52 protein-coding genes, 3 tRNA genes and 1 rRNA gene (1 of these 56 running past the window's edge) are annotated in these 55793 nt (G+C 68.4%); 23 read left to right on the top strand and 33 right to left on the bottom strand.

Annotation, left to right across the window (positions count from 1 at the left end; genetic code table 11):
- From mdoH to CJ014_RS15355, 4 genes are all read right to left on the bottom strand, one after another.
- Positions 1–1724, bottom strand: partial view of a glucans biosynthesis glucosyltransferase MdoH gene (gene mdoH / locus CJ014_RS15370; protein WP_207765764.1) — the 5' portion only. It extends 466 nt beyond the left edge of the window; 1724 of the gene's 2190 nt are visible here — the first part of the coding sequence; its start codon is at positions 1722–1724; its stop codon lies beyond the left edge, outside the window.
- The gene (locus CJ014_RS15365; protein WP_207765763.1) at positions 1712–3268 is read right to left on the bottom strand and encodes an OpgD/OpgG family glucan biosynthesis protein; all 1557 of its coding nucleotides are present in this window, start codon (positions 3266–3268) and stop codon (positions 1712–1714) included. Before CJ014_RS15365 ends, mdoH begins: the two co-directional genes overlap by 13 nt.
- A 219-nt stretch (positions 3269–3487) precedes the next feature.
- On the bottom strand, positions 3488–4279 hold the full coding sequence (locus CJ014_RS15360) for a DeoR/GlpR family DNA-binding transcription regulator (RefSeq protein ID WP_100081367.1): 792 nt from the start codon (positions 4277–4279) through the stop codon (positions 3488–3490).
- 53 nt (positions 4280–4332) lie between these two features.
- A complete protein-coding gene (locus CJ014_RS15355; protein WP_100081366.1) occupies positions 4333–4857 on the bottom strand; it encodes a peptide deformylase in 525 nt (174 codons plus the stop codon).
- Positions 4858–5170: 313 nt separating this feature from the next.
- Here CJ014_RS15355 and CJ014_RS15350 point away from each other — a divergent pair, with 313 nt between their 5' ends.
- From CJ014_RS15350 to acs, 5 genes are all read left to right on the top strand, one after another.
- Positions 5171–5491 carry a hypothetical protein gene (locus tag CJ014_RS15350; RefSeq protein WP_100081365.1) on the top strand — a complete coding sequence of 107 codons (321 nt, stop codon included), beginning with the start codon at positions 5171–5173 and terminating at the stop codon, positions 5489–5491.
- A 225-nt stretch (positions 5492–5716) separates the two neighbouring features.
- On the top strand, positions 5717–6001 hold the full coding sequence (locus CJ014_RS15345; protein ID WP_100081364.1) for a YciI family protein: 285 nt from the start codon (positions 5717–5719) through the stop codon (positions 5999–6001).
- 31 nt (positions 6002–6032) lie between these two features.
- Positions 6033–6446 carry an EVE domain-containing protein gene (locus CJ014_RS15340; protein WP_100081363.1) on the top strand — a complete coding sequence of 138 codons (414 nt, stop codon included), beginning with the start codon at positions 6033–6035 and terminating at the stop codon, positions 6444–6446.
- The gene (locus CJ014_RS15335) at positions 6413–7096 is read left to right on the top strand and encodes a class I SAM-dependent methyltransferase (RefSeq protein ID WP_118847926.1); all 684 of its coding nucleotides are present in this window, start codon (positions 6413–6415) and stop codon (positions 7094–7096) included. The genes CJ014_RS15340 and CJ014_RS15335 overlap by 34 nt, the downstream gene beginning before the upstream one ends.
- Before the next feature lie 123 nt (positions 7097–7219).
- On the top strand, positions 7220–9166 hold the full coding sequence (gene acs, locus CJ014_RS15330) for an acetate--CoA ligase (RefSeq protein ID WP_100081361.1): 1947 nt from the start codon (positions 7220–7222) through the stop codon (positions 9164–9166).
- Positions 9167–9173: 7 nt separating this feature from the next.
- On the opposite strand, the gene mbfA is transcribed toward acs, so the two are convergent.
- From mbfA to htpX, 5 genes are all read right to left on the bottom strand, one after another.
- On the bottom strand, positions 9174–10151 hold the full coding sequence (gene mbfA / locus CJ014_RS15325; RefSeq protein ID WP_100081360.1) for an iron exporter MbfA: 978 nt from the start codon (positions 10149–10151) through the stop codon (positions 9174–9176).
- A gap of 88 nt (positions 10152–10239) precedes the next feature.
- Positions 10240–11829 (bottom strand): bifunctional phosphoribosylaminoimidazolecarboxamide formyltransferase/IMP cyclohydrolase, encoded by a 1590-nt coding sequence (gene purH / locus CJ014_RS15320; RefSeq protein ID WP_100081359.1) that lies wholly within the window; start codon positions 11827–11829, stop codon positions 10240–10242.
- Between the two features lie 116 nt (positions 11830–11945).
- Positions 11946–13691 (bottom strand): heparinase II/III family protein, encoded by a 1746-nt coding sequence (locus tag CJ014_RS15315; protein WP_165790851.1) that lies wholly within the window; start codon positions 13689–13691, stop codon positions 11946–11948.
- Between the two features lie 149 nt (positions 13692–13840).
- Positions 13841–15280 (bottom strand): RsmB/NOP family class I SAM-dependent RNA methyltransferase, encoded by a 1440-nt coding sequence (locus CJ014_RS15310; RefSeq protein WP_100081357.1) that lies wholly within the window; start codon positions 15278–15280, stop codon positions 13841–13843.
- Positions 15277–16257, bottom strand: coding sequence for a zinc metalloprotease HtpX (gene htpX / locus CJ014_RS15305; protein WP_100081356.1), 981 nt, complete (start codon positions 16255–16257; stop codon positions 15277–15279). Before htpX ends, CJ014_RS15310 begins: the two co-directional genes overlap by 4 nt.
- Before the next feature lie 88 nt (positions 16258–16345).
- Between htpX and CJ014_RS15300 the strand changes: the two genes are divergently transcribed.
- The 8 genes from CJ014_RS15300 (at position 16346) to CJ014_RS15270 (ending at position 23324) form a co-directional block, all read left to right on the top strand.
- The gene (locus tag CJ014_RS15300) at positions 16346–16543 is read left to right on the top strand and encodes a DUF1674 domain-containing protein (protein WP_100081472.1); all 198 of its coding nucleotides are present in this window, start codon (positions 16346–16348) and stop codon (positions 16541–16543) included.
- A gap of 383 nt (positions 16544–16926) precedes the next feature.
- Complete coding sequence (locus tag CJ014_RS15295) at positions 16927–17427, top strand: disulfide bond formation protein B (RefSeq protein WP_100081355.1); 501 nt, start codon at positions 16927–16929, stop codon at positions 17425–17427.
- A 136-nt stretch (positions 17428–17563) separates the two neighbouring features.
- Entirely contained in the window at positions 17564–18163 is a 600-nt protein-coding gene (locus CJ014_RS15290; RefSeq protein ID WP_100081354.1) for an SCO family protein, read from the top strand.
- Between the two features lie 4 nt (positions 18164–18167).
- A complete protein-coding gene (locus CJ014_RS27870) occupies positions 18168–18332 on the top strand; it encodes a hypothetical protein (protein WP_165790850.1) in 165 nt (54 codons plus the stop codon).
- Between the two features lies 1 nt (position 18333).
- Entirely contained in the window at positions 18334–18561 is a 228-nt protein-coding gene (locus tag CJ014_RS15285) for a sulfurtransferase TusA family protein (RefSeq protein WP_100081353.1), read from the top strand.
- 158 nt (positions 18562–18719) lie between these two features.
- Positions 18720–19646, top strand: a complete 927-nt coding sequence (locus CJ014_RS15280; protein ID WP_100081352.1) for a metal ABC transporter substrate-binding protein — start codon at positions 18720–18722, stop codon at positions 19644–19646.
- A 207-nt stretch (positions 19647–19853) separates the two neighbouring features.
- Complete coding sequence (locus tag CJ014_RS15275; protein WP_100081351.1) at positions 19854–21941, top strand: alpha-galactosidase; 2088 nt, start codon at positions 19854–19856, stop codon at positions 21939–21941.
- A gap of 117 nt (positions 21942–22058) precedes the next feature.
- Entirely contained in the window at positions 22059–23324 is a 1266-nt protein-coding gene (locus tag CJ014_RS15270; RefSeq protein ID WP_100081350.1) for an AGE family epimerase/isomerase, read from the top strand.
- A gap of 58 nt (positions 23325–23382) precedes the next feature.
- Here CJ014_RS15270 and CJ014_RS15265 read toward each other — a convergent pair whose 3' ends face one another.
- From CJ014_RS15265 to CJ014_RS15255, 3 genes are read right to left on the bottom strand one after another with little or no spacing between them, the layout of a single operon-like run.
- Entirely contained in the window at positions 23383–24333 is a 951-nt protein-coding gene (locus CJ014_RS15265; protein WP_100081349.1) for an ABC transporter permease, read from the bottom strand.
- 11 nt (positions 24334–24344) lie between these two features.
- Positions 24345–25874, bottom strand: coding sequence for a sugar ABC transporter ATP-binding protein (locus CJ014_RS15260; RefSeq protein WP_100081348.1), 1530 nt, complete (start codon positions 25872–25874; stop codon positions 24345–24347).
- Positions 25875–25933: 59 nt separating this feature from the next.
- On the bottom strand, positions 25934–26866 hold the full coding sequence (locus tag CJ014_RS15255) for a substrate-binding domain-containing protein (RefSeq protein ID WP_100081347.1): 933 nt from the start codon (positions 26864–26866) through the stop codon (positions 25934–25936).
- A gap of 205 nt (positions 26867–27071) precedes the next feature.
- Between CJ014_RS15255 and CJ014_RS15250 the strand changes: the two genes are divergently transcribed.
- Entirely contained in the window at positions 27072–28544 is a 1473-nt protein-coding gene (locus CJ014_RS15250; protein ID WP_100081346.1) for a xylulokinase, read from the top strand.
- A gap of 46 nt (positions 28545–28590) precedes the next feature.
- Here the strand turns inward: CJ014_RS15250 and CJ014_RS15245 are convergent, their stop codons facing one another.
- Positions 28591–29607: a carbohydrate kinase family protein gene (locus CJ014_RS15245; RefSeq protein ID WP_207765762.1), complete on the bottom strand. Its 1017-nt coding sequence runs from the start codon at positions 29605–29607 to the stop codon at positions 28591–28593.
- Between the two features lie 2 nt (positions 29608–29609).
- Positions 29610–30638: a hypothetical protein gene (locus CJ014_RS15240; RefSeq protein ID WP_100081344.1), complete on the bottom strand. Its 1029-nt coding sequence runs from the start codon at positions 30636–30638 to the stop codon at positions 29610–29612.
- A gap of 343 nt (positions 30639–30981) precedes the next feature.
- Here CJ014_RS15240 and CJ014_RS15235 point away from each other — a divergent pair, with 343 nt between their 5' ends.
- Positions 30982–32193 carry an NAD(P)/FAD-dependent oxidoreductase gene (locus tag CJ014_RS15235; protein ID WP_100081343.1) on the top strand — a complete coding sequence of 404 codons (1212 nt, stop codon included), beginning with the start codon at positions 30982–30984 and terminating at the stop codon, positions 32191–32193.
- Between the two features lie 260 nt (positions 32194–32453).
- Here the strand turns inward: CJ014_RS15235 and CJ014_RS15230 are convergent, their stop codons facing one another.
- Together CJ014_RS15230 and tsaD are read right to left on the bottom strand one after the other, a co-directional pair.
- Entirely contained in the window at positions 32454–33437 is a 984-nt protein-coding gene (locus tag CJ014_RS15230; protein ID WP_100081342.1) for an NAD(P)H-dependent glycerol-3-phosphate dehydrogenase, read from the bottom strand.
- Complete coding sequence (gene tsaD, locus CJ014_RS15225) at positions 33434–34513, bottom strand: tRNA (adenosine(37)-N6)-threonylcarbamoyltransferase complex transferase subunit TsaD (protein WP_207765769.1); 1080 nt, start codon at positions 34511–34513, stop codon at positions 33434–33436. The genes CJ014_RS15230 and tsaD overlap by 4 nt, the downstream gene beginning before the upstream one ends.
- Before the next feature lie 210 nt (positions 34514–34723).
- Between tsaD and hemC the strand changes: the two genes are divergently transcribed.
- The 4 genes from hemC to CJ014_RS15205 all read left to right on the top strand — a co-directional run bounded on the left by hemC (position 34724) and on the right by CJ014_RS15205 (position 39628).
- Complete coding sequence (gene hemC / locus CJ014_RS15220) at positions 34724–35644, top strand: hydroxymethylbilane synthase (protein ID WP_100081471.1); 921 nt, start codon at positions 34724–34726, stop codon at positions 35642–35644.
- Positions 35645–35647: 3 nt separating this feature from the next.
- The gene (locus CJ014_RS15215; protein ID WP_100081340.1) at positions 35648–37750 is read left to right on the top strand and encodes a uroporphyrinogen-III synthase; all 2103 of its coding nucleotides are present in this window, start codon (positions 35648–35650) and stop codon (positions 37748–37750) included.
- A gap of 30 nt (positions 37751–37780) precedes the next feature.
- Entirely contained in the window at positions 37781–39451 is a 1671-nt protein-coding gene (locus CJ014_RS15210; protein ID WP_100081339.1) for a heme biosynthesis protein HemY, read from the top strand.
- 101 nt (positions 39452–39552) lie between these two features.
- Positions 39553–39628, top strand: a tRNA-Thr gene (locus CJ014_RS15205).
- 67 nt (positions 39629–39695) lie between these two features.
- Here CJ014_RS15205 and CJ014_RS15200 read toward each other — a convergent pair.
- From CJ014_RS15200 to CJ014_RS15190, 3 genes are all read right to left on the bottom strand, one after another.
- Complete coding sequence (locus CJ014_RS15200) at positions 39696–39977, bottom strand: helix-turn-helix domain-containing protein (RefSeq protein WP_100081338.1); 282 nt, start codon at positions 39975–39977, stop codon at positions 39696–39698.
- On the bottom strand, positions 39974–40285 hold the full coding sequence (locus CJ014_RS15195; RefSeq protein ID WP_245427370.1) for a type II toxin-antitoxin system RelE/ParE family toxin: 312 nt from the start codon (positions 40283–40285) through the stop codon (positions 39974–39976). Before CJ014_RS15195 ends, CJ014_RS15200 begins: the two co-directional genes overlap by 4 nt.
- A gap of 94 nt (positions 40286–40379) precedes the next feature.
- Positions 40380–40694 (bottom strand): hypothetical protein, encoded by a 315-nt coding sequence (locus CJ014_RS15190; RefSeq protein WP_100081336.1) that lies wholly within the window; start codon positions 40692–40694, stop codon positions 40380–40382.
- A gap of 125 nt (positions 40695–40819) precedes the next feature.
- On the opposite strand from CJ014_RS15190, the gene CJ014_RS27370 reads away from it, so the two are divergent.
- Positions 40820–41146 carry a helix-turn-helix domain-containing protein gene (locus CJ014_RS27370; RefSeq protein ID WP_118847927.1) on the top strand — a complete coding sequence of 109 codons (327 nt, stop codon included), beginning with the start codon at positions 40820–40822 and terminating at the stop codon, positions 41144–41146.
- 134 nt (positions 41147–41280) lie between these two features.
- Here CJ014_RS27370 and CJ014_RS15180 read toward each other — a convergent pair whose 3' ends face one another.
- The 6 genes from CJ014_RS15180 to CJ014_RS15155 all read right to left on the bottom strand — a co-directional run bounded on the left by CJ014_RS15180 (position 41281) and on the right by CJ014_RS15155 (position 48928).
- Entirely contained in the window at positions 41281–41784 is a 504-nt protein-coding gene (locus CJ014_RS15180) for a rubrerythrin family protein (RefSeq protein ID WP_100081335.1), read from the bottom strand.
- 183 nt (positions 41785–41967) lie between these two features.
- Entirely contained in the window at positions 41968–44502 is a 2535-nt protein-coding gene (gene secD / locus CJ014_RS15175; RefSeq protein WP_100081334.1) for a protein translocase subunit SecD, read from the bottom strand.
- A 77-nt stretch (positions 44503–44579) separates the two neighbouring features.
- Positions 44580–44981 (bottom strand): hypothetical protein, encoded by a 402-nt coding sequence (locus CJ014_RS15170; RefSeq protein WP_100081333.1) that lies wholly within the window; start codon positions 44979–44981, stop codon positions 44580–44582.
- Positions 44978–46852 carry a cation:proton antiporter domain-containing protein gene (locus CJ014_RS15165; protein WP_100081332.1) on the bottom strand — a complete coding sequence of 625 codons (1875 nt, stop codon included), beginning with the start codon at positions 46850–46852 and terminating at the stop codon, positions 44978–44980. Before CJ014_RS15165 ends, CJ014_RS15170 begins: the two co-directional genes overlap by 4 nt.
- Positions 46853–47347: 495 nt before the next feature.
- Positions 47348–48409, bottom strand: a complete 1062-nt coding sequence (locus tag CJ014_RS15160) for an NAD(P)-dependent alcohol dehydrogenase (protein ID WP_100081331.1) — start codon at positions 48407–48409, stop codon at positions 47348–47350.
- 443 nt (positions 48410–48852) lie between these two features.
- A tRNA-Ala gene (locus CJ014_RS15155) sits at positions 48853–48928 on the bottom strand.
- A 345-nt stretch (positions 48929–49273) separates the two neighbouring features.
- Here CJ014_RS15155 and CJ014_RS15150 point away from each other — a divergent pair.
- Positions 49274–49564 (top strand): YggT family protein, encoded by a 291-nt coding sequence (locus tag CJ014_RS15150; protein ID WP_100081330.1) that lies wholly within the window; start codon positions 49274–49276, stop codon positions 49562–49564.
- A 3-nt stretch (positions 49565–49567) separates the two neighbouring features.
- Positions 49568–49891 (top strand): DUF167 family protein, encoded by a 324-nt coding sequence (locus CJ014_RS15145; protein WP_100081329.1) that lies wholly within the window; start codon positions 49568–49570, stop codon positions 49889–49891.
- A 21-nt stretch (positions 49892–49912) separates the two neighbouring features.
- Here CJ014_RS15145 and CJ014_RS15140 read toward each other — a convergent pair whose 3' ends face one another.
- The 4 genes from CJ014_RS15140 to CJ014_RS15125 all read right to left on the bottom strand — a co-directional run bounded on the left by CJ014_RS15140 (position 49913) and on the right by CJ014_RS15125 (position 52365).
- Complete coding sequence (locus CJ014_RS15140; RefSeq protein WP_100081328.1) at positions 49913–50119, bottom strand: Trm112 family protein; 207 nt, start codon at positions 50117–50119, stop codon at positions 49913–49915.
- A gap of 10 nt (positions 50120–50129) precedes the next feature.
- Positions 50130–50804: an LON peptidase substrate-binding domain-containing protein gene (locus CJ014_RS15135; protein ID WP_100081327.1), complete on the bottom strand. Its 675-nt coding sequence runs from the start codon at positions 50802–50804 to the stop codon at positions 50130–50132.
- 18 nt (positions 50805–50822) lie between these two features.
- Positions 50823–51758 carry a thioredoxin gene (trxA, locus tag CJ014_RS15130; protein WP_100081326.1) on the bottom strand — a complete coding sequence of 312 codons (936 nt, stop codon included), beginning with the start codon at positions 51756–51758 and terminating at the stop codon, positions 50823–50825.
- 103 nt (positions 51759–51861) lie between these two features.
- Positions 51862–52365 (bottom strand): prolyl-tRNA synthetase associated domain-containing protein, encoded by a 504-nt coding sequence (locus CJ014_RS15125; protein WP_100081325.1) that lies wholly within the window; start codon positions 52363–52365, stop codon positions 51862–51864.
- 235 nt (positions 52366–52600) lie between these two features.
- Here CJ014_RS15125 and CJ014_RS15120 point away from each other — a divergent pair.
- Positions 52601–52675 (top strand) — tRNA-Gly (locus CJ014_RS15120).
- A gap of 117 nt (positions 52676–52792) precedes the next feature.
- Here CJ014_RS15120 and CJ014_RS15115 read toward each other — a convergent pair.
- The 4 genes from CJ014_RS15115 to rrf form a co-directional block, all read right to left on the bottom strand.
- Positions 52793–53293, bottom strand: coding sequence for a TspO/MBR family protein (locus CJ014_RS15115; RefSeq protein ID WP_245427369.1), 501 nt, complete (start codon positions 53291–53293; stop codon positions 52793–52795).
- A 186-nt stretch (positions 53294–53479) separates the two neighbouring features.
- Positions 53480–54961: an alpha-amylase gene (gene amyA, locus CJ014_RS15110; protein WP_100081323.1), complete on the bottom strand. Its 1482-nt coding sequence runs from the start codon at positions 54959–54961 to the stop codon at positions 53480–53482.
- Positions 54962–55078: 117 nt separating this feature from the next.
- Complete coding sequence (locus tag CJ014_RS15105) at positions 55079–55270, bottom strand: CsbD family protein (protein ID WP_100081322.1); 192 nt, start codon at positions 55268–55270, stop codon at positions 55079–55081.
- Positions 55271–55674: 404 nt separating this feature from the next.
- Positions 55675–55790 (bottom strand): 5S ribosomal RNA (rrf, locus tag CJ014_RS15100).
- Positions 55791–55793 lie beyond the last annotated feature (3 nt).

The raw sequence follows: 55793 nt of genomic DNA, 5'->3' as shown, positions 1-55793 counted from the left end.
AGCCAGGCGAACAGCACCCAGCTATCGGCGATCGCCGCCCAGGCCAGCGCGAGGCCGGCCAGCATGTGCCAGCGGTGGCGGACGAAGAGATCGCTGAGCGGCAAACCGCCGTCGTCGCGCCGCTGCGGCTTCCAGCCGGCGTCGCGGTGCAGCACGATTTCGGTCACGGCGCCGGTCTGGATCAGCATCATGATCGGCGCCACCAGCGCCGAAACGACCACTTCGAAGAGGAACGACAGGATAAGGCCGAGGAAGCCGCCCGCCGCCTTGCGGTCGCGCGAGTTGAAGAAGAAGGCGAGAAGGCCCAGCACCTTGGGCAGGAACAGCACGCCCATGGTGAGCGCGAACAGCGCCAGCGCCCGCTCGGCGTCGATGCGCGGCCACGACGGGAACAACTGGAACTCGTCCTTGAAATATTCCGGCCGGATGTAGTGGGCCTGCAGCGTCAGCGCCAGACCGGAGAGGATCAGCAGCAGCCACAAGGGCGAGGCGAGATAGCTCATGATGCCGGTGAGGATGTGCGAGCGCGACACCCAGTGCAGGCCCCGCCCGCCGATCACCTTCAGGTGCTGCAGATTGCCCTGGCACCAGCGGCGATCGCGGATGGCGAGATCGACCAGCGACGGCGGGCTTTCCTCGTAGGAACCGGAGAGGTCGTCGGCGATGATGACGTTCCAGCCGGCGCGGCGGATCAGCGCCGCCTCGACGAAGTCGTGGCTCATGATGTGGCCGCCGAACGGCGGCTTGCCGCTGAGCTCCGGCAGCCCGGCCGAATTCAGGAAGGCCTCGGTGCGGATGATGGCGTTGTGGCCCCAGAAATTGCCTTCCTTCTGCACCCACCAGGACAGGCCGGTGCCGACCACCGGCCCGTAGACCCGGCCGGCGAATTGCTGCAGCCGCGCCATCACCGTCGTGCCGTTGACCAGCGTCGGGATGGTCTGGATGAGGCCGGCGTCGGGGTCGGCCTCCATCCGGCGCGCCAGTTCGATGATGGTGCGCCCTTCCATCAGGCTGTCGGCGTCGAGTACCAGGAGGTGGTCGTAGGCGCTCGCCCAGCGCTTGCAGAAGTCGCCGACGTTGCCGGCCTTCTTGGCAGTGTTGTTGCGCCGCCGCCGGTAGTAGACGCGGGTGAAGCCGCCGATGCGCTCGCGGGCGGCGAGCAAGGCCGCCTCCTCCTGCAGCACCACCTCGGGATCGGTGGTGTCGGCCAGCACGAACCAGTCGAAGGCGTGGCTCTGGCCGAGCGCCTCGACGTCGCGGGCCATCGCCTCGATGGCGGCGAAGATGCGCGAGGGATCCTCGTTGTAGGTCGGCATCAGCATGGCTGTGCGCTTGCGCAGCGGCTCGTCCGACCAGGGCGCCGGCCGGGCGAACCGCCGGCCGACCAGCTTCAGAAAGCCGAAGACGGAGGCCACCGAGGACAGGGCGATCCAGGCGAAGGTGATGATGAACAGGCCGAGCACGACGCGTTCGATGGGCGTCAGGTCGCCGAGCGCCAGCACCGCGTACATCTCGCTCGCGGCATAGGCGAGCAGCGCCGCCGTGCCGCCGATCACCGCGAAACGCTTGAGGAACGACGAGCGGCTCTGGGGGTTGACCAGGCGGCGGCGCCCCTTGCGGCGGAAGCGTCTCAGATCCTGCGCCGGCATGTCGGCCGGATGTTCCGGCGGCATGCCGGGAGCGTACCGCCCGTTGACGGCGACGTCGCGAATTATGCTGTCCATCGGAAGGCCCAGGTCTCGGCCGTCTGCCCCGATTCGAAGGCAAGGGCCGCCGTGAGCTCGATCAGGGTCTCGTTTTGCGGATCGAGCTCGAAGGTGAGGCGCATGCCGCGGGTTTCGGGATTGGCGATGACGACGACGTTCTTCACCGTGCCCTTGGAAGCCTGCACCGACGCCTTGGCGGTCCCGAGCTTGGCCGGGTCGACTTCCTCGTAGAAGCCATAGTCGATGACGAACAGCCGCACCGGCGTCGGTCCGCCGACACCGGCCCGGCCCGACCGGGTGGCCGCGACATAGGCGGCGCCGGCCGACAACGTCGGATCGCCGCCCCAGAACAGGCGGTAGGCGAAGAAAAACTCGGTGCCGGCCGGAATCTTGTCCTGCGGCGCCCAGTAGGCGACGATGTTGTCGTGAATTTCCGAGTTGGTGGGAATTTCCACCAGCGTCACCGCGCCGGCGCCCCAGTCGCCCACCGGCTCGATCCACAGCGATGGCCGCCGCTGATAAGCGGCTTCGAGATCCTGGTAGGACAGGAAGCTGCGGTCGCGCTGGATGAGGCCGAAGCCGCGCGGGCTGCGGTCCTGGAAGGCGGAAATCTGCAGCTCTTTCGGATTGGCCAGCGGCCGCCACCAGCGGTCGCCGCGGCCGGTGACCATCAGAAGGCCGTCCGAATCGTGCACCTCCGGCCGGAAATCGTCGATTTCCGTACGGCCGTTGGCCGAGAAGTAGAACATCGAGGTGCCCGGCGCCAGGCCGACCTTCTCAAGGTCGGCGCGCGGGAACAGTTGCGCCTCGACGTCGATGGTGGTCGGCAGTCCCGGCCGAATGGTGAAGCGGTAGGCGCCGGATACCGAGGGACTGTCGAGCAGCGCGTTGACGACGCAGGTGTCCGAGCCGGCGGCCGGCGTCTCCACCCAGAAGGCCCGGAACAGCGGAAACTCCTCGCCTTCGGGATCGGCGGTCTTGAGAGCCAGGCCGCGCGCCGACAGGCCGTAGGTCTGGTCCTTGCCCAGCGAACGGAAGTAGCTCGCCCCCTGGAACACCAGCACCTCGTCGAACACGTCGGGCTTGTTGAGCGGCGCGTGCAGGCGGAAGCCGGAGAAGCCGATGTCCTCGGCCGGGATCGGCTGCGGCACCAGCGGCCCGTAGTTGAACAGATTGGGGTCGTAGGGGACGTGCGTCGCCTGGCCGTTCTCGACCAGCGCCATCTCCACCGGCTCCTTGAAGTAGGAACCGCGATGGAAGAGCTGCATCTGGTAGGGCAATCCCTTGTCCGCCCAGATGGCCGCCTCGGGACGGAAGCGGATGTCGCGATACTGATCGTAGGTAAGGTTCTCGAGAATGGGCGGCAGGCTGGTGTCCGGCGCCTCGTAGGCCTTCTTGGCAAGGGCGCGGGCGATCTCGGCCACCGTCGAACGGGTGAACGGTCCGGTGACGGCGAACTGCTGCTGGGTCGCCGCCCGCGCTGCGACTGGCACGCCGGTCGCAACCACGACGGCGCCGACCGCCGTCAACGCTCGCGCCAAAAAGTCACGGCGATCAATCATGGGATTCCCGACAGAAAGGTCCACAGCGGCTCCACTCGTCATTCACATGGGCGCGGGAACAGCGGGCGAAACATAAAGTTCCCTCCAGGCCGCCACGGTGCGGCGCCGGCTTACCCGAATTCCCTAAAATGCCCTCTTACCCCGTTGGATTCCAACATGTCATGTGGATACCAGACCGACACGATGGTGCATAGAACCATACGCTGCCAGCCATCGAAATTATACAGCCTCGCCCGCATGCCCGCCATGATCGGCCGCCGTCTCGATGAGCTCCACCCCGGCCTCGGCGCATAGCCCCCGCACGCCCTCGCGCGGGCAACGATCGGTGACGAAGACGTCCACCTGGGCAACCGAGCCGATCCTGACCGGCGCGGTGCGTTCGAACTTGGTCTCGTCGGCCACCAGGATCACCCGGCGAGCATTGGCGATGATCGCCTGCGCCACTTTCACCTCGCGAAAATCGTAGTCGTAGAGCGCGCCGTCCTCGTCGATCGCCGATGCGCCGACGATGGCGAAATCCACCTTGAACTGGCGGATGAAGTCGACCGCCGCCTCGCCGATGATGCCGCCGTCGGCATGGCGCACCTGGCCGCCGGCGATCACCACGTCGATGCCCGAATAGGCGCGCATCAGGTTGGCGACATTGATGTTGTTGGTGATCACCATCAATCCGGAATGCTGCAGCAGCGCCTGCGCCACCGCCTCGGTGGTGGTGCCGATATTGATGAACAGCGACGCGTCGTTGGGAACGAGGGCGGCGGCGGCTTCGCCGATCGCCCGTTTCTCGGAAGCGGCGATCTGCCGCCGCGCCTCATAGCCGACGTTCTTCACCGTCGAGGCCAGCACGGCGCCGCCGTGCACGCGGGCGAGCAGTCGGCGGTCGCAGAGCTCGTTGAGATCCTTGCGGATGGTCTGCGGCGACACCTCGAAGCGCGCGGCGAGATCGTCGACCAGCACGCGACCGACCTCGCGGGCAAGCTCCAGGATGGCGTGTTGGCGGCCGATCAGCATGGCTTTCCAGGGACAGCGGTTGGCGGGCGGGTTTAGCGACGTATGGGAAAATCTTACGGCGGCAAAATGGCGAGCGGGGCCGATCGGCCGCCGAGCTTCTGGTATCTCTTGATCAATCGCTCCCTTTTGAGGCGCGACAGCCGTTCGATCCAGAACAGGCCGTCGAGCTGGTCGATCTCGTGCTGCAGCACGGCGGCGTGGAAGCCTTCCGCCTCCTCGACGCGGCCGGCGCCGTCGAGATCGGAATAGACGACGCGCACCGCCCGCGGCCGTTCGATTTCAGCACTCACGCCGGGCATGGAGACCGACCCTTCCTCGTTGACCATGGTCTCGGCGGAAGCCCATTCGATCACCGGGTTGACGTAGACGCGGACCGCCGCCCCGCCCGGCGGCCGGGCCGCGATCACCCGCCGCAGCACGCCGATATGCGAGGCGGCAAGGCCGACGGCCGGCGCCGCCTCGACGGCGGCGACGAGGTCGGCCGCCAGTTCGCCGAGCCCGCCGTCGAAGGCAACGACCGGCGCGGCGACGGCCCGAAGCCGCGGATCAGGATATGCCAGCAGGTTCGGCAGCGTCATGGCGGGAATCTCGCAACAGCATCAACAAAGTCTTACCATCGCTCTTTCGGGGAACTTCATAAGTAATAATATTTAATGGCAGCGGAATATTCATAATTCCTAACGGCCGTTCACCGCGAAAATCCCGAAGAAGCGCCATTTCCGCCAAGCTACTGTAAATGCGGCGCCGGCATGGTTGACGACCGGTGAACGAGGACGCGCCAACGGTTAACGGAAACCTGCCCGAAAGGAAAAAATTGCCGTCCGTCTCGGAACGAGGCCTTCAATCGGCACTGCTACAAGGCAGGCAATCGCGTTCAGGAGTTCCTGCAAGATGAAACGCCTTCTCGTCGCCGCGGCAGCCGCTTCCCTCCTCGTCGCTGCCTCCTCCACCGGCGCCTTCGCCTTCAATATGAACGTTCCGAAGTCGGTGGTCGTCGCGGCCATGACGGCGCCGACCGTCAGCTCCGCCGAGCGGACCTTCGTCTTTCCGCCGCTGACCTTCCTGTCGGTGGCCGGCGATTATGCCGCCCGCGTCCGCGCCGAGGTGATCGACGTGTTCGCCCCCGGCATCATCAGCGGCATCGGCGCCGCCTATCACCGCGCCCTCGGCGCGCCGGCCACCTCGGCCATACCGGAAGTCGTCGCCATCTGAATCCGGTCCGGCCGCTGGAACGCGGGCGGCCGAAAAGGATGATCCCCTCCATGTGGCCCCGGCGGCTGACCCCGCCGGGGCCAATTGCATGGGTCCGCCCCCGGCCCAACCTGCTGTCCCCGCGTTCCGGCGATCCGGCGCATCGCCTTTGCGATCAGAGTGTTCCATCCGGTCGGGAAATGCTCTAGGGTCCGCCTCATTCCATCGTCGCATTCGAGGCGAACCATGCATTATGTCGTCAGTTGCATCGACAAGGCGGGGCATCTTCCCGTCCGGCAGGCCAACCGCGCCGCCCATCTCGAATATGTCAAGGCCAACGCCGACACCATCCTGGTCGGCGGCCCCTATCTCGACGACGCCGGCAACATGATCGGCTCGCTGCTGATCACCGAGGCGGTCGATCTCAAGACGCTGCAGACCGTGCTGGCCGAGGATCCCTATGCCCGGGCCGGCCTGTTCGAGAGCGTCGACATCAAGCCGTGGAAATGGGCGATCGGCGCGCCCGGCTGACGCCGCCGCCACGCCGCGACGGGGAGCGCCCATGGCCCACTGGCTGTTCAAGTCCGAACCCTTCAAGTTTTCCTTCGCCGACCTCAAGGCAAGGGGCGATGCCGGCACCGAATGGGACGGCGTGCGCAACTATCTCGCCCGCAACAACATGCGGGCCATGCAGGTGGGCGACCAGGGCTTCTTCTACCATTCCAACGAGGGCCTCGCCGTCGTCGGCATCTGCGAGGTGATCGCTCCGTCCCACCCCGACAGCACCAGCGCCGATCCGCGCTGGGACTGCGTCGACGTGCGGGCGGTCCGCGACCTCAAGCGCCCGGTCACGCTCGCCGAAATCAAGGCGGAGCCGTCGCTGTCCAAGATGAGCCTGGTCACCTCGATGCGCCTTTCGGTTCAGCCGGTGACCGACGAGGAATGGGAAACCGTCCTCGCCATGGCCGGACGGTGAGCGATCTTTCCCGCGAGCGCGCCTTCGTCCTGCGCGAGACCCGCTCCAAAGCGCCGCCGCTGATCCCGGAAATTCGACTGCGGCTCGCCGACGAGGCGATGGACCTCTGGCAGGCCACCGAGGCGGACCTCGGCCGGGCCGGCCTGCCGCCGCCCTTTTGGGCCTTCGCCTGGGCCGGCGGCCAAGCGCTCGCCCGCCACGTGCTCGACCATCCGGAGATCGTCCGCGGCGCCCGCGTGCTCGATTTCGCCGCCGGTTCCGGCATCGTCGCCATCGCCGCCAAGCTCGCCGGCGCCCGCGACGTCGTCGCGGCCGACATCGACGCCTACGCCCGGGCCGCCATCCTGATCAACGCCGGCGACAACGGCGTGGCCGTCACCGCGCCGGACACGGATTTTCTCGATCGCGGCGCCGCCGGCTTCGACGTCGTTCTGGCCGGCGACGTGTTCTACGAGCGGCCTATGGCCGCCCGCGTCGAGCCCTTCCTGCGCGCGGCGCAGGCGGCGGGCGCCGCCGTGCTGTTCGGCGACCCCGGCCGCGCCTATCTGCCGGCTACCGGCATCGCGCCGCTTGCCAGCTACGAGGTGCCGGTGCCGCGCGCCATCGAGGACCGCGACGTCAGAACCACCCGCGTCTGGCGCTTCGCCTGATCAAGCCCGGCCCGCATCGGCCCAATTAGCCGGGCGGCTAATGGATTTACGTGTTTTGACGGACCATAGTGCAGCCGATTGCCGTTTGGCCGAGGAGGGCCCGACGCGACGGAGGTTCCGCACATGTCCGGTGGTGAGGTGTTCGAGGTGCCGGCGGCGCTTGCCGCATCGGCCTTTATCGACAACGACAAGTATCTGGAGCTCTACAAGCGCTCCATCGACGATCCCGACGCCTTCTGGGCGTCGATGGCCGGCCGGCTCGACTGGATCAAGCCCTTCACGCGGGTGAAGAACACGTCCTACGATCCACATCACGTGTCGATCCGCTGGTACGAGGACGGCATTCTCAACGCCGCCTACAACTGCGTCGACCGCCACGCCGATCGCACGCCGGACAAGGTGGCGATCCTGTGGGAGGGCGACGACCCCGCCGAGCAGCGCGCCATCACCTATCGCGAGCTCCAGGAGGAGGTCTGCCGCTTCGCCAACGTGCTGAAGACGGCCGGCGTCCGGCGCGGCGACCGCGTCACCATCTACCTGCCGATGATTCCCGAGGCCGCCTTCGCCATGCTGGCCGCCGCCCGCATCGGCGCCGTCCACTCGGTGGTGTTCGCCGGCTTCTCGCCCGACAGCCTGGCCGGCCGCATCCGCGACGCTGGCAGCGCGCTGGTCATCACCGCCGACGAGGGCGTGCGCGGCGGCCGCAAGGTGCCGCTCAAGGCCAATGTCGATGCCGCGCTGGAAAAATGCCCCGGCGTTTCCAAGGTCCTGGTGGTGCGGCGCACCGGCCGGCCGGTCGCCATGCAGGAGGGACGCGACGTCTACTATGACGACGCGGCCGAGGGCGTCGCCGCCGACTGCCCGGTGTCGCCGATGGGCGCCGAGGACCCGCTGTTCATCCTCTACACCTCCGGCTCCACCGGCAGCCCCAAGGGCGTGCTGCACACCACCGGCGGCTACCTGGTCTATGCCTCGCTCACCCATCAGTGGGTGTTCGACTGCCACGACGACGACATCTACTGGTGCACCGCCGACGTCGGCTGGGTGACCGGCCACTCCTACGTCCTTTACGGCCCGCTCGCCAACGGTGCGACGACGCTGATGTTCGAGGGCGTGCCGAGCCATCCCGACCCGTCGCGCTTCTGGGAAGTGATCGACCGCCACAAGGTGACGATCTTCTACACCGCCCCGACGGCCATCCGCTCGTTGATGGCGCATGGCGAGGAAGCGGTGAAGCGCACGTCGCGGGCCTCGCTGCGCATCCTCGGCACGGTCGGCGAGCCGATCAACCCGGAGGCCTGGCTCTGGTACTACCACGTGGTCGGCAACAACCGCTGCCCGATCGTCGATACCTGGTGGCAGACCGAGACCGGCGGCATCCTGATCACGCCGCTGCCCGGCGCCACCCGCCTGAAGCCGGGATCGGCGACGCGGCCGTTCTTCGGCGTCGAGCCGGCCATCGTCGACGCGCTCGGCAACGTCCTGGACGGCCCGGCCGAGGGCAATCTCGTGCTGCTCACCAGTTGGCCCGGCCAGATGCGCACCGTCTACGGCGATCACGACCGCTTCGTGCAGACCTATTTCTCCACCTACAAGGGCATGTATTTCACCGGCGACGGCGCCCGGCGCGACGAGGACGGCTACTACTGGATCACCGGCCGCGTCGACGACGTCATCAACGTCGCCGGCCATCGCATGGGCACGGCGGAAGTGGAGAGCGCGCTGGTCGCCCATCCGAAGGTGGCGGAAGCCGCCGTCGTCGGCTACCCGCACGACATCAAGGGACAGGGCATCTACGCCTATGTGACGCTGATGGAGGGGGAGACGCCGACCGACACCTTGGCCACCGAGCTGACGCAATGGGTCAGGAAGGAGATCGGCCCGATCGCCTCGCCCGACAAGATCCAGTTCGCGGTCGGGCTGCCGAAGACCCGCTCGGGCAAGATCATGCGCCGCATCCTCAGGAAAATCGCCGAGGACGACTTCGGCTCGCTCGGCGACACCTCGACGCTGGCCGATCCTTCCGTGGTGACCGACCTGATCGACCACCGCCAGAACCGCCACGTGTGAGGAGGTATCAGCCGCCACCGATCAGGATGCCGGCGGCCAGCACCAGCGCGCCGCCGATCACCACCTGGATCACCGCCCGGAAGAACGGCGTTTCCATGTAGCGGTTCTGAATGCCGGCGATCGCCCACAGCTCGACGAAGACGATGACCAGCGCCATCGCCGTCGCCAGCCGGAAATTCGGCACCAGATAGGGAAGCGCGTGGCCGAGGCCGCCGATCGCCGTCATGATGCCGGAGGCAAGGCCGCGCTTGATCGGCGAGCCGCGGCCGGAGATGACGCCGTCGTCGTGGGCGGCCTCGGTGAAGCCCATGGAAATGCCGGCGCCGACCGAGGCGGCGAGCGCCACCTGGAAGGTCGTCCAGGAATCCTGCGTGGCGAAGGCCGTCGCGAAGATCGGCGCCAGCGTCGACACCGAGCCGTCCATCAGGCCGGCGAGGCCCGGCTGCACATAGGTGAGGATGAACTGGCGGCGAGCGACCATCGCCTCTTCCTGCTCGGCCGACGGTCCGACGTTCTCCTCGCGGGCGATCTCGGCGCCTTCCATGTGGTGGCGCTCCTGCTCGGCGAGATCGCCGAGCAGACGGCGGGCGCCGGCATCCGACACCCGCTTGGCCGCCTCCGCGTAGAAAGCGTAGGCCTGCGCCTCCATGCGCGCCGCTTCCTCGCGGATGCGCTCGATGCCGAGGTTCTCGACGAGCCATATCGGCTGGCGGGCATAATAGCCGGCCACGTGCTCGCGGCGGATCAGCGGAATCACCGGCCCGAACAGCCGCTGGTGCTCGGCGATCAGGAAACGGCGGTGGCCGTCCTCGTCCTTGACCATCTCGTCGAACATCGCCGCCGTCGCCGGATAGTCCTTGCGCAGCTTTTCGGCGTAGCTCGCGTAGATGCGGGCATCGTCCTCCTCGCTGGAGATGGCCAGCGCCAGGATTTCCTGCTCGTTGAGGTCGGAAAACCGGCGGCGGCCGCCGAGGGCATTGAACATGATGTGCTCCGGGCGGCCGGCCGTTCTCTCAGGGCCTGAAGTGGCGCATGATATTGTCCGAAAAGTCCGCAACTTTTCGGCATCATGCTCAGTGCCGGAAGTGACGCATGCCGGTGAACACCATGGCGATGCCGGCCTTGTCGGCGGCGGCGATCACCTCGGCGTCGTGGATGGAGCCACCCGGCTGGATGGCGGCGGTGGCGCCGGCGGCGATCGCCGATTCGAGGCCGTCGGCGAACGGGAAGAAGGCGTCGGAGGCGACCACCCCGCTCTTGGCGAGCGAGTCCGCAAGACCGGCCGCTTCCGCCGCCTCGCCGGCGCGGATGGCGGCGATGCGCGCCGAATCGACGCGGTTCATCTGGCCGGCGCCGATGCCGGCGGTGGCGCCATCCTTCACGTAGACGATGGCGTTGGACTTGACGTGCTTGCACACCTTGAAGGCGAACAGCAGGTCGGCAAGCTCGGCGTCGGTCGGCGCCCGCTTGGTCACCACCTTGAGGTCGGCGGCGGTGACGACGCCGTTGTCGCGCGACTGGACCAGCAGGCCGCCGGCCACCGTCTTCGCCGTGATGCCCGGCGCCTTCGGGTCGGGCAGGCCGCCGGTGACCAGCAGGCGCAGGTTCTTCTTGGCGCCGACGATGGCGATCGCCTCATCGGTGGCCGACGGGGCGATGATCACCTCGGTGAAGATCTCGACGATCTTCTTGGCCGTGTCGGCGTCGAGCGTGCCGTTCAGCGCCACGATGCCGCCGAAGGCCGAAACGGGATCGCAGCGATGCGCCTTGGTATAGGCCTCGAGCAGCGTCGCGCCGGTGGCGACGCCGCAGGGGTTGGCGTGCTTGATGATGGCAACGGCCGGCACCGCCGGGTCGAACTCGGCCACCAGCTCGAAGGCGGCGTCGGTGTCGTTGATGTTGTTGTAGCTGAGCACCTTGCCCTGGAGCTGCGTCGCCGTGGAGACGCCGGGGCGGATCTCGGTCGAGCGGTAGAAGCGGGCCCACTGGTGCGGGTTCTCGCCGTAGCGCATGTCCTGGGCGAGCTTGCCGCCGACCGCGACGAAATCGCCGGTCTTGCCGCCGAGCACGCCGGCGAACCAGCCAGAGATCGCCGCGTCATAGGCGCCGGTGCGGGCATAGGCCTTGGCGGCGAGCCGCCGGCGGGTGTCGAAGGTGACGCCGCCCCGATCCATTTCGGCGATCACGCTGTCGTAGTCGGCCGGCTCGACCAGCACCGTGACGTAGGCGTGGTTCTTCGAGGCGGCGCGGATCATGGCGGGGCCGCCGATGTCGATGTTCTCGATGGTCTCCTCATAGCCGGCGCCGCGCGCCACCGTCTCCTCGAAGGGGTAGAGATTGACCACCAGGATATCGATCGGGAGGATGCCGTGGTCGGCCATCGCCTTGGCATGACCGGCGTCGTCGCGGACGGCGAGAAGGCCACCGTGCACCTTGGGGTGCAGCGTCTTGACGCGACCGTCCATGATCTCCGGGAAACCGGTGAAATCGGCCACTTCCGTGACGGGAACGCCGGCATCGCTCAGGAGCTTCTTCGAGCCGCCGGTGGTCAGCAGCTCGACGCCGCGGTCCGCGAGGGCGCGGGCGAACTCGACGAGGCCCGTCTTGTCGGAAACGGAAAGCAGCGCGCGCTTGGGGGCGACGCGATCGGGATGGCCAGCCATGGGGATGTCTCCGGGAGTGGGGATGGCGGCGCGATAGCACGAAAGGCCGCCGCGCGGAACCCGCGCCCAATCGATTTGGGCTGGCAATTGCCTCTTTGTGCGCCGAAAACCGGCGATCAGTTGCCGGCGAACAGATCCGGACCCAGCCGGGTGTCACGGCCGCGCGACCGGCCGCGCTGCCCTTCGGCGGTGCGGGTCAGCGCCCAGGCCACCTCGGGCGTCACCCGCGCCCGCCCCGGCAGCACGATCTGCAGGCTCTTGCGGCGGCCAAGGGTGTCGGACAGGAACACGCTGTCCTCGAGCTCCGGCGCGATCAGGCCGCAGGTGAACGTCCAGGCCTCGCCATCGGGCGCCACCAGCAGCACGTCGCCGCCGGCGGTGCGGTTGGCCCGGATCAGGGGGTGCAGGTGGAAGCGGATGGCGAAGCGGTCGTGGCGCGGCTTGCGGCCGGCGAAGGTCAGCCGGTCGGAGCCGACGATCTCGCCGCCGTCGATGCGCAGGACCAGCCGCCGCTCGTGGATGGCGCCGAACCGGCCGGCGTAGCCGTCGTGGCTCGCCACCAGGGCGATGACGTCGTCGCGGTCCTCGCGGGCCACCGGCACGTCGCGCGGACCGTCGATCATCACCGATCCCAGCCGGCGCACCAGCCGCGGCGTATCGAGGAAGACGCCGGAGGACATGTCTTCCAGCGACAGCGTCGAATGGGCCGGCGTCGAGCGGGCGGCCGCGTGCCAGCGCGGATCGTCGGCGGCGCCGCAGTTGACGATGAAGCGGTTGGGACCGCTCGACATCTCGAAGGAAAGACAGCCGGCATGCGCCTTCTGGCTGACGCCGACCGGCGGGACAGGGCCGGCATCCATCAGCAGCACCGTGCCGCCGGCCTCCAGCCTCTGATAGCCGGAATGGCTGGCGTTCTCGACCGGCCGCCCGTGCGTGTCGTCATAGGCGTTGAGGGTGGCGAGCTGGCCGGCATGGCTGACGCTCATGCCGTTGAAATGCGGCAGGCTGCCGTCCGAATGGCGGAAGAAGCGCAGCATCGGCATCATGCGGTCGATGGCGACGATCAGCGCCTGCGGCGGGTTGACGCCCCGGTTGGAATAGGCCTGGCGCAGCGGCAGCAGGTCGGTCAGGAGGTCGGCGATCACCGACGGGTCGCGACTGATGTGGCCGCCGTCCGGCAGGATCTGGCGACGCAGCTCCTGCTCGAGCCTGAGGCCGGCCTGGCGGGCGAGCCGGCCCTGGTTGTCGGCGGACAGCGCGAAGACCCCGACGGCCACGGCGGCGAGCAGGCGCGGATAGCCGTCGACGGCATCGGCCTGGCGGCCGCGCAGCCGCCGCACCTGCCGGACCAGCGAGCGCAGGAAGCGGCGATAGAAGGCGCGGTCGGCGTCCCTGAGGATCAGCGGCGACTGGGTGATCCAGGCGATCACCCGGCGGGCCATGTTCTCGGTCTCGTAGGCCTCTGGCGGCGCGTGCGCCTCCTGGGCGATCCAGTCGGCGACCAGCGCCCGGGCGTTCTGGCGGGCCAGCGCATTCTCGGCCGCCCTGAGGTGCCGCAGCCAGGAGAAGCCGTGCAAGGCCCGCGTCCATTCCGACGACGGCGACGGCATGTCGAAGGGCGAGCGGCCGCCGGTCTCCACCACCTTGCCGGCGAAGGTGTAAAGGCCGGCGTAGATGTCGGCGGCGACCGTCGGATCGGTCGTCCGGATATCCTGCGGGGCGATGACCAGTCGCTCGGGCGTCGAACCGGGCCAGCGCCAGCGCGAGAAGGGGCCGCGCTCGAGCGCCAGCACAAAGCGGCGCAGGGCCAGTTCGCCGGCGAACAGCACCAGCCGAGCCGTGCCGGCGACTTGTGCGCGCATCGTCAGGCCCCCTTTCGGTGCTGGAGCAAGAATCACTCGCCCTCCGGACGAACCGGAGGCGCTCATCACGGCATGAGACGCCCGGCTTGGTTACCAACTGGTGTGCGAAACCGATCAATTTTATAGCGAGATCGACCCGCGTCCGGCTTTCACTGGCGGCGCAGACGGGCGGCGAAGAAGCCGTCGAGGCCGGAAAGCCGGGCATCCTCCAGCTTGAGGTGCGACGGCAGGGTGCGGACGAAACCGTCGGGCGTGACGATCTCCTGCATGCCGAACAGCTCGTCGGCCGTCACCGGCACCACGTCGAGCGGCGCTTCGATCAGCCTCAACCGGCGAATCTGGTCCGGCCCTTCTTCCTGTTCCAGCGAGCAGGTGGAAAAGACCAGAAGGCCGCCCGGCCTGAGCATGCGGATCGCCTGATCGATCAGGCGGCGTTGCAGGGCGGCGAGCGTGGCCACGTCGGCCGGCTTCTTGCCGACCGCGCCGTCGGGATGGCGGCGCAGCGTGCCGGTCGCCGTGCACGGCGCGTCGAGCAGCACCATGTCGAAGGTGCCGCCGAGCCACTCGGTGGCGTCGGCCTTGACGAGGTTGGCCTTGAGGCCGAGCCGATAGAGGTTGCGCTCCAGGCGCTGCAGCCGGTGGAAGGATACGTCGAGGGCCGTGACGTCGGCGCCGAGCGCGGCGAGCTGGGCGGTCTTGCCGCCGGGCGCGGCGCAGAGGTCGACGACCTTCTTGCCCTTGACGTCGCCCAGGAGATGAACCGGCAGCGTGGCGGCGGCGTCCTGCACCCACCAGCCGCCCTCTTCGTAGCCGTCGATCTTCTCGACGGCGCCGGTGACGGGAAGCCGCACCGAGCCGTTGGGCAGCCTGATCCCGCCGAGCCGGGCGGCCCAGCCGTCGGGATCCGATTTGACGGTGAGGTCGAGCGTCGGCTCGATGGCATTCATGGCGGCGATATCGCGGGCGACGTCGGCGCCAAAGCTGGCGCTCCAGCGCTCCATTAGCCAGGCGGGCGTATTGAGGGCGATTGCGTCCTGCTCGGCGAGGATGGTCGCCTTGTTCTCGGAGACGCGGCGCAGCACGGCGTTGACGACGCCCTTGAACGGCGCGGCCGCCTTGTCGCCGCCGGCGAGCTCGACGCCGAGCGCCACGGCGGCGTGGTCGGCGACATCCATGAACAATATCTGGGCGGCCGAGACGGCGATCACCGCCTTGAGCGTGCCGGCGTCGTCGGGCAGCGGCCGGGTCAGGAAGCGGCCCACCGCGTCGTCGATCTGGCCGTGGCGGCGCAACGCGTAGCCGACGATGGCGCGGGCAAGCCCCCGGTCGCGCGGATCGAGCCGCTGATAGCGCTCGGCGGTCGCGCCGGTGTCGAGCAGCGCATCGAGCAGCCGGCCCTTCTGAACGCCGGCCACCAGGTCCACGGCGACGGCGCGCGCCTCGATGCCTTGCGGCCGCGGCGGACGGCGGCCGCCCTGCGGCGGGCGCCCGCCCTTGAAGGCGCCCTTCGGGCCGTCATGGGGGCGTGCCGGCCCGAATCCCTTGCCGGCTTTTCCGCCGCCCTTGCGGCCACTGTTGTCTGCGGTCATCCCCACGGTCCACGGTTCGACGGCCGTCCGGCGGAGCCGCTCCCGCCCCACGGGCCGCCCCGGGAACCGCGCGGGTTGGTCCAGGGACCATCCGCCACGGGTTCGGAGGCAGGCCGCCGGAAGCCGCCGCCATCCGCCATCGCCATCAGGGCGCGGATGCGGTTGCCGGTATCCGGGTGGGTCGAAAACAGGTTGTCCATCCTGGCGCCGGACAGCGGATTGATGATGAACAGATGCGCCGTAGCAGGATTTTGCTCCGCTGTCATGTTCGGCACGCGACGGGCCGCGCCGGCGATCTTGTCGAGCGCCGAGGCGAGCGCCAGCGGATTGCCGGAGATTTCGGCGCCGCGCCGGTCGGCGGCGTATTCACGCGTCCGCGAAATCGCCATCTGCACCAGCATGGCGGCGAGCGGCGCCACGATGGCGGCGAGAATCACGCCGATGCCGCCGAGCGGGCTGCGGTTGTCGCTGCCGCGGTTCATCGAGCCGAAGAACAGGCCGAAATTGGCCAGCATCGAGATGGCGCCGGCAATCGTCGCCGTCACCGTCATGGTCAGCGTATCGCGGTTCTGCACATGGGAGAGCTCATGCGCCATGACGCCGGCGATCTCCTCGCGATCGAGCATCTGCAACAGGCCGGTGGTGGCGGCGACGGCGGCATGCTCGGGATCGCGGCCGGTGGCGAAGGCGTTGGGCTGCGGATTGTCGATGACGTAGACGGCCGGCATCGGCAGGCCGGCGTTGGCGGCAAGGCGCTCGACGATTCCATAATACTCCGGCGCGCTGGCCCGATCGACGCGACGGGCGCGGTGCATGGAGAGCACCATCTTGTCGGCGTTCCAGTAGGAGAAGAGATTCATGCCGGCGGCGACCACCAGCGCGATCAGCATGCCGCCCTGGCCGCCGATCAGGTAGCCGGCGGCCATGAAGATCGCCGTCATGGCGGCGAGGAGGAGGGAGGTCTTGAAGAAATTCATCTGTCCTTCCGGTCTCCGGCTGTTATGCTGAACCGGATTTCAGACAAACAAGATGGTATGCCGCCCCTCCGCCATCAAGGATGCGCCCATGACCGACACTGCCGACAAGCCCGGCTCGGCGCCGGAAAAACCGCTGTCGCCGGCCGCCCGCCGCGCCCTGGCCGAGGCGGAGGAGCGCCGCCGCGCCGCCACCGTGAGCCGGCCGAAGGAGATCGGCGGCCGCGGCGGCCTCGAGCCCGCCCGCTACGGCGACTGGGAAGTGAAAGGCATCGCCGCCGACTTCTGAAGCATCGGACCGAAAAGTGCGCTCCGGTTTTTCGGAACATCCGATGCGTCGACAAAGAAGCGAGATCGTCCGGCAGGACGATCTAAAGCCCATCTATCACGAAGCTCTGATCGTCTTTCACAGTTTGGCCCCATTCCCGCCTTGGCGATGCCAAGGGAAGCCAGCAGGATGTCTTCGTCCCCCGGCAATGACGCTGCGGACGGGTTCCGGCTCAATCCAGCCCCCCAGCCCCCCGGAATTCGTTTTCGCAAGCGTCGCGCCTTTCAGGCGCGGCCGGGGGCGCTCCTCCACCGGCGACCGCCACCGAACAACCCAATCGCCGATTGCGTGGCTCGTCCCAAGCTGTTAGGCCGGACCCGCCGCATTCGACGATCAGGTGTTCCATGTCCGCTCCCGCCGCTATTCGTGCCCCCGGTCTCGCGTTCCTGGCCGGTCTTTTTGCCATCACCGCTGCCTGGGGTTTCGAGATCATCGGCGGCTATCTGCCCTGCAAGCTCTGCCTGCAGGAGCGAATGTTCTATTATTTCGGCCTGCCGGTTCTGCTGGTTGGCCTTCTCCTGTCGCACCGCATGCCCCGCCTTGCCCGCCTGCTCTATTTCATCGGCGGCGGCATCTTCCTGGCCGGCACGATACTCGCCGGCTATCATACCGGCGCCGAATGGAAGCTGTGGGAAGGCCCGTCCGACTGCGGTGGCGCGCCGACCGTCGTCAACAACGCCGCCGACCTGATGGCGGCGGTGAAGGGCACCCGTCTCGTCTCCTGCTCGGAAGCGCCGATCAGCCTGTTCGGCCTGTCCTTTGCCGGCTGGGACACGCTGTCGATGCTGTTCGTCGGCGTCATGAGCTGGCGCGGCATCTTTGCCCGTCGCGACGCGCTGATCTGAGGGGGCGCTTTTCGCCGCCCGCCGTCAGCGCCCGCGTCCTTGCGCCGCAACGATATGCTATGACCGGGAAATGCTCTAGGATCGCACCGGTCGATCCCGGCGCTCGCCGGATCGATTGCCGAATTTGGGGGAAGAAATGAAGGCTGTGCGCATCGTCGTCTGGCTGCTCGTGGTGGTGCTGTTCGGCGCCACCGGCTGGCTGGTGTTCGGCGGCCGGCTTCCCTTCATGGAAAGCGCCAGTGTCGCGGCGAGCGATATCGGCGGCCCCTTCAGCCTGGTCGACATGAACGGCCGTGCCGTTACCGACAAGACTTTCGCCGGGCGGCCGCACGTCATCTTCTTCGGCTACACCCACTGCCCCGATGTCTGCCCCACCACGCTCGGCGAATACGCGGCCCTCAAGGAACAGCTCGGGCCGGACGCCGGCAAGGTCGACCTGTTGTTCGTCACCGTCGATCCGGAGCGCGACACGCCTGAAGTGCTGAAGGACTATCTGTCGTCGTTCGGCGACAGCGTGCTCGGCCTCTCCGGCAGCCGGCAACAGGTCGACGCCGCCGTCAAGACCTTCCGCGTCTACGCCCGCAAGGTGCCGGGCAGCGACGGCGACTACGGCATGGACCATACGGCGTCGAGCTTCATGTTCGGCGCCGACGGCCGCTTCCAGGGCACCATCGCCTACATGGAAGACCAGGACAAGGCGCTCCAGAAACTGAAGACGCTGATCGCCGGGAGCTGAGCCGATGACCGACCGCCGCGATCACCGGAAGGCCAGAGGCGCAAGGCTGTCCGACCACCTGGCCTCGCTCGCCCTGCCGTTTGCCGTCATCGCCTTTGGCGTGGCGCTATCGGCCGGGTCGGACAACGTTCGCGCCTTCGTCGATCTCTGCCGTTCCGCCCTGCCCTGACATGGCCGAAGCCTCGCGTCTCGACCTCAAGGGACTCAACTGCCCGCTGCCGGTGCTGCGGACCGGCAAGGCGCTGCGCGCGCTCGCGCCCGGCGATCTGCTCATCGTCGAGGTCACCGATCCGCTGGCGGCAATCGACATCCCCCACTATTGCCGCGAACAGGGACACCGGCTGGTCGGCGAGGAAAAGGACGGCGCCGTCCTGCGTTTCACCATCGCCAGGGGATGACCGACGCCGCCACCAAAACCTGTCCCCGGCGTCGCTTCGACGCGCCCCGGTCGCCATCCATTGCAAGGCCGAAAGCAGAACGGGGCGACCCGCCCCTTGACAGCGGCTTCCGGCCGGTCCAACACATAGTTATGTTATAACATAACGCAGAGGGTCTGATGAACCGTCTCCTTGTTGCCTCCCTTCTTGCCATCCTGGCGGCCGGACCCGCCTTGGCCGCCGACCGTCTGCCGGTGATCGCCTCCTTCTCCATCCTCGGCGACATGGTGGCCCGCGTCGGCGGCGATCGCATCGCCGTCACCACGCTGGTCGGCCCCGACGGCGATGCCCACGTCTACGAGCCGACGCCCGACGACGTCAAAGCCGTCGCCGGCGCCAAGCTCCTCGTCGTCAACGGCCTCGGCTTCGAAGGCTGGATGGACCGCCTCGCCGAGGCCTCGGGCTACAAGGGCCCGGTGACGGTGGCGTCAAACGGTGTCGCGCCGCGCGAGATGGCCGAGGAGGAAGACGGCCACGACCATGCCGAAGCGGATGGCGATCACGATCACCACGGCGTCGACCCGCACGCCTGGCAGGACGTTGCCAACGCCGTCATCTACGTGAAGAACATCGCCGCCGGCCTCGACGCCGCCGATCCCGAGGGCAAGGCGACCTACGACGCCAATGCCAGCGCCTACGTTGCCGAGCTCGAAGCGCTCGACGCCGAGGCGCGCACCGCCATGGCGGCGCTGCCGGCCGACCGGCGCAAGATCATCACCAGCCACGACGCCTTCGGCTATTTCGGCGCCGCCTATGGCCTCGAACTCCTCGCCCCCGAGGGCGTCAGCACCGAATCCGAGGCTTCGGCCGCCGATGTCGCCCGCATCATCCGTCAGATCCGCGAAGACGCCATTCCCGCCATCTTCGTCGAGAACATCAAGGATCGCCGGCTGATCGACCAGATCGCCGCCGAGACCGATGCCGTGGTCGGCGGCGAACTCTACACCGACGCGCTGTCGGCCAAGAACGGCCCGGCGCCGACCTATGTCGACATGATCCGCCACAACATCGGCACGCTCACCGAGGCGCTTGCGCCCAAGCCGTGAAGCCGCCGGTCGTGCGGATTGCAAGCCGACAAGGAAATCCATGCTAACGACAGGGAATCTCGGCTCAAAAAGTCAATTTCCCGAAAAAGCCCCTGGAACGGCGGGCTAAGGGCGAATTATACCGGCAAAACGATGAGACCGGAGCGGTGCGGGGAATCCTGTGCCGCTCCGTCGTCCTCGTCCAAACCAACGAGCCGGGGCCTGTCCATGCCGTCCACCCTCACCCTTTCCGCCGGTCCGCTTTCGCTTGCCCTCGGCCTGCCCGACCGCGGCATGCCGGAAATCCTCGCTTTCGGCCGCGGCGCGGCGGCGCCGGGCTTCTGGCCGGACGTGCCGCGTTCGAGCCGCGTCAACGGCATGGACATCGACGTCCCCTCGGCGGTGCTGCTGCCGGTGACCGGCCTCGGGGCGTTCGGCTGGCCGGCCATCGCCGGCCATCGCGACGGCCGCGACTTCCTCCTCGACTTCTCGGGCTGGACCGCCCGCCGCGACGGCGCGACCACGGTGCTGACGGCAAGCGACGCCATTGCCGGCATCGACATCGAGATTGCCGTCCGGACGAGCGACACCGGCGTGTTCGGCCTTTCCACCCGCCTCACCTCGGTCAAGGACGGCGTCTATACGCTCGACCGCTGCATGGCCGGCAGCTTCCTGCTGCCGGCGGGTGCCGCCACAGCCACCCGCTTCACCGGCATGTGGGGACGGGAATTCCAGATCCGCCGCCATCCTCTCGCTCCCGGCCTCGCCTTGCAGGAAAGCCGGCGCGGCCGCACCAGCCATGACCGCCAGCCCTATCTCGGTATCGACGCCGGCAATGCCCGCTTCGCCTTCCACCTCGGCTGGAGCGGCAACCACCTCGTCGCCGTCGACACGCTCGACGACGGCCGCCGCCTCGTCCATCTCGGCGCGCTGTTCGAGCCGGGCGAGATCCGCCTTGCCAGGAACCAAAGCTACCAGAGCCCGATCGCCTATGCCGCCGAGGACGCCGCGGCGCTGCACGCCTTCGTGCGCTCGGAAATCCTGTCCTGGCCGGGTGGTGCCATGAGCCCGCGCCCGGTGACGCTCAACACCTGGGAAGGCAACTATTTCGACCACCGCCTCGATTCCCTCAAGGCGCAGGCCGACGCCGCCGCCGCCCTGGGCATCGAGCGCTTCGTCCTCGACGACGGCTGGTTCGGCCGCCGCGACGACGACACCACGTCGCTCGGCGACTGGACGGTCGATCGCCGCAAGTATCCGGACGGCCTGAAGCCGCTCGTCGACCACGTCACCTCGCTCGGCATGCAGTTCGGCCTCTGGTTCGAGCCGGAAATGGTCAACGAGGAGTCCGATCTCTACCGCGCCCATCCCGACTGGGCGCTGAAGGTGGAAGGCCGGCCCCTCCTGCGCTCGCGCCATCAACTGGTGCTCGACCTGACGCGGCCGGACGTCGCCGATTACCTGTTCGACAGGATGTCGGCCGTGCTGGGGTCGCTCGCCGTCTCCTACGTCAAGTGGGACATGAACCGCGACCTCACGCATGTCGGCGGCGCCGACGGGCGGGCGGCGACCACCGCCCAGACCCGCGCCGTCCATGCGCTGATGGCCCGCATCCGCGCCGCCTTCCCGCATGTCGAGATCGAAAGCTGCGCCTCGGGCGGCGGCCGCACCGACTACGGCGCGCTCGCGAGTACCCAGCGCGTCTGGACATCGGACGGCACCGACGCCCTCGAGCGGCTGGAGATCCAGCGCGGCGCCAGCCTGTTCCTGCCGCCGGAGACAATGGGCGCCCATGTTTCGGCCAACCCCAGCCACCAGACCGGCCGGACGCTGTCGCTGACCTTCCGGGCGCTGGTGGCGCTCGCCTATCACCTCGGCGTCGAGCTGAATCCGCTCGACATGACCGCCGCCGAACGGACGGAACTCGCCGGCTTCATCGCGCTCCACAAGCGCCTGAGGCCGCTCCTGCACGCGCCGGGCGCCAATTTCAACCTCGACCCGCGCGACGGCCGCTACGTCTGGGGCGCCAAGACGGCCGACCATGCCGCCGTCTTCGTGGCGCAGGGACCGGCCATGATTGGCGAGCAGCCGGAGCCGCTCACCCTCGGCCTGCCGGGCGCGCCGGAAAGGCTGTGGCGGATCGCCGCCGCGCATGGCGACTGCCCCTCCGGCTTCATCCGCATGAGCGACGGCCAGAGGAGGCTCCTCTCCGGCGAACTGACCTTCAGCGCGGCGGCGCTTGCCGGCGCCGGCCTGCCGTTGCCGATGCAGCGGCCGGAAACCGCCCTGCTCCTCGAACTGGAGTCGGTACGGTAATCAACCATGCCAAGCGAAAGGCTGGGCTCGGTGATTTCCTGAAGTTGTCCCGACGGCGGGCGGTGCTAAAAAGATAGAGACGGCTGGAGACGCACCGCCGCCCCGGGAGGAAAAGAAATGCTCAGGCAATTGAAATCCGCCGCGCACGGCCGCTGGGTGGAGCGCGCGCCTCATCGCCTCTGGCTGCTCGGCCGCGCCGACGCGCTCTTTTCCTTCTTCGAGGCCGGCTGCCGCAACCCGCTGGGCGGCTATTTCGAGCTCGACGAGGCCGGGCGGCCGATGGCGCCGGGCGCCGACGGCGGCCTGCCACCCTCGCGCAATCTCCACATCACCACCCGCCTGGTGCACGCCTTCGGCATCGCCTCGCTGATGGGCCGGCCCGGCGCCGCGACGGTGGTCGACCAGGGCATGGATTTCCTGTGGAACGGCCACCGCGACGCGGCGAACGGCGGCTATCACTGGGGCGTCGGCTACGGCACGTTGACCGATCCCACCAAGCAGGCCTATGGCCATGCCCACGTTCTTCTCGCCGGCGCCACCGCCAAGGCGGCCGGCCATCCCGATGCCGACAGGCTGATCGCCGACGTCACCGATATCCTGGTTTCCCGCTTCTGGGAGCCGGTGCCGGGCGCCGTCGCCGAGGAGTTCACCGCCGACTGGCAGCCGATCGGCGACTATCGCGGCCAGAACTCCAACATGCACCTCACCGAGTCGCTGATGGCGGCCTTCGAGGTGACCGACGACACGGAATATCTGCGCAAGGCCGAGAGCATCGCCGAGCTGATCGTCGACCGTTTCGCCTCGCGCAACGGCTGGCGGCTGCCCGAGCATTTCGACGGCAAGTGGAACCTGACGCTCGACTATGTCGGCAACCCGATGTTCAAGCCCTACGGCTCGACGCCCGGCCACTGGCTGGAATGGGCGCGTCTCCTGCTCCAGCTCTGGGAGCTCGGCGGGCGCAAGCTCGGCTGGCTGCCGGACGCGGCGCAGAACCTGTTCCGCCTCGCCGTCGGCGAGGGCTGGGACAGCGAGCGCGGCGGCTTCTACTACACCGTTGGCTGGGACGGCAAACCGTCGGTGCCCGACCGCTTCTGGTGGCCCTGCTGCGAGGGTATCGGCGCCGCCCACTTCCTGGCGTCGATCACCGGCGACCCCTTCTACGAGGACTGGTATCGCCGCATCTGGGACTTCACCACGGATCACCTGATCGACCGGGCGACCGGCGCCTTCATCCCGCAGCTCGACGCGCAAAACCGGCCGGCCACCAACCCCTTCTACGGCCGGCCCGACATCTACCACTCGGTGCAGGCCTGCCTGATCCCGCTGCTGCCGACTTCCGGCAGCCTGGTGCAAGGCCTGATGACCGAGGGCATCCGGATCTGAAGACCGGACATCAAGGATGCATGCAACGCCGTCGGCCGTGGCCGGCGGCGTCGCCGTCTCATCCCCTCGCCTTGCCGATCGACGATGTGGCCACCGCGAGCACGATGATCGAGCCGATCAGCACCTCGCGCACGTAGCTGTCGATGCTCATCTGGGTGAGGCCGTTGCCGAGCACGCCGAGGATCAGCACGCCGACCAGCGTCGCCGCCACGTGCGGCTCGCCCTCCTCGCTCATGGTCATGCCGAGGAAGACGGCGGCGATGGCGTCGAGCATCAGGCCCGAGCCCTGCGTCGGGTTGGCCGAGGCCACCCGGCTCGCATACATCAGCCCGGCCGTCGCCGCGCCGAGCCCGCTGAGGCCGAAGGCGAGGAAGCGCAGCCGCCTGACGCGGATGCCGGCGAGGCGCGCCGCCTCCTTGTTGCCGCCGATGGCGTAGAGCCGCCGGCCGAACGTGGTCTGCTCCAGCACGAACCAGACGACCATAAGCACCAGCGCGGCGACGATGGTCAGGCTCGGCAGGCTTATCGTCTCCGCGAGCGGAATGCCGGAGCGGGCAAAGCCCGAGAAGGTGGTGGGAATGTCGCGGCCGAAAATGGTCTTGCCGCCGGAGACCAGGAAGGCGAGGCCGCTGTAGACGGTCAGCGTGCCGAGCGTCGCCACGAACGGCAGGATGCCGACATAGGCGACGAGCGCGCCGTTGAGGAGGCCGCCGGCGAGACCGACGATAAGCGCCAGCGCCACGCCGACCCACACGCCATGGCCGTCGCGGAAGGCAAGCGCCGCCACGATGCCGGCAAGCGAGGCCATCGAGCCGACGGAGAGGTCGAAGTCGCCCATCACCATGACGATGGTCATCGTGAAGGCGACCACCGCCAGCATCGACACCTGCTGGCTGATGTTCAGCCAGTTCTTCGCCGTCATGAAGGTGTCGGGGATCTCGATCCAGAAGAAAACGACGACGAGGACGAAGCCGATCAGCGTGCCGTAGGTCTTGAACGCGGAAGCCACGGAGAGTTCCTTCAGGCGGAGGGCGCGGCCGGCGCGCCGAAGCAGAGGGCGGCGAGCCCGGCCTGGTCGAGGCCCTCGGTGGAAACGGTGGTCGCCACCTTGCCGTCCCGGAAGACGATGACGCGGTCGGCCATGTAGACGAGCTCCGGCAGGTCGGAAGAGGCGAGCACCACGGCCTTTCCCTCGGCCGTCAGCTCGCGGAGCAAGGCGTGGATATCGTAGCGGGCGCCGACGTCGACGCCGCGCGTCGGCTCGTCGAGCAGCAGCACCTCGGGCTTGCCGGCGATCGCCCGGGCGAACACCACCTTCTGCTGGTTGCCGCCGGAGAGCTCGCGCACCTTCTGGCGCGGTCCCTTGGCCTTGAGCTTCACCTGCCGGCCGAGTTCCACCGCCTGTTCGGCCTCCGCCGCCCGGTCGAGGACGAGGCCGAAGCGGACGAGATCGTCGAGGTGCGGCAGCGACACGTTGCCGGCGATCGACGCCGAGGGCACCAGCGCTTCCTGGCGCCGCTCGCGCGGCAGGAAGGCGAGGCCCTTCTGCCAGGCCGACACCGGCTCTTCGATCCGGACCGGCCGGCCGGCGAGGCTGACGGCGCCGTCGTGACCGCCGTCGGCGCCGACGATCGCCCGGATGACTTCGCTCTGGCCGGCGCCCTCGAGACCGGCAAGGCCGAGGATCTCGCCCTTGCGCACCTCGAAGGACACGTCCTGTAGATAAGCTGTGGAAAGATGCTCGACGCCGAGCGCCACCTCGTCCGACACCGGCGCCAGGCGCGGCGGATAGCCCTCGGCAAACCGGCGGCCGATCATCAGCTCGATCACCTCCAGCTTCTGGAGGCCGGCGATGTCGCGCGTCGCCACCGTGGAGCCGTCGCGCAGCACGGTGAGCCGATCGGCGAGCTCCATCACCTCGTCGAGCCGGTGCGACACGTAGACGATGCCGGCGCCCGCCGCGCGCAGCCGGCGGATCACCGCGAACAGGCGCTGCGATTCCTCGGCCGACAGCGCCGCCGTCGGCTCGTCCATCACATAGAGGCGGGCCGGGGCGCCGCCCTCCAGACTGGCATCCTGAAAGGCGGCGGCGATCTTCACCAGCATCTGGTCGCCGACCGAAAGACGCGCCATCTTGCGCGCCGGCTGGATGTGGCTGACGCCGAGGCCGGCCAGCACGGCGGCGGCACGGCGATTGAGACCGTCCCAGTCGATCCAGACGCCCCAGCGGCGCGGATAGTCGCGGCCGAGGAAGATATTCTCGGCGACCGACAGATGCGGCACCACCGACAGCTCCTGGTGGATGAAGCGCAGACCGAGGCGGAGCGCCTCGGCCGGCGACGCGATGGCGACCGGCGCGCCGTCGATCTCGATCGTTCCGGCGTCCGGCTTCACCACGCCGGCCAGCACCTTGATCAAGGTCGACTTGCCGGCGCCGTTCTCGCCCATCAGGGCATGCACTTCGCCGGCCCGCACCTCGAGCGAGGCGCCGCCGAGCGCCCGGGCGCCGGCGAAGCTCTTGTCGAGGTCGCGGATCGAAAGCAGCGTCATGGGAGAAATCCATTGGGAAGGGCGGCACCTGCCACCCATCCGGTGTTGCGAAATACCCGTCAGTCCCCGACGTTGTCGGCGGTGATCAGCTTGGTCGGCACGTAGACGACCGACGACTTCGGCGGCTTGCCGGAGAGCGTCTGGGCCACCGCCTCGGCGGCGGCCTTGCCGATGCCGTGGAAATCCTGCGCCATCGACGCCTCGAAATTGCCGCCGGCGGCGATCGCCTCGCGCGCCTGCGGATTGGCGTCGATGCCGGTGACGACGATGCCCTCGTCCTGACGGCCCGCCGCCTCGATCGCCTGCAGCGCGCCGAGCGCCGGCTGGTCCCAGGCCGCCCAGACGGCCGAGATCGAGCCCTTGTCCGGGTTGGCGGCGAGGATCGCCTCCATCTTGGCGCGGCTGTCGGCGATGCCGCCGTCCGAAACGTCGGGCGTCACCCGGTCGAGCACCTTGATGTCGGGATTGTTGCCGAACACCGCGTCGGCGATCACGCCGCGCACCTGCACCGGCGGGAAGGCGTCGAACACGAACATGACGACGTTGCCCTTGCCGCCGATCCGGTTGGCGACATAGGCGGCGGTGTCGGCGGCCATGGCATAGCCGTTGGACGTCACGTTGGTGACGAGATAGGGGCTGGCGCCGGCATCCATGCCGACCACCGGGATGCCGGCGTCCTTGACGGCGGCAAGCCCCGCCTCGACCTGCGCCGGATCGACGTTGATCACCACCGCGTCGACCTTCTGCGTCGCCGCGTCCTCGAGGCGGGAGATGACGGCCGCGACGTCGCCCTTGGTGTCGATGACGTTGACGTCCCACGCCTTGTCCTTGGCGGCCTCCTGGAAGGCCTCGACGTAGAACTGGGTGCCCGGCTGGGCCAGATAGGGCGTGATCACCGCGATCTTGCCGGCCGCCGCGGCGGCGCCGGCCGCCAGCACGGCGGAAAGGAACAGCGCGGCGGTCGGAAGCCGCGTGCGGAGCGAAGCTGTCATGTGTGCGTTCCCCGTTTTTCTTTCGGGCCGGTCGTCGGAGGCGCGCGTCCTCCGTCGACCCCCCGGCTGAAAAACAGTTAGCAGCCGGAGGGATGGCGTTCAACACGAAGCCGCGAATCACCGTCGATTGAGGGGCCTCCGGGATGGACAGACAGGAACCGGCGTGATGATCTCGGCGCCGCATGTTCTGCCTCCGGATTCTCCCATGAAGACGCCCCTCCTCGTCGGCATCGACGTCGGCACCACCTCGGTCAAGGCCAGCCTGTTCGACGAAAGCGGCACGGCACTCCGCACATACGCCGAACCCTATCCGACGGCGCGGCCGGCTCCGGGGCTTGCCGAGCAGCACCCGGACGACTGGACGGGCCGCGTCACCGCGGCGCTCGCCCGTCTCTCCGACGGCTTGCCGGACGGCGCCGTCGCGGCCGTCGGGCTGACCAGCCAGGTCAACACCCACGTCTTCCTGCGCGGGGACGGCGCGCCGCTGATGCCGGCGATCACCTGGCAGGACGGCCGCGCCGGCGCGGAAGCCGCCGAGCTCGACGCGCAGGTCTCCGCCGAGGAGCGCATCGGCTGGTGGGGCGCGCCGCTGCCGATCGATGCCAGCCATCCGCTGGCCCGCGCCCTCTGGGTCAAGCGCCACCGCCCCGACGTCTGGGCGAAGACGCGCTGGCTGATGGCGCCCAAGGACTACTGCATCCTGCGTCTGACCGGCGAGGCCACCGCCGACCCGATGACCGCCTTCGGCCTGATCGACCAGTCGCTCGCCTACGTGCCCCGCCTCGTCGACCTGGTGCCGGGCGTCGCCGATCGGCTGCCGCCGCTTCGAGGCTTCACCCGGCCGGCCGGCCGCATCCGGTCGGGGCTGCCGCTCGCCGGCGCGCCGATGGTCGCCGGCGCCATGGACGCCTGGGCCGGACTCATCGGCACCGGCGTCCTGGCCGACGGCGACTGCATGTATCTCTCCGGCACCTCCGAGATCGTCGGCCTGGTGTCGAGCACGCGCCATCCCGCCGCCGGCGTCGTCGCCTTTCCGACCTGCGAGGGCATCACGCTGCACGCCGGCCCGACGCAGGCGGGCGGCGCCTCGCTCGCCTGGCTGTCGAACCTCACCGGCAGAGCGCCGTCCGAGCTGTCGGCCCTCGCCGCCGCCGGCGATCCCCATCGTCCGGCGCCGTTGTTCCTGCCGCATCTTCAGGGCGAGCGGGCGCCGATCTGGGACATCGGCGCCCGCGGCGCCTTCATCGGCCTCGACGGCTCCATGGGACCGGCCGACCTGACGCGCGCCGTCTTCGAGGGCGTGGCGGCGTCGGTGCGCTGGCTCCTGGAGGCGCTGGAATCCTCGGCCGGCCGGCCGGCGACGGGCTTCTCGATGGCCGGTGGCGGCGCCGCCGCCGATCCCTGGTGCCAGATCCGCGCCGACATGCTGGGCCGGCCGATCCGCCGGCTCAAGACGCTCGATGCCGGCGTGCTGGGAGCGGCCATCCTCGCTGGTGTCGGCGCCGGCTGCTTTGCGTCGATCGGCGAGGCAGCGGCCCGCCTGGTCGCCACCGACCGCCTGTTCGAGCCCGATCCGTCGCGGCGCGAGCGGATGGATTTTCTCTATGGCGAATACCGCGCGCTCTACGCGGCGCTGAAGCCGTTCAACGCGGCACGGGCGACCTTTTCCGCCTGGTGATCAATGAAAATCCCCCGGCGGGTAGCCCTGCCGGGGAAGTTTTGTTTCAGACCTTCCAGCCCCAGGCGTCCGCCAGCCTCAGCGTCTCCTGCCAGCCGACCACCGCGCCGGAAGTGGTGACCGAACGGAGCGAGCAGGCCGCCGTCGCATGGGCCAGCGCCAGCGACTTTTCGAGCGGCCAGCCCTCGTGGAGGCCGTAGATCATGCCGGCGGCGAAGGCGTCGCCGGCGCCGTTGGCGCCGACCACCAGATCGGGCGGAACGGCGCACGAGGTCTTCCTGGCAACCGTGCCGTCGCGGGCGACCGCGATGGCGAGCTTCGGCCAGTGCACCACCACCAGCTCCATGGCGCCGTCTTCCAGCACCTTCCGCGCCGCCGCCTCGCAAAGGCCGGCGTCGGTGACGCCATGGCAGACCGTCGGCAGGCCGGCCAGCGCGCCGATCTCGGCGTCGTTGACCACGACATAGTCGAGGTGACCGAGGCAGGGCATCACCGTGTCGGCGAGCACGCGCGCCTCGAGGCTGGCCAGCTCGATATTGGTCTTGAGACCGAGGGCGCGCGCCTTCTTCAGCACCGTCACCCAGCCGTTGTCGCCATCCGCCCAGACGCCGTCGAGCTGCTTGTGGAACCCCGGCAGCCCCAGGTGCAGGATGCGCCCGGTCGTCGCTGCGAGATCGAAGTGGTCGGGGGTGAGCGACGCCGCCACCCCCTTGGCGAACAGGTGGGTGCGGCGATGCGTCGTCGCCGAGGCATAGGCGTCGGTGAACTGCGTCGGCAGCGAACCGTCGACGTGCATCTGCCGGTGATCGATGCCCGCCTCCTCGGCGATGCTCCTCAGGAAACGTCCGCCCTCGTCGTCGCCGACGATGGCGATGGTCTCGACCGGCATCGCCGGATCGAGATGCCGGATGTCGACCGCGAGGTTGCAGCCGGAGCCGCCGCCGGCCAGCTCCTGGGAAAGGATTTCGGCGATGCCGTCCTCCTCCGGCCAGAAGCTGATCAGGCGATTGTTGTCGACGCACCAGGTTCCCCCGGTGACGATGCCGCGTCTTGCCGCCGGCATGATCAGGCGAGCCCGGCCTTGAGCGGCTTCTCGGTCACCTCGAGATCGGCGTTGAGCTCGCGGCTGGGCTTGATGCCGGCCTTGGCGAGGTCGCCGTGATAGGACTTCACCGCCTCGGAAGGCGAAAGGTCGCTGCTCGCCACCGCCCGCATGTGCCGGACCATGCTGAGCGGATCCTCGGCGAGGTTGATCTTGCGGCCGAACAGCGCGACGCGGGCGCCGTATTTCTCCGACTGGAAGATCAGCTCGTAGCAGTCGCGCGTCGTGCCGGCGCCGCCGCCCAGCACGCCGACGATCACCGTCGGATCGTAGGACGCCAGCTCCTCCATCGCCTTCGGGCCGTTGTAGGCGATCTTCAGGAACTCCGGCCGGTCGGCCCGGGTCACGCCGGCGAGGCAGCGGGCGATGCAGTCGTTGATGTAGTGCGGCACCAGATCGGCATCGATGCCGGTGTCGACGTTGGGATTGAACACTTCGAGGAAATACTTGAAGCCGTTGAGCGACGCCTCGTAGCGGAACTCGGCGAACGCCTCCAGCGAGGCATAGTCGTGCTCGATATCGTTGTTGAAGGTCATCGAATAGAGGCCGAGGTCGGTGCCGACCAGCGGCGCGCCAGGCGCCGGATCGACGGTGCCGGTGGTCACCCGCGACAGCGACGCGGTGCGGAACGGCCGCGACGGCTTCTTCGGGTAGACGCCGCCGCGCACGAACCAGATGTCGGTGGTGTCGTTGGCGCGGATCGCCGGCTTCACGTGCGAATTCTTGTAGACGCCCTGCTCGTTGAGCAGCTCGAAGCTGGACGCCGACGTCAGCATGATGTCGACGACGTCCTGCTCGACGATGGCGCGGACGTTCTCCAGGAATTCCGGACGCGTCTGATAACGGCCAAGCGTTCCGTCCTTGGCCCTGAGCGGGCCGGCGCCGGGGATCGACGGCCCCATATCCGGGTCCTTGGCATCGGCGATGATGAAATCGGCGCGCGTATAGGCGCCCGCCCGGATGCGGGCCAGCTTTTCGTCAAGACGGAACATCAGGTCACTCCCAATCGACCGCTGCCGAGCCCTCCCCGGCCGCGCGGCTCCACGTTTCCTCCGGCCGTCCCACCTTGCGGCCGGGAGGCAGCCATTTTCTTGTCTTCGGGTCGCGGCCGCGAGACCGCCGCATGCCCGCTTTGCATGTTGTGACGGTTCAAAGCGGGTGACAAGCCCTGATTTGACTGGAAAATAGCCGGGACGCCCAGCTTTCCGGCCGATGCGACCAAAGACGGAAGGCGTGAAGCTCCGCGCCGGCGGCCACCGCTTCCGCACGCCGCCCGATCCCGATATAGCTTGCCCGTAAGCCCGCCCGCAGGCTGCGTCGAAGCAAGAGAAAAAGATGAGCGATCCCATTGTCATCATTGGCGCCGGCCAGGCCGCCGCCGCCTTCGCCGGCAAGCTCCGCGCGCTCGGTTCCGACCGGCCGGTGACGATCGTCGGCGACGAGCCGGTGCTGCCCTACCAGCGGCCGCCGCTCTCCAAGAAATATCTCGTCGGCGAGGCGACCTTCGACCGGCTGCTCCTGAAGCCGCCGGCCTGGTACGAGGCCAACGCGGTGACCGTGCTGACCGGCCGTAAAGCCCTTGCCATCGACCGGACGCGGCGGCTCGTCGGCCTCGACGGCGGCGAGCAACTTGCCTACGCCACCCTGGTTCTCGCCACCGGCGCCACGCCGCGCCGCCTGCCGGCGGTGATCGGCGGCGACCTCGAGGGCATTTTCACGCTGCGCGACAAGGCCGACGCCGACGCGCTGATGGCCGATTTCCAGCCCGGACGCCGCCTGGTGGTGATCGGCGGCGGCTACATCGGCCTGGAGACGGCGGCCGTGGCGCGGACGCGCGGCCTCGAGGTCAGCGTCGTGGAGCTCGCCGACCGCATCCTGAAACGCGTCGCCGCCGCCGGAACCGCCGATCTCGTCCGCGATCTCCACCGGAGCCACGGCGTCGACATCCTGGAAAGCGCCGCCATCGTTCGCCTTGTCGGCGCCGACGGCCGCCTCGCCGGCGCCGAGTTGAGCGACGGCCGGACGATCGCCGCCGATCTCGCCGTCGTCGGCATCGGCGTGGCGCCGAATGCCGGTCTGGCCGAGACGGCCGGCCTTACCGTCGACGATGGCATCGTGGTCGACGCCTTTGGCCGCACCTCCGATCCCGACATCCTCGCCGTCGGCGACTGCGCCCGCTTTCCCTACGGCGATCGCCTGATTCGCCTCGAATCGGTGCAGAACGCCTTCGACCAGGGCGAAGCCGCCGCCGCCGCGCTGATCGGCGCCGGCGGCGCCTACGCGCCGCAGCCGTGGTTCTGGTCCGACCAGTATGACGCCAAGCTGCAGATCGCCGGCCTTCACCACGGTTACGACGACACGCTGCTGACCGACGGCCCGCGCCCCGGCAGCCACGCCGTCTGGTATTTCGCGGCGGGTGCGATGATCGCCGTCGACGCCCTCAACTTCCCCGCCGCCTTCGTCACCGCCAAGAAGCTGCTGGAAGCCGGCAAGCATGTCTCCCGGCTCGACGTCGAGACGAGGCCGCTCAAGGAACTCCTGGCATAATCAGGGGGATGAAGGCTCGGGCCGCCCTCGACGCAAGACCATTACGAGGACGGACCCGGTGTCCATTCGGACCGGCCGGCTACGCGCGACCTGGATGCCGACACCCGGAAGTTTCGTCGATCATGGTTGCGATTCGGTTTCCGCCTGCAATTTTGCCCGCTTCAATATATGGCCCGGACCAGGCGGCGACCCATCTAGATGTTGATCGCCTCGGCAGTACGCCCCCCGCTCCCGTTGCAAAATGCAACGGCCGGACGATTTCAGATGACATTTTCCCGCTTGAGCGGGCGCGCCATCAGCCGGTCGACGGCGTCGTCGACGGACAGATGGCCGGCCAGCACCTCGGCGACCGCCGTCATGATCGGCACCTCGACGGAGAATTCGGCCGCCTTCTGGACGGCGATACCGACGGTGGCCGCCCCTTCGGCGAGCTTGCCGAAGCTTGCCGGCGGCTCGCCGCGGCCGATGCCGAGGCCGAAGGAATAGTTGCGCGACTGGACGGAGGAGCAGGTCAGCATCAAATCGCCGAAGCCGGACAGGCCCATCAGCGTTTCCGCCTCCGCCCCGAAGGCGGCGGCGAGCCGCCGCATCTCGACGAAGCCGCGGGTGATGACCGCCGCCTGCGCCGACGCGCCGAGCGCCCGGCCGGCGACGATGCCGGCGGCGATCGCCAGCACGTTCTTCAGCGCGCCGCCCAGCTCGACGCCGGCGACATCGGTGGCGGCATAGGGCCGGAAGGTGGGACCGGCCAGCCGGCGGGCGATGGCGTCGGCCAGCGTCGCGTCTTCGGCGGCGATGGTCACCGCCGTCGGCAGGCCGCGCGCCACGTCGTCGGCGAACCCGGGTCCCGACAGCACGGCCACCCGCCGGCCGGGCAGCGCCGCCGCGATCGCCGCGGAGGGCCGCGCGCCGGTTGCCTGTTCGATGCCCTTGGCGCAGGAAACCATCACCGTTTCCGGTCCGGCAACGCCGGAAAGTGCCGCCGCCGCCGAGCGGCAGGCCTGCGCCGGCACGGCGAGCAGCAACAGGTCGACGTCGGCCAGCGCGGCGGGGTCGGCGTGCGCCGTCACCGCCGGCGGGAAGACGGCGTCCCGAAGATGCGGACTGCGCCGCGTGGCGTTGAGGCTTTCCGCCTCCTCGGCATTCCGGCCGCAAAGGATTACCTCGGCGCCGGCCCGCGCCGCCGTCAGGGCCAGCGCCGAGCCCCAGGCGCCGGCGCCGTAGATGCCGATGGCGTCGCTCATACCTTCGCCCCCAGCCGGCCGTGGCCGACCAGCGGCGCGGCGATGTCGTCGAGCGGCCAGCGCGGCCGCGCCGCCACATCGAAGCCGTCGCTGTGGCCGAGCGCCAGCCGCTCGGCGCCGGCCCAGGCGATCATGGCGCCGTTGTCGGTGCAGAGGTTGCCGGGCGGCACGACGAGACGGCCGTTGAGGTCGGTCATCAGCGCCTCGAGCCGGCTGCGGATCGCCTTGTTGGCGGCGACGCCGCCGGCCACCACCAGCACCGGCGGGCGGCCGTCGGCGCGCATGCCGGCAAAGCGGCTCACGGCGAGGCCGACGCGATCGGCCACCACATCCGACACCGCCGCCTGGAAGGAAGCGCAGATGTCGGCGACGTCCTGGCGGGAGAGCGGCGCCAGCGCCTCCGCCGCGTGGCGCACCGCCGTCTTGAGGCCGGAGAAGGAGAAGTTCGGCTCGTCGCGGCCGATCAGCGGCCGTGGCAGCGCGACGCGGCCGGCATCGCCCTCGGCCGCCATCTTCTCCACCGCCGGGCCGCCGGGATAGCCGAGCTGCAGCAGCTTGGCCGTCTTGTCGAACGCTTCGCCGAGCGCGTCGTCGATGGTGGTGCCGATGCGCTTGTAGTGGCCGACGCCGTCGACCCTCAGAATCTGGCTATGGCCGCCGGAGACCAGGAGCAGCAGATAGGGGAAGGCGACGCCATGGGTGAGGCGGGCGGTGAGTGCGTGCCCCTCCAGATGGTTGACGGCGACGAGCGGCTTCTTCGCCGCATAGGCCAGCGCCTTGGCGGTGGTGAGGCCGACCAGCACGCCGCCGATCAGGCCGGGCCCGGCCGTCGCCGCCACGGCGTCGACATCGGCAAGCGAAAGCCCCGCCTCGGCGAGCGCCGCCTCGACGAGGCCGTCCATCACCTCGACATGGGCGCGGGCGGCGATCTCCGGCACCACGCCACCGAAGGCCGCGTGCTCCTCGATCTGCGAGAAGACGACGTTGGAAAGAATTTCCCCCGATCCGTCGGCGCGTCGCCGCACCACGGCGGCGGCGGTCTCGTCGCAGGAGCTTTCGAGGCCGAGAACGACGATATCCCTGAGGCCGTCCATCCTGGTCAATCCATCTCCGCCGGGGTGGTCCGCCTGCGAAAGGCGAGACCCAAGAACACGTTGCCTCGCGGCGCTCCATGGTCCAAGTGTTGCCATGGCAAGGCGAGACGCTAGGGACGATTCGCCGTGGTTTCCGACCGTCGGCCGGCCGACGCCTTCGTTTCACGGCTCTATCACACGGGGAGCGAACCGGTGCAACCAAAACCCATCCGTCTCGGCACGCGCGGCAGCCCGCTCGCCCTTGCCCAGGCCCACGAGGTACGCGACCGTTTGATCGCCGCCTGGGGGGCCGAGGCGCTGGAAGTCGAGATCGTTCCGATCACCACCGCCGGCGACCGCATCCAGGACCGGCCGCTGGCCGAGGTGGGCGGCAAGGGCCTGTTCACCGAGGAAATCGAGGCCGGCCTGCTGAGCGGCGCGCTCGATATCGCCGTCCATTCCTCCAAGGACATGCCGACGCGGCTGCCCGACGGCCTGGCGCTCGGCCATTTCCTGGAGCGCGAGGACGCGCGCGACGCCTTCGTGTCGCTGAAATACCGCTCGCTCGCCGAGCTTCCGGATGGCGCCGTGGTCGGCACCGCCTCGCTGAGACGGGCGGCGATCGTCCGCCGCCTGCGGCCCGATGTCGTCGTCGTGCCCTATCGCGGCAACGTCCAGACGCGGCTGCGCAAGCTCGGCGAAGGCGCCGCCGACGCGACGCTGCTCGCCGTCGCCGGCCTGAAGCGGCTCGGCATGCTCGACGTGGCCAGCGAGATCCTCGACATCGATGCTTTCCCGCCGGCCGTCGGCCAGGGCGCGATCGGCATCGAGAGCCGGTTGGACGATCCAAGGGTCGCCGAACTGCTGGCGCCGATCCACCACGCGCCGACCGCCGTCGCGCTCGCCTGCGAGCGGGCCTATCTCGCCCGGCTCGACGGCTCCTGCCGCACGCCGATCGCCGGCTACGCCGTGGCGACCGAGGGTGGCGTCGATCTGCACGGCCTGATCCTGACGCCGGACGGCAGCGGCGCCCACGAGGGGCGCGACAGCGGCGCCGACCCGGAAGCTGTCGGCGATCGCCTCGGCGCCCGCCTCGCCGCGCTGGCCGGCCCCGGCTTCTTCGGCGGGAGCTGAGCCATGGTCCTTCTCGTCCTCCGTCCGGAACCGCAGGCGAGCGACATGGTAGCGGCGCTCGCCGCCCGCAATATTCCGGCGCTTGCCGAGCCGATGCTGACCATCGAGCCGGCGGACGATCCGGCCGGCCGCATCCGGGCGGCCGACCCCGACGCCGAGGCGCTCATTCTCACCTCGCGCCAGACGGTGGCGATCCTGAAGGGCGTCGAAGGACTCGAACCGCTCACCCGGCTGCCGGTGATCGCCGTCGGCGCCGGCACCGCCCATGACGCCCGCGCCGCCGGTTTTGCCGACGTCCGCTCGGCCGATGGCAACGCCGACGATCTCGTCGATCTGGTCGCCCGGACCGGCTTCCATCGCCTCGTCCATGCCGGCGGCCGCGACAAGGCCGGCGACATCGCCGGCCGGCTCGCCGGGCTCGGCGTCACGGTGGCCGAAGCCGAGCTCTACCGCGCCGAACCGCGGCAAAATCTCGCCCCCGAAGTCGCCGCGGCCTTCGCCGCAGGACGCGTTACCGGACTGATCGTCGCCTCGCGCCGCTCCGCGCAAGCTTTCGCTGATCTGATGGAGGCAATGGGCGGGGCGCCCCGCCTTTCGAGCCTCGGCGTCGCGGCATTGTCGGAGGCGGCGGCAGCGCCGCTCGGCGGTCGCGTCGCCGAACTGATCGTGGCATCGGAACCGACCGGCCCGGCTCTCGTTGAAGCCAGCGTTGCGCTTGCCGCGCGGCTGCGCGAAACTGCCGGTGGCGAGCATGAAGCGGAGGGACTTGAGACTATGGTATCCGACGACCACCGCAAGGACGCCGCCGGCCGGCGCAATCGCCCGAAAGCCCCGGTCATAGACCTTGAGGCGACCGAGGTGGCAAAGTCCGCCCAGCCGCCCAAGCCACCCCCGGAACCGCCTCGCGAGCCTCCCGCTCCCGAGCCGCCGGCGCCCGAACCGCCGGAACCGGAAAAGCCGATCATAGAACCGCCCGGACCGGATATTCCGCCGATAGAGCCACCGGATGAACAGCCGCCTCTCGGCGATCCGCCGGGGCCGGACGCGCCGGTGATCGAGCCGGCGCGCGCCGAGGCCGACAAGGCGGCGGACGCCGCCGCGCCGCCGCGCACCGACCGCCCCGGCCGGATCAGGGCGTTCCTGCCCTTTCTGGGCGCCGGCCTCGTCGGCGGCTGCGCCGCCGCCGTTCTTCTGCTCGCCCTGTTGCCGCGCCCGGACGAGCGTCCGGCGCCCGGCGGCATCGATCCGGCAACGCTGGAAGCGCGCCTCGGTGAAGTCGCCGACCGCCTGGCGGCCGGGCAGACCGCAACCGAGACGCTCGCTGGCCGCCTCGCCGCCCTTGAGGATCGCCAGGCGCCCGCCGTCGACCTCGCCCCGCTCGGCGCCCGCATCGACGACCTCGCCAGCCGCCTGGAGGCGGCCGAGAAGGCCGCCGCCGCCAGGCCGGCCGTCGATCCCGCCGCGGTCACCGCGCTCGAAGGCCGGCTCGCCGAGCTGGCGGCGGAGGCGGAGGCGCTGAAGGCGGAAAACGCCGGTGCGGCGACCCGGCTCGCGAGCATCGAGGAACGCCTCGCCAACGCGCCCAAGGGTGGCGAGATCGCCGCCCTGTCGCTCGCCCTCACCTCGCTGTCCGGCAAGATCGACGCCGGCCTGCCGTTCGCCACCGACCTTGCCGTTGTCGCCGCCGCCGCGCCCGACCTTGCCGGCCTCGACGACCTCAGGTCCTTCGCCGACCGGGGCGTGCCCACCCGCGACCAATTGCTGGCCACGCTGCCGGTCGACGCCATGCTGGCCCGGCGGCCGGTGGAGGCCGGCAAGGGCTGGATGAGCGGCGTCTTCGACAGCGCCAAGTCGCTGGTCAACTATCGCGAGACCGGTCCGGCGACCACCGATCCGGCGTCGGGCGCCGTCGAAGCGATCCGTGAGGCGCTGAAGCGCGGCGACGCCGCCGCGGCCAAGGCGGCGGCCGACACGCTGCCCGCCTGGGCGCGCCCGCCGGCCGAAAGCTGGCTCGCCGACCTCGACGCCCGCGTCCGCGTCGACGCCGGCGTGAAGGCCATCTCCGCTCGTATCGTCGACCGTCTGTCGGTGCCCGCCGCTGACTGATCCCGCCGCCCGCTTCGGAAAGGCTCCGAGATGATCCGCATTCTCCTGTCGGTCGCCGCGCTGTTCCTCGCCGTCCTCGCCTTCGATTGGCTGGGGGGCGTGCCGGTCGCCGTGTCGGTCAGTTGGCCGGGCGGCGCCGCGGCGCCGCCGTTGCGTGTCGTGGTCGTCGCGCTCCTGGTCCTCGCCGTTGTCCTGCTCGTCGTCTGGAAGCTCGTTTCCGGCCTCTGGCGCGCCCCGCGCGGCCTGCGCAACTATTTTGCCGGCCGCCGCCGCGATCGCGGCTACCGCGCGCTGTCGCGCGGCATGATCGCCGTCGGTTCGGGCGACTACCGTCTCGCCCAGCGCGAGGCCGCCGAGGCCAACCGTTTTCTCGAGGGCGAACCGCTGGGGCTGCTGCTCGCCGCCCAGGCCGCCCAGCTCGAAGGCCGCAGCGACGCCGCCCGGCAGGCCTTCACGCGCATGCTGAAGGCGCCGGAGACGCGGCTTCTCGGCCTGCGCGGCCTCTATATCGAGGCGACGCGCGCCGGCGAGGCGGCCGCCGCCCGCCAGTTCGCCGCCGAGGCGCAGAAGGAGAACCCGGCCCTGCCCTGGGCCGGCGCCGCGATGATGGATTACCTCTCCGCCGACCGGAACTGGGGCGAGGCGCTTTCCGTGCTCGATCAGAATGTCGCGGGCCGGCTGGTCGGCAAGGGCGACGCCAACCGCCTGCGCGCGGTCCTGCTCACGGCGCGCGCCCTCGAAATCGAGGATGGCGAGCCGGACAAGGCCCGCGCCTTCGCGCTCGAAGCGCACAGGATCGCGCCGGACTTCGTGCCGGCCGCCACCGTCGCCGCCCGCACGCTGGCCCGTCAGCTCGACACGCGCCGGGCCGCCAAGGTGCTGGAAACGACCTGGAAGCTCGCCCCGCATCCCGACCTCGCCACCGCCTACCTTCACCTGCGATCCGGCGATTCGGCGCGCGACCGCCTGAAGCGGGCCCGCATGCTGGAGAACCTGAAGCCCGTCCATCCGGAAGGCGCCGTCACCGTCGCCCGCGCCGCCCTCGACGCCCGCGAATTCACGCTGGCCCGGGAAGCGCTGGCCAAGGCGCTGCGGCAGGCGCCGACCGAGCGGGTCTGCCTGATGATGGCCGAACTGGAGGAAAGCGAGAGCGGCGACGTCGGCCGCGTCCGCGAGTGGCTCGCCCGCGCCGTGCGGGCGCCGCGCGATGCCGCCTGGACCGCCGACGGCCTGGTGCTCGACGCCTGGCAGCCGCTCTCGCCGCTGTCCGGCCGGCTCGACGCCGTGGAATGGCGCGTGCCCGCCGAGCGCGAGACCGGCGAGGCGATCGACGGCGACGATCTCGCGGTCATCGCGGCGACGCCGCATCCGCCCGCCCCGCCGGAGGCGCTGACCATCGCGCAGGCGGAAGAACCGTCGGCTCCGCCGCCATCCATAGTCGAGCCGGAGGCCATGCCGCCGGAGCCGGCCGCCGAACCCGAGCGGGAGGCGATCGAGACGCCGCCGAAAGCCGCGGCGCCCGCCGCTCCCGTCATCGCCGCCGCGCCGGTGAGGCCGGCGGCCGCGGACGAGCCGCCGCTGGCGGCAAGCGGTCCGACGATCGATCCGCTGGCGGTGCTGCCGCCGCCGCCCGACGATCCGGGACCGGCCAACGGCAAGGGCCTTGCCCGCAGCCTGGAGCCGCAATCGCCGTTCTCCTGAGACGATCGCCGCCGGCTTCATTTTCTTCGGAAGCGGTGCTTGAAATTAGCCAGCGATGCCGGTATCAACGCCCCGTCCCGCGGGGTCGCCCCCGCGCCGGCGCCGCACTAGCTCAGTTGGTAGAGCACGTCATTCGTAATGATGGGGTCGGCGGTTCGAATCCGTCGTGCGGCACCATAAATCATTCGCTCAACGTCGCAGCTTGTGCCGGCCCGCTTTGGCGCCGGAGAGCTTCCGCGACCGTTCAGCCGGCCTGCACCAGATTGATTTCCAGCTTCGTGCCGGTCGCCTCGGCATACTTGCGAAGGGTCGAGAGCGAGGGTGACACACCGCCGCCTTCCAGCCGGGCGATGGCGCTCTGGGTGGTGCCGATCCTGCGGGCAAGTTCGGCCTGTGACAGGTTGGCCATGGTCCGGGCGCGAATCAAAGCCTCGATTACCGTGAATTCAGCGTCGGCCGTGGCATATTCGCGCTGAAATTCCGGGGCAGCCATCAGCCGCTTCTTGAGGTCTGCCAACTTCGTCATCCTTCAATCTCCGTCAGCCTTCGGCGGGCTATGTCCAAAGCGCCCGGCGGGATCTTCTGCGACTTCTTCACGAAGACATGCAGCACGATCACCCGCCGGCCGGTCTTCGTGACGTAGATCCCGCGGGCAATGCCCTCGGTTGCCTTGGCCCTCAATTCCCACAGCTTGCCGTCGAGTTGCTTGACGTGCGGCTCGTGCAGGTGCTCAAGCCCTACATTCTCGACGGCCTCCATGAGGCGGATCAGCCGCGCCTGAAGGCTGGGCGGCAGCGCCTCGATCTCGTTGTCCGCCTCGGGATGCGTCTCCACTACCCATCGCATTTCCGCTATATAGCGAATTCGCTATAATCCTTCAAGGCAGCTTTTCGTCATGGTGGGGTCAACAGCTTCCCGGCTGCGCCCTTCAACAGCGCCGACCGGCGCTCTTGTGCAGTCGCCGCCTGACTACCCTCCGCACGCGATACCAATAGACCTGCTCCGCGCCGTCGCTGCCGGAGCGCGCGCGCTCGAGCCGCGCCTGGGCTTCCTGCTCCGGATCCGGATAGCTGGCGATGATGTCGTCGGCCAACCGGTCGATCACGGCGGCAGGGGTCAGCGCCGGCCGGATGATATTCATCCAGACGGCCCACAGGATTAGGCCGGCAAAAATGAGCGCCACGCTGCCGCAAAATATCAGCAGCACCCAGCAGGCGGCATCCAACAGCAGTGCGTTCGACATATCAGAACTAGAGAGACCAGATTTTCGATTAAGGAACTTATAGTTCTTATTTTTGAGAATCCATAGTTCTCATCTATGGATTTGGAAATCTGCTTGCCGTCCCCCTTCCGGTCCAAGGCGGACGCATGGAACTGCAACTTCTCTTCGGCGCGAACGTGCGCCATCACCGCAAGGCAAAAGGCTGGACGCTTGAGCGACTTGCCGAATTGGTCGGCGTGTCTCAGGAAACCATCGGCAAGATCGAGCGGGGCAAGGCCGCGCCGCTGTTCGAGACGGCCGAGAAGATTGCGGCGGCGCTGGGCGTGCCGGCGTCCGTCCTGTTCGGCGCCGGCGCGCTTCCCGGCACGGGCGAACGGGCGCGATTGCTCAACGAAATCCATGCCACCCTGTCGCGGATGAACGAGGACCAGTTGGCACGCGCCGGCAAGATGCTGAAGGCTTTCCTGGGGTAAGGGTCGGCCGGGACGGGGCAACGACGGCCGTCGCCGCCTTGCCGGCGGTCGCGCGACCGCCAATGAAAATCCGGTCCGGCACCCCGGAACATCCCGGGTAGGTCGGGAGGCTCCGAGGCGACCGTCACGCGTGCTTACTCGATGATCTTGTAGTGCTCGCCGGCGCAGGCGCAGACCGGGCAGGCCTCCGGCGCGTCGCCGATCACCGTATGGCCGCAGTTCGGACAGATGCGGATGACCACGTTGCCGAGATCGCTGCCGGCCTTCACCGCTTCGAGCGCCTCGCCGAACAGGCCGTAGTGGATCTTCTCGACTTCCATCGCCTCGGTCATCGAGCGGATGGCGCGCTTGTGGCCCTCGGCCTTGGCCGTTGCGATCATCGGCGGATACATCGAGGTGAACTCGTGGCTCTCGCCGTCCATGGCGTCGGTGAGGTTGTCGAGCGTGCCCTTGATGGCGCCGAGCGCCCGGAGATGGGCGTGGGCATGGATGGTCTCGGCGGCGGCGACGGCGCGGAACAGCTTGGCGACGCCCGGCTTGCCTTCCCGGACGGCGGCGTCGGCATAGGCGAGATACTTGCGGTTGGCCTGGCTTTCGCCGGCGAAGGCTTCCTTGAGGTTGTCCGTGGTGGTGGGCATGGTGCTTGCCTTTTTTTGATTGAGCGAGGAAGGGGACGTCGCGGGTCCCCTAACCTCCCAAGACTAGCCCGGCGACCATGGATCCGGCATCGGGACAACCCCGTGAAACGACCTACCAACTTCAGATTTTTTCTAAGGAGAGAGGAAGCCGGGACCGACCGCCCGGCTCCCCCCCCCTTTCCGTCAGGCCCCGGAGGGCGCGGCGGCGGTCGGTTTTGCCTGGTCGTGCCGCCGCCGTGTCCGCCAGTCGCCAAGGAACAGCAGGATCGGCGCGGCGATGAACACCGACGACGACGCGGCGATGACGATGCCGAAGATCATCGGCACGGCGAAGCTTTCCACCGCGCTGCCGCCCCAGACCGCCATCGGCAGCAGCGACAGGAAGGCGGTGACCGAGGTGTAGAGGCTGCGCGCCAGCGTCTCGTTGATCGACTTGTCGATCAGCTCGCGCAGCGGCATCTGCTTGTAAAGGCGCATGTTCTCGCGCATGCGGTCGTAGACCACCACCTTGTCGTTGACCGAGTAGCCGACCAGCGTGAGCAGGGCGGCGATGGCCGTCAGGTTGAAGTCGAGCCCGGTCAGCGCGAAGAAGCCGACGGTCTTGGTGACGTCGAGCACCAGCGTGGCGATGGCGCCCACCGCGAAAGGCCACTCGAAGCGCACCCAGATGTAGACCAGCATGGCGAGGCTGGCGAAGATCACCGCGAGCACGCCGGCCGTGGCGAGTTCGCCCGACACCTTGGGGCCGACCACCTCGGTGCCCAGCACTTTCGCCGAGGCGTCGATCTGCGTCACCTCCTGCCTGAGGCGCTCGACGGCCGCCGTCTGCGCCTCCTCGCCGCCCTCCTGCCGCTCGACGCGGACCAGCAGGTGGTTGTCGTCGCCGAAGGCCTGCAGCGCCACCTCGCCGAGCCCCAGGCCATCGAGGCCGGAACGGAAGGCCGCGAGGTCGGCCGGTCCCGCCGTTTCCACCTGCAACTGGATGCCGCCGCGGAAGTCGACGCCGTAGTTGAGGCCGGGGTAGATGAACAGGCCGATCGAGGCGAGCGACAGGAAGGCCGAGAAGCCGATGCCGAAGAAGCGCGCCCGCATGAACGGAATGGCCGTGCCGTCGGGGATCAGCTTGATCGGCAGCAGCGGCCGGATGTTCATCTTCTTGAGCTTCCTGCGCCGGACGATCGCCAGCATCAGCACGCGCACCACCGACACGGCGGTGAACATCGAGATGGCGATGCCGAGGCCCATGGTGACGGCAAAGCCGCGCACCGGCCCGGAGCCGAACCAGAACAGCAGCACCGAGGCGATCAGCGCCGTGACGTTGCCGTCGACGATGGTCGAATAGGCGCGCTTGAAGCCGGCATCGAGCGCGGCGATGGCGCTCATGCCCTTGCGCGACTCCTCGCGGATGCGCTCGTTGATCAGCACGTTGGCGTCGACGGCGAGGCCGATGCCGAGCACGATGCCGGCGATGCCCGGCAGCGTCAGCGTGGCGCCGAGCAGCGTCAGGCCGGCGAAGGTGAGGATGACGTTGAGCGCCAGCGCCAGGTTGGCGAGCAGGCCCCAGGGCCCGTAGAGCAGCAGCATGAAGCCGAACACCAGCGCAAAGCCGATGAAGCCGGTGACCACGCCCATCTCGATGGCGTCGGCGCCGAGATCGGCGCCGACGGTGCGTTCCTCGATGACCGTCAGCTTGGCCGGCAGCGCGCCGGCCCTCAGCATGGCGGCAAGGTCGGTGGCGCTCTGCACCGAGAAGCTGCCGGAGATCTGGCCGGAGCCGGCGGTGATCGGCTCGCGGATCACCGGCGCGCTCAGCACCTTGTCGTCGAGCACAATGGCGAAGGGCCGGCCGACGTTGGCGCGGGTGATGTCGGCGAAGCGCGCGGCGCCGGCCGAATCGAAGCGGAAGGAGACGATCGGCTCGTTGGTGGTCTGGTCGAAGCCGACCCGTGCGTCGGTGAGGCGGTCACCGGACAGTTCGACCCGGTCCTCGACCGGATAGGTCCGGCCCTCGTCGTCGCGGAGCATGCTGACGCCGGTCGGCACGAAATCGGCCGTCGCCGTGTCGGACAGCAGATGGAAGCTCATCTTGGCCGTCGAGCCGAGCAGCTCGCGGATGCGCGCCGGATCCTGCACGCCGGGGAGCTGCACCAGGATGCGGTCGCTGCCCACCCGCTGGATGGTCGGCTCGGCGACGCCCACCTGGTCGATGCGCTGGCGGATGATTTCGAGGCTCTGCTCGACGGCCGCCGTCGTACGGTCGGTGAGGCCGGCCTCGGTGAGGGCGAGCGTCACCGTGCCGCTGCCCTGGCGGATGTCGAGATCGCTGGCGCCTATGCCGAGGCCGGGATTGCCGACGGACGAGGCAAGCTTGCCGAGCTCGTCGGCGGCGCGCGCCGTCAGCGCCGGATCGCCGAGGCTGACCGTCACCGCATTGCCGGCCCGGCGGATCGAGGTCGTGCCGATCTTCGCCTCACGCATCACGCGGCGGGCATCCTGGGTCAGCGTTTGCAGCCGTTCCTTCACCAGATCGGCGGCGTCCACCTCCAGCACCAGATGCGAGCCGCCCCTGAGGTCGAGGCCGAGCGACACCCGGTCGCGCGGCAGCCAGGACGGAAAATGGTCGAGGACGGATTGCGGCACCACGTTGGGAAGCGTGACGATGATGCCGAGGGCGATGATGGCCGAATAGAGCGCCACCAGCCAGCGGGAAGTCTTCATTGGTTTGTCCATGCCGGGCGACATCGCCGCGCCTCATCGGGAGGCCGGCGGTCGCGATCTGATTTCGGGTTCGGGAATCAGGCGGCGATGGGCGGCGCGCGCGGCCGATGGCCGGCAGAGCGCCGATAGGCGGAGATGGTCTCCGTACCGGGGCGCAGGCGGCAAAAACCGCAGGCGCGCACCGCAACGGCGGCGACGGAAGCGAGCGCCGCCGGCGGCTGTGGCGGCGGCGGAGCCGAGGTCCGGTCGCCGTGTTCGGCGGCGACCACCGGCCTGATGCCGTCGCGGACGACAAGCGGATGCCTGAGGACGGCATGATCGGCGGCGCCGAGCGTCGTTGCCGCCGACGAGCCGGCGCCGACGCCAAGCCCGAGATGCAGGGCAACAACAAACAGAAGCGCCGACAGAAACGCGACAGCCGCCCTCGGCGCCGTCATGCGGCGCTTGAAAAAGGCAACTGGCGCAGCTTCGAAAGTCACGCGGCGGGCTTTCCTTCTTCCGTCTCGGTCAGCGCCGTCGCCTCGGACGACGGCGCATCGTCGGCAGCCGGCGCGTCGGCAGCGGTATCCGGCGGTACGGCCGCCTGATCGTCCAGCATCTTCAGCATGCCGAGCGCAATCTCGCGCTCGCCCATGATCACCTTGCTGGCGCCATGGCGCAACAGGTGTTCCACCTCTTCGTCGGAATGGGCGCGGGCAACGATGAGCAGGTCGGGATTGATCTTGCGCGCCTGCTCGATGGCCTGCCCCGCCTCGAAGCCGTTGGGAATGGCCACCAGCAGCGCCTTAGCCCGCTCGAGGCCGGCGAGCGCCAGCACTTGACCGCCGGCGGCGTTGCCGACGATGGTCTCGATGCTCCTGTCGCGCAGCCGGCGCACGCGGTCCTCGGCATCCTCGATCACCAGCAGGGGTATATCGCGGACGACGAGGTCGTCGGCGACGACGCTGCCGACCCGGCCGTAGCCGATCACCACGAGATGGCCGGCGAGCTTGGTCGGCTCCGCATCCTCGTCGCTCTCGTCATCGCCGGCGGCGGGAGGCGGCGTTTCGACCTCGGCCGCCGCCGCAGGCGCCGCCTCGGCGGCCGGCACCGGCTGCTCGAGCCGCGGCTGCAGCCAGGCCTCGAGGGAGGGCCGCAACCGGTCGGAAAGGTTGAACATCAGCGGGTTGAGGATGATGGAGATCAGCGCGCCGGCCAGGATGAGATCGCGCCCCTCTTCCGGCAGGAAACCAAGGCCGACGCCCATTTCCGCCAGGATGAACGAGAATTCGCCGATCTGGGCAAGGCTCGCCGAGATGGTCAGCGCCGTCTTCACCGGTCGACGGAAGGCCACCACGATCAGGAAGGCGCCCACCGTCTTGCCGACGAGGATGATGGCCAGCGTGGCCAGAAGAATGAAAGGCTCGTTGAGGAGGATGTTCGGGTCGAACAGCATGCCGACCGAAACGAAGAACAGCACCGAGAAGGCATCGCGGAGCGGCAGGCTCTCCTGGGCGGCCCGGTGGCTGAGCTCGCTTTCGGACAGCACCATGCCGGCGAAGAAGGCGCCGAGGGCGAGCGAGGCGCCGAACAGCTCCGCCGCGCCGAAGGCGACGCCGAGCGCGATGGCCAGCACGCCCAGCCGGAACAGCTCGCGCGAGCCGGTATGGGCGATGCGGTGCAGGATGGCCGGGATCAGCCGCCGGCCGACCACCAGCATCAACGCGACGAAGATCGCCACCTTGATCAGCGTTGCCGCCACGATGCCGCCGACGCCGAGATCGATGCCGACCAGTCGGCTGGCCACGGCGGCGAGCGGATCGGAATAGGCGCTGACGCCGCCTTCCGACACGCTGGCGGCCGCCGGGATCAGCACCAGCACCAGCACCATGGCCAGGTCTTCGACGATCAGCCAGCCGATGGCTATCCGGCCGCGCTCGCTGTCGACCAGACGCCGCTCCTGCAGCGCCTTCAGGAGCACCACCGTCGAGGCGACGGAAAGGGCAATGCCGAATATCAGGCTGCCGCCGGTCGACCAGCCCATGCTGTGGCCGAGCCCCCAGCCGAGCAGCGTGGCGATGGCGATCTGGCCGATGGCGCCGGGTACGGCGATGAATCGGACCGACAAGAGGTCCTTCAGCGCGAAATGCAGGCCGACGCCGAACATCAGCAGGATGACGCCGAGCTCGGCGAGCTGCGGCGCCAGTTCCTGATCGGCGACGAAACCCGGCGTATGCGGCCCGACCAGCATGCCGGCGACGAGATAGCCGACGAGCGGCGGCAGGCGGAAGCGGTTGGCGATGGCGCCGAATACGAAGGCTAGAACCAAGCCGCCGACAATCGTCGAAATGAGGGACGTGTCGTGCGGCATGAAGGGCCTCCGTTAGGGCTGAATTTTCAGGGAATGACTCACCTCTCGGGCAGGCCAGGTCGATAGACCCCGGAATAATATGGACGATTTCCATGACGGATCAAGTACGAACGGCCGCCGGAAAGCTTTTACTTTCCCTCCCCGGCACAACATCGGCCGGGTTCCGTGACGCCGCCGGATGGGCGCGGAAAGCAGCAGGGAGCATTTCCAAGCGAAGCGGGCACCGATTCGTGTAAAGAAAATGCACTGCTCCAATAAGAGAGAGCGGATCATGGACCGGCGCTCCGGATAATACCCCGGTGCATTCGCCGATCGGATCGAAATGACCGGTCGCCAGGCGAATGATCCAGATTCAATTGATTAACAGATGCCTTTCGATCCGGGCTGCTTCAGCCTGACCGGCAGGTGCTCCGGATCAAGAAAAGCCCCCGGTGCCGGACCGGGGGCTAGAAAGCTTGTCATGGCTGTTCCGGCGCACAATGCGTCGGCCTGGCGTTACCAGTTGATGGTGACGACCGGCTTTATCAGGTCGGCCGGCTTGTCCTTCATCAGCATCAACGCGGTTTCGGCGTGCTCCAGTCCCTCGTAGCGGTGGGTGATCAGCTTGCTGGGATCGATGCGGCCGGAGGTGATCAGAGCGGCCAGCTTCTCCATCCTGAGACGGCCGCCGGGCATCAGTCCGCCACGGAAGTTCTTGTGGCCCATGCCGCAACCGCAGCCGGAGCGCGGCAGCTTGATGTAGTCGCCGGAGCCGAGATAGTTGACGTTGCCGATGGTGCCGCCCGGCTTCATCATGTTGGTCGCCGGAACGAAGGAATCGACGTCGCCGCCGGCGACAATGACCTTGTCGACGCCCTTGCCGGCGGTCTTCTCGAGGATCTGCTCGCCGATGTCTCCGTCATGGTAATTGATGAAGTCGGTGGCGCCGTATTCCTTGGCGATGTCCATGGTCCGCTGGCGCGAACCGACGGCGAAGATGCGCGACGCGCCGCCGATGGCCGCCGCCGCGACGCTCATCAGGCCGACGGGACCGATGCCGATGACCGCGACGCTGTCGCCGAACTTCATGTCGGCGAGTTCGACGCCGTGGAAGCCTGTCGGCATCATGTCGGACAGCAGGGTTCCGACCGCCGGATCGATGCCTTCGGGAAGATGGGCGAGATTGCCGTCGGGATCGTTGACGTGGAAGAACTCGGCGAACACGCCGTCCTTGCTGTTGGAAAACTTCCAGCCCCCGAGCATGCCGCCGGAGTGCATCGAATACCCCGCCTGTGCCTCGAGGGAGTTCCAGTCGGGCGTGATCGCCGGAACCAGCACCTTGTCTCCCGGCTTGAAGCTCTTGACGAGCGAGCCGACCTCGACGACCTCGCCGACGGCTTCATGGCCGAGGATGAGATTGTGGCGGTCGCCCAGCGCCCCTTCCCAGACGGTATGCGTATCCGACGTGCAAGGCGCCAGCGCAATGGGACGACAGATTGCATCCATCGGTCCGCACTTGGGCGTCTCCTTCTCGATCCACCCCGTTCGGCCGATCCCCAACATGGCAAAGCCGCGCATGACGTTCTCCTCGCAATCAAAATATGACAACAAGATACTAGAGATAAGCGAGAGCCCGGCAATCGCGGCTTATACCTATGTAATCGCTTGAAATTTTCTTTCTCCCGTCTGGCGGGAAGAAAAGTGGAGTATAATTGATTAGAAATCGATTTAGGTACATGTTACGGTATATAGCATAAAATACTAATGACAATGTTACCTATTCTCGCATCTCCACTCTCAGCGCCAGGTTGATTGGAAAGACGGCCGCGCCGCTCCGGAGCCGTACGTCACACGGCTCCGTCTCCTGTGTCGGACGCTGACAGGCCATACCGCTGGCTGTCCGGCCGAACCGGAACCGCCATGCCTTGAACGCTGGAGATAGGTCGGATTGAACACGGGTTTGTCTCACCGATTTGTCCCACCGGAGAGATTTTCGGTTAACTCGTTGATTCCGAAGGCATTGGTGGAGCTGAGGGGAATCGAACCCCTGACCTCTGCAGTGCGATTGCAGCGCTCTCCCATCTGAGCTACAGCCCCATCCGGCACGGCTTTTCGGCCGCGGACCCGGCGTCGGGTGAGCCGCTTTTAGGGGGAGGCACCGAGGCTGTCAAGCCTTTCGCGGGTTCCTCGCCGCGAAAGCACGCCGGGGACGAGAGGCGCCGAAAGGCGGGAAACCGGCCATGGTCCGATTGCCGAACAAGCCGGCCTCGAACGCCGCGCCCGTCGATCGATCGCCGGCGCCAGCTTCCCTTTCAGGCTCGCGGCAGCCACCTGTCTTTACCAAGGCCGGCGATTGGCGGGCCGCGGCAGCACACAGCAGCCTTGCGGCCTCTTCACGCCATGGCTACATCTCGAAAAACTCGTGACGCGAAAGACCCATTCATGCAGGCCGTCCTCTACGTTCTCCTCCAGGTGCTCAATCTCTACATGTACATCCTGATCGCCTCGGCGATCATGTCCTGGCTCGTTGCCTTCAACGTCGTCAACCTGCGCAACCAGGTGGTTTCGGCCATAGCCTCCTTCCTCTACACCATGACCGAGCCGCTGCTTCGCCCCATCCGGCGCTTCATGCCCAACACCGGCGGCCTCGACCTGTCCTTCCTGGTGCTGTGGTTCGGGATTATTCTGCTGGAGCAGATCATCATCCGCTACGTCTACCCTTACGTCTTCTGATCGATGGCCGACGCTCCGATCCGGCGCGATGGCGCCGACCTCCTCGTCGAGGTGCGCCTGACGCCGCGCGGCGGCGCCGACCGCATCGACGGCATGAAGGCGTTGTCGGACGGTCGTTCGGTTGTGGCGGCGCGCGTGAAGGCGGTGCCGGAGGACGGCAAGGCCAATGCCGCCGTGGCGGCGCTGATGGCCGCCGCCGCCGGCCTGCCGAAATCGTCGGCAGCGGTGGTGTCCGGCTCGACGGCGCGCCTCAAGACCATCCGCCTGACCGGCGCCTCCGCGGAGGCCGAGACGCGCCTCAGGGCAGCCTGCGGCCTGCCCTCATGACACCGGACTTTCCCGCCGCGTTCACTCGTCGGGATCGAGCGCCCGCGCCTCGTCGGGCAGCATGATCGGCACGCCGTCGCGCACCGGATAGGCCAGGCGGGCCGGCCGCGATACCAGTTCGCGCCGCTCGGGATACCACTCCAGCGTCGCCTTGGTGAGCGGGCAGACGAGGATTTCCAAGAGCTTGGGATCGACCTCGCCGGTGCGCCGACCATCGCTCTCCTGCATGGCGACTTCCTCAGTTGAACGTGGTCGGGGCGTCGGCGGCGCGCGCCAGCGTAATCTCGGTGATGGCGATCAGCGTCTCGGCCCGCGTCTTCAGATCGGGCGCCTCCAAAAGCGCCTGCTTCTCCGCCGCCCCGTAGGGGCTCATCATCGACAGCGTGTTGATCAGCGCCTCGGTCGACGCCTTCTCCACGGCATCCCAGTCGGCCTCCATTTCGTTGGCGTCGAGATAAGCCTCGAATACCGCCAGGAAGGCGGCGCGATCCACCTCGTCCTCGCCGACCCGCGTTTCGAAATCGACGGGAAAATCGCAGGCGATCCGGCCGACGCGATAGGGCAGGCCAGCCGGCTCCTCGCCCATCAGGCGGAAGCGGCAGACGCCGGTCAACGTCATCTGGTAGCGGCCGTCGCCGGTTTCGGCGATCGCCGTGATGCGGCCGACGGTGCCCACCTCGCAGAGCGGCGCCGACCCCTCCTCGATGCCGTCCTCGACGTCGAAGCGCGGCTGGATGATGCCGATCAGCCGGTCACCGGCGAGGGCCGCGTCCACCATGGCGAGATAGCGCGGCTCGAAGACGATGAGCGGCAGCAGGCCGCGCGGCAACAGGAGCACGCCCTTCAGCGGGAAGAGCGGCAGTTCGCCGGGAAGATCGGCGGGACCGACATAGCTTGCGTTGCCGACTTGCATCGGGTGCCTTTCGCGGGATCAGGAGAACAGGACCGAGGACAGCTTGCGCCGCCCGTAGAGCGTCATCGGATCGGTCATGCCCCAGGCTTCGAAGAACTTGACCAGTTGCTTGCGCGCCGCCCCGTCGTTCCAGCCGCGTTCGCGCCGGACGATCTCGACGAGCTGGTCGACGGCCGCCTGCCGGTCGCCCCCGGCGGCCAGCGCCTCGGCCAGCTCGAACCGGGCCTGATGGTCGGCGGGGTTGGCGGCAACGGCGGCGGCGAGCGCCTCGGTGTCGCCGACGCTGGCTGCCCGTTCGGCCAGCTCGAGCTCGGCCCGGGCGCCGGCGATCGCCGGATCGCCCGCCTTCAGATCCGGCACGCGGGCGAGCACGGTGCGCGCGTCCTCGAGCTGGCCGGCCGCCGTCAGCGCCCGGACGAGGCCGGCGGTCGCCACGAGCGATTCGGGCTCCGTGTCGAGCACGGCGAGGAAGGCGCCGGCGGCGGCCTGCGGGTCGCCGGCGGCGAGCGCCTCCTGGCCGGCGGCAAGGAGCTTTTCCTGGTCGGTCGGCCCCATGGGGCCGGCGACGCGCTCGATGAACTGCCGCACCTGGCTTTCCGGCTGGGCGCCCATGAAGCCGTCGGCGGCGCGCCCCTTGACGAAGGCGATCACCGCCGGAATCGACTGGATGCCGAGCTGGCCGGCCACTTCGGGATGCTCGTCGATGTTCATCTTGACGAGCCGCACCTTGCCCTTGGCGTCGCGCACCACCTTTTCGAGGACCGGCGTCAACTGCTTGCAGGGGCCGCACCATTCCGCCCAGAAGTCGACCAGCACCGGCTTGTCCTTCGAGGCGTCGAGCACGTCGCGGACGAAATCGCGGGTGGTCGTCTCGATCACGTCGTCGGCCGCCGGGGCCGGAGCGGCACCGGGCGGGGCGAAGCCATTGCCAAAGGTGAAGGTCGGGCTGCTCATCTTCTCACTCGACTGCTGGGTGCCGGTCTCCCGGAGGAGGAGGCGGCAAGATAATTCGTCCGCCCTATATAGGGCGGCGAAAGCAAGTTTAACAGCCGCCCCCTCAGGCGAGAAGCGGCAGGTCGACGACCAGCGGCTCGTGGCCGGTCGCCCTCAGGAAGGCGATCAGTCCATCGGCCGACACCGCCGTCGTGGCGGTATTCTCGAGCGGATGCACGTGGACCGGATCGAGCTCCAGCAGCGCCTTCTCCAGCACCACGGTCACCGCGCCGGCGGTATCGTTGAGCACGCCGAACGGCGTCACCGAACCGGGCAGGATGCCGAGATGTTCCATCAGTTGATCGGCCGCGCAGAACGACACCCGTCCCGAAGCGCCGATCGCCGCCTGCACGTGCTTGAGGTCGAGCGCCGCGTCCTTGCGCAGCGTGATCAGGAAAAGCCGGCTCTTCTTGTCCTTGACGAACAGGTTCTTGGCAAAGCCGCCGGTCATGCCGCCCCAGACGGCCATTGCCGCCTCGACGGTCGGCAGCGGCGGGTGCTCGATCGTCCGATGGGCGATAGCGAGACGGTCGAGAAAGGCGAAGAGATCGGCGCGCGTCGCGGCCATGGCAAACCTCGTGGACGGCGGGCATGCGCCCTGGAACAGGCCGATATTTCAGGGAACCGCCGGATCGCGCAAGCCGAAAACATTGAGAAATCCGGGCCTTGGCGAGGGCGGCACGCCCTTTTCCCGGCAAAAAGCCGCGGGCCGCGAAAAAAGTCGAAAAAGCCTGTTGCATTCGCCGCCGACTTGGGCGATATACCGCCTCGCTCCGGCGACGGAGCGCGCTGAAAAGCGGAGCGCGGGTGTAGCTCAGGGGTAGAGCATAACCTTGCCAAGGTTAGGGTCGTGGGTTCGAATCCCATCGCCCGCTCCATTTTCGGAAAAGAAGTCAAGGACTTGCAAAGCGGCCGCCTTCGTGCGGCCTTTTTGTTTTCGGGCGGCAGGGGACGACGGCTTTCGTGCCGGGACATGCCGCCCCGGCGGGACGATATCAGTTCAGCCACCAGATCGATCCGTTGAGCAGCGTGGCGAAGGCGACCCAGCCGAGATAGGGCACCAGAGCGCCGCCGGCGATACGGTCGACCGCCAGGAAGGCATGGATCGTCGCGGCGATCGCCGTATCGAGCAGCAGGATGACAACCAGGCCGGCCGCCGGCGAATGGGAGCCGAAGAAGGCCACGGACCAGGCGGCGTTGAGCGTGATCTGCACCAGAAACAGCATAATGGCCCATCGGCGCGCCGCGCCCTCGGGACTTCGCAAAATTCGAAAGAACGCCCCCGCCATCAGGATGTAGAGCAGTGTCCAGACCGGTCCGAACACGGCGTTGGGCGGATTGAACGGCGGCTTGGCCAGGCTTTCATACCATGGCGTTATGTTGGGCAGCGTGGCGAAGTTGCCGACGGCGGCGGCGGCGACCACCGGCGCCACAGCGGCGAGCGCCGCGGCGATCTTCCCCATGGCGGGACGTAGTGAAAGCGGCTGAACGGTCAACTGGCATTCCTCCGATCACGCCTGTGGGCACATCGGACCGAGACGATCCAAAGACGAGCGCAGATGTATCCAAGCGCCCGCCGCTCCAGGGCAATTTCCGCAAAAACGGGAACCGGTTTGCGTCCGAAATTGCGTCTAATCAAAGAGATAGGGTATTTCCGGCGAACCTGTTTCGCCGGAAATACCCTAGGCGTCCGCGCGGACCCAGACGCTGACGCTGCCGCCGTTCACGGGGAAGCTGGCGCGTCCCGCCTCGTCGGTGACGACCTTGTCGTCCCGGTGGCCGAGAAAATCGCGGAAGGCAATGCCTCCCACCTCGGGACCCAGGTCGACGATCTTGGCGGTCTCGTCGGCGTTGGTCATCACCACCACGCAGCCCGGCGCCTCGGACGTGCCGTGACGGACAAAGGCGATGCAGGTCGGCTCGTCGAAAATGTCGGTCTGCGGGCCGTTGGCAAACCGCTGCCGCGCTTCGATCAGCCGCGGCAGGCTGTCGATCGCCGGCATGTCGATATGATGATCCTCGCCGTCGCCGCCCTTGTCGGTATAGCTCGCCCCATAGAGGTCGGGATGGAAGACGCAAGGAACGCCCTGCTCCCTGAGCAGAATAAGCGCGTAGGCCAGCGGCTTGAACCACGGCTCGACGGGCGCCTCCAGCGACTGCAGCGGCTGGGTATCGTGATTGGCGACCAGCGTCACCGCGTGCTCCGGCATGGCGCCGACCAGCGTGCCGTCGAACAGCTTGCGGAGGTCGTAGCCGGCGCCGCCTTTCGAGGCGTCGTGGAAATTGTAGTGCAGCGCCACGTCGAACAGCATCAGCTGGCGATCGACGAGGTCGAGATAGTTTCGAAGCGCGTCGAGCTCCGGATGCCAGTATTCGGCAACGACGAACAGGTCCTTGCCGGCATTCTCCCGCATATGCCCGATCCAGTCGCGAAAGAACCAGGCGGGAATGTGCTTGACGGCATCGAGACGGAAGCCGGCGCAGGGCAGTTCGCCCATCAGCCAGCGCCCCCAGTGCTTCAGCTCCTCGTAGACGGCCTTGTTGCGGAATTCGATGTCCGAACCCATCAGGTAATCGAAGTTGCCGAATTCCGCATCGACTTCGACGCTCCAGCCGTCATCATAGTCGTTGACCAGCTTGAAGACGCCCTCCTCGTTGGGATCCTCGATGTGATCGACGCCGGAAAAGCATTTCGCGTCCCAGATGAACTCCGAGTATCGCCCCTGCCGGCCGGGAAAGGTGAAGCGCGTATGGGCGGTGGCTTCGAAGGTCTCGGGATCGATATTCTCGCGATTGTCCGGGTCGACCCGGTGCACGCGCACCCGCTCCGTCTCGTCGGCGCCCATCTTGTGGTTGAACACGACATCGTAGATGACGCCGATTCCCTTGGCTTCCAGGGCGTGAACGGCACGCTCCAGCGCGGCCCGGTCGCCGTATTTGGTGGGAACGCTGCCCTTCTGATCGAATTCGCCGAGATCGAACAGGTCGTAGACATCGTAGCCGACCGAGTGGCCGCCCGCGCTGCCCTTGTAGGCCGGCGGCAGCCAGACGTCGGTGATGCCCATTTCGGCCAGGGAGGCCGCCTTTTCCTCGATGTCCGGCCAGAGACGCCCTTCGCCGGGATAGTACCAGTGGAATGCCTGCAGCAACGTTCTCTGGGCCATTTGTTCCTCTGAGCAAGGGGAGAGCAGCCGCTGCGCCGCGCGCAGCCTGAAGTCAACAAAAGACGCCGCCGGTCCGCGGGGGACCGACAGCGTTATCGGACGTCGGAGCGTTGCCGCTCACAGCTTGTCGATGGTGTCCTTCAGGGCTTCCTTGCCCTTGCCAACGGCTTTCTGGGCGTCGCCCTTGGCTTCCTGGATGTCGCCCTCGACCTCCAGATCCGGATCGTCGAGCGCCTTGCCGGCGGCCCGCTTGACCTTGCCAACGGCTTCGTTGGTGTAGCCCTTGATCTTGTCGGTGGTGGAACCCATAGCAGTCTCCCTTCACGTCTCATGAGAAGTCTCGGTTCGGGGAACCGATAATGAAACGCCGGATATGCCGGCTGGTTCCGTGAAAACGCTTAATGGCCCGCCCACGACGCGTTTCGCGGTCCGGGGCGTTTTATATTCGTCCCTTGGGGTCCTCCACGTTCGGCGGCGGCGCTCCTGCGGACTTGGCGCGTGGCGGTTATGGGTGGGTGTGTCCCCGAGCCACGGCGTTCGGCAAGGGAGGCATTTGCTCGTTTTCTGTGTTTTGTTTGTGGTGCGGATACGACAAAGCCCTCTGAGATTACTCTCGGAGGGCTTTTGTGTGTTGTGTTGTGTGTTTTGCGAAGAGGTTTGTCGTGTGATGTGGTTTGGTTTGATCTTTGTGTTTAGTGTCTTGTCCTTTGCAGGCCTGGCGGCGACCTACTCTCCCGCGTCTTGAGACGGAGTACCATTGGCGCTGGGGAGTTTCACGGCCGAGTTCGGGATGGGATCGGGTGCATTTCTCCCCGCCATGACCACCAGGCCG

The sequence above is a fragment of the Pleomorphomonas carboxyditropha genome (assembly GCF_002770725.1).
Lineage (GTDB): Bacteria > Pseudomonadota > Alphaproteobacteria > Rhizobiales > Pleomorphomonadaceae > Pleomorphomonas > Pleomorphomonas carboxyditropha.
The sequence above is the reverse complement of the archived record's forward strand: the minus strand, read 5'-3'. Positions and strand labels throughout refer to the sequence as shown.

What these genes read in the sequence shown, in the direction of transcription:
- CJ014_RS15365 (WP_207765763.1), bottom strand. Translation starts at nt 3,268, where the DNA reads ATGATTGATCGCCGTGACTTTTTGGCGCGAGCGTTGACGGCGGTCGGC.
- CJ014_RS15360 (WP_100081367.1), bottom strand. Translation starts at nt 4,279, where the DNA reads ATGCTGATCGGCCGCCAACACGCCATCCTGGAGCTTGCCCGCGAGGTC.
- CJ014_RS15355 (WP_100081366.1), bottom strand. Translation starts at nt 4,857, where the DNA reads ATGACGCTGCCGAACCTGCTGGCATATCCTGATCCGCGGCTTCGGGCC.
- CJ014_RS15350 (WP_100081365.1), top strand. Translation starts at nt 5,171, where the DNA reads ATGAAACGCCTTCTCGTCGCCGCGGCAGCCGCTTCCCTCCTCGTCGCT.
- CJ014_RS15345 (WP_100081364.1), top strand. Translation starts at nt 5,717, where the DNA reads ATGCATTATGTCGTCAGTTGCATCGACAAGGCGGGGCATCTTCCCGTC.
- CJ014_RS15340 (WP_100081363.1), top strand. Translation starts at nt 6,033, where the DNA reads ATGGCCCACTGGCTGTTCAAGTCCGAACCCTTCAAGTTTTCCTTCGCC.
- CJ014_RS15335 (WP_118847926.1), top strand. Translation starts at nt 6,413, where the DNA reads ATGGGAAACCGTCCTCGCCATGGCCGGACGGTGAGCGATCTTTCCCGC.
- acs (WP_100081361.1), top strand. Translation starts at nt 7,220, where the DNA reads ATGTCCGGTGGTGAGGTGTTCGAGGTGCCGGCGGCGCTTGCCGCATCG.
- mbfA (WP_100081360.1), bottom strand. Translation starts at nt 10,151, where the DNA reads ATGTTCAATGCCCTCGGCGGCCGCCGCCGGTTTTCCGACCTCAACGAG.
- purH (WP_100081359.1), bottom strand. Translation starts at nt 11,829, where the DNA reads ATGGCTGGCCATCCCGATCGCGTCGCCCCCAAGCGCGCGCTGCTTTCC.
- CJ014_RS15315 (WP_165790851.1), bottom strand. Translation starts at nt 13,691, where the DNA reads ATGCGCGCACAAGTCGCCGGCACGGCTCGGCTGGTGCTGTTCGCCGGC.
- CJ014_RS15310 (WP_100081357.1), bottom strand. Translation starts at nt 15,280, where the DNA reads ATGACCGCAGACAACAGTGGCCGCAAGGGCGGCGGAAAAGCCGGCAAG.
- htpX (WP_100081356.1), bottom strand. Translation starts at nt 16,257, where the DNA reads ATGAATTTCTTCAAGACCTCCCTCCTCCTCGCCGCCATGACGGCGATC.
- CJ014_RS15300 (WP_100081472.1), top strand. Translation starts at nt 16,346, where the DNA reads ATGACCGACACTGCCGACAAGCCCGGCTCGGCGCCGGAAAAACCGCTG.
- CJ014_RS15295 (WP_100081355.1), top strand. Translation starts at nt 16,927, where the DNA reads ATGTCCGCTCCCGCCGCTATTCGTGCCCCCGGTCTCGCGTTCCTGGCC.
- CJ014_RS15290 (WP_100081354.1), top strand. Translation starts at nt 17,564, where the DNA reads ATGAAGGCTGTGCGCATCGTCGTCTGGCTGCTCGTGGTGGTGCTGTTC.
- CJ014_RS27870 (WP_165790850.1), top strand. Translation starts at nt 18,168, where the DNA reads ATGACCGACCGCCGCGATCACCGGAAGGCCAGAGGCGCAAGGCTGTCC.
- CJ014_RS15285 (WP_100081353.1), top strand. Translation starts at nt 18,334, where the DNA reads ATGGCCGAAGCCTCGCGTCTCGACCTCAAGGGACTCAACTGCCCGCTG.
- CJ014_RS15280 (WP_100081352.1), top strand. Translation starts at nt 18,720, where the DNA reads ATGAACCGTCTCCTTGTTGCCTCCCTTCTTGCCATCCTGGCGGCCGGA.
- CJ014_RS15275 (WP_100081351.1), top strand. Translation starts at nt 19,854, where the DNA reads ATGCCGTCCACCCTCACCCTTTCCGCCGGTCCGCTTTCGCTTGCCCTC.
- CJ014_RS15270 (WP_100081350.1), top strand. Translation starts at nt 22,059, where the DNA reads ATGCTCAGGCAATTGAAATCCGCCGCGCACGGCCGCTGGGTGGAGCGC.
- CJ014_RS15260 (WP_100081348.1), bottom strand. Translation starts at nt 25,874, where the DNA reads ATGACGCTGCTTTCGATCCGCGACCTCGACAAGAGCTTCGCCGGCGCC.
- CJ014_RS15255 (WP_100081347.1), bottom strand. Translation starts at nt 26,866, where the DNA reads ATGACAGCTTCGCTCCGCACGCGGCTTCCGACCGCCGCGCTGTTCCTT.
- CJ014_RS15250 (WP_100081346.1), top strand. Translation starts at nt 27,072, where the DNA reads ATGAAGACGCCCCTCCTCGTCGGCATCGACGTCGGCACCACCTCGGTC.
- CJ014_RS15245 (WP_207765762.1), bottom strand. Translation starts at nt 29,607, where the DNA reads ATGCCGGCGGCAAGACGCGGCATCGTCACCGGGGGAACCTGGTGCGTC.
- CJ014_RS15240 (WP_100081344.1), bottom strand. Translation starts at nt 30,638, where the DNA reads ATGTTCCGTCTTGACGAAAAGCTGGCCCGCATCCGGGCGGGCGCCTAT.
- CJ014_RS15235 (WP_100081343.1), top strand. Translation starts at nt 30,982, where the DNA reads ATGAGCGATCCCATTGTCATCATTGGCGCCGGCCAGGCCGCCGCCGCC.
- CJ014_RS15230 (WP_100081342.1), bottom strand. Translation starts at nt 33,437, where the DNA reads ATGAGCGACGCCATCGGCATCTACGGCGCCGGCGCCTGGGGCTCGGCG.
- CJ014_RS15215 (WP_100081340.1), top strand. Translation starts at nt 35,648, where the DNA reads ATGGTCCTTCTCGTCCTCCGTCCGGAACCGCAGGCGAGCGACATGGTA.
- CJ014_RS15210 (WP_100081339.1), top strand. Translation starts at nt 37,781, where the DNA reads ATGATCCGCATTCTCCTGTCGGTCGCCGCGCTGTTCCTCGCCGTCCTC.
- CJ014_RS15200 (WP_100081338.1), bottom strand. Translation starts at nt 39,977, where the DNA reads ATGACGAAGTTGGCAGACCTCAAGAAGCGGCTGATGGCTGCCCCGGAA.
- CJ014_RS15190 (WP_100081336.1), bottom strand. Translation starts at nt 40,694, where the DNA reads ATGTCGAACGCACTGCTGTTGGATGCCGCCTGCTGGGTGCTGCTGATA.
- CJ014_RS27370 (WP_118847927.1), top strand. Translation starts at nt 40,820, where the DNA reads ATGGAACTGCAACTTCTCTTCGGCGCGAACGTGCGCCATCACCGCAAG.
- CJ014_RS15180 (WP_100081335.1), bottom strand. Translation starts at nt 41,784, where the DNA reads ATGCCCACCACCACGGACAACCTCAAGGAAGCCTTCGCCGGCGAAAGC.
- secD (WP_100081334.1), bottom strand. Translation starts at nt 44,502, where the DNA reads ATGAAGACTTCCCGCTGGCTGGTGGCGCTCTATTCGGCCATCATCGCC.
- CJ014_RS15165 (WP_100081332.1), bottom strand. Translation starts at nt 46,852, where the DNA reads ATGCCGCACGACACGTCCCTCATTTCGACGATTGTCGGCGGCTTGGTT.
- CJ014_RS15160 (WP_100081331.1), bottom strand. Translation starts at nt 48,409, where the DNA reads ATGCGCGGCTTTGCCATGTTGGGGATCGGCCGAACGGGGTGGATCGAG.
- CJ014_RS15150 (WP_100081330.1), top strand. Translation starts at nt 49,274, where the DNA reads ATGCAGGCCGTCCTCTACGTTCTCCTCCAGGTGCTCAATCTCTACATG.
- CJ014_RS15145 (WP_100081329.1), top strand. Translation starts at nt 49,568, where the DNA reads ATGGCCGACGCTCCGATCCGGCGCGATGGCGCCGACCTCCTCGTCGAG.
- CJ014_RS15140 (WP_100081328.1), bottom strand. Translation starts at nt 50,119, where the DNA reads ATGCAGGAGAGCGATGGTCGGCGCACCGGCGAGGTCGATCCCAAGCTC.
- CJ014_RS15135 (WP_100081327.1), bottom strand. Translation starts at nt 50,804, where the DNA reads ATGCAAGTCGGCAACGCAAGCTATGTCGGTCCCGCCGATCTTCCCGGC.
- trxA (WP_100081326.1), bottom strand. Translation starts at nt 51,758, where the DNA reads ATGAGCAGCCCGACCTTCACCTTTGGCAATGGCTTCGCCCCGCCCGGT.
- CJ014_RS15125 (WP_100081325.1), bottom strand. Translation starts at nt 52,365, where the DNA reads ATGGCCGCGACGCGCGCCGATCTCTTCGCCTTTCTCGACCGTCTCGCT.
- amyA (WP_100081323.1), bottom strand. Translation starts at nt 54,961, where the DNA reads ATGGCCCAGAGAACGTTGCTGCAGGCATTCCACTGGTACTATCCCGGC.
- CJ014_RS15105 (WP_100081322.1), bottom strand. Translation starts at nt 55,270, where the DNA reads ATGGGTTCCACCACCGACAAGATCAAGGGCTACACCAACGAAGCCGTT.